Annotated in this window: 54 protein-coding genes and 4 pseudogenes (2 of these 58 cut by a window edge); 21 read left to right on the top strand and 37 right to left on the bottom strand. The window is 62.8% G+C overall.

Annotated features, from left to right (window positions below; translation table 11 throughout):
- Positions 1-3136 carry the 3' portion of a CheR family methyltransferase gene (locus LU684_RS03535; RefSeq protein ID WP_054888248.1) on the top strand. It extends 974 nt beyond the left edge of the window, so the window shows 3136 of its 4110 coding nt (coding positions 975-4110); its start codon lies off the left edge, out of view; the stop codon is at positions 3134-3136.
- A gap of 39 nt (positions 3137-3175) precedes the next feature.
- Here the strand turns inward: LU684_RS03535 and LU684_RS03540 are convergent, their stop codons facing one another.
- The 15 genes and pseudogenes from LU684_RS03540 to LU684_RS03605 form a co-directional block, all read right to left on the bottom strand.
- Positions 3176-3691, bottom strand: coding sequence for an MgtC/SapB family protein (locus LU684_RS03540; protein WP_016486311.1), 516 nt, complete (start codon positions 3689-3691; stop codon positions 3176-3178).
- Positions 3692-4086: 395 nt separating this feature from the next.
- Positions 4087-4272, bottom strand: a pseudogene (locus tag LU684_RS30570) (cyclase family protein); the annotation flags it as partial.
- Positions 4268-4795 (bottom strand): annotated as a pseudogene (locus tag LU684_RS30575) (NAD-dependent epimerase/dehydratase family protein); the annotation flags it as partial. The pseudogenes LU684_RS30570 and LU684_RS30575, both read right to left, overlap by 5 nt.
- 167 nt (positions 4796-4962) lie before the next feature.
- Positions 4963-6258, bottom strand: a complete 1296-nt coding sequence (locus LU684_RS03550; protein WP_102688877.1) for a cytochrome c — start codon at positions 6256-6258, stop codon at positions 4963-4965.
- Positions 6259-6269: 11 nt separating this feature from the next.
- Positions 6270-8042, bottom strand: coding sequence for a GMC family oxidoreductase (locus tag LU684_RS03555; protein ID WP_060516664.1), 1773 nt, complete (start codon positions 8040-8042; stop codon positions 6270-6272).
- 2 nt (positions 8043-8044) lie between these two features.
- Positions 8045-8767 carry a gluconate 2-dehydrogenase subunit 3 family protein gene (locus LU684_RS03560; protein ID WP_232894147.1) on the bottom strand — a complete coding sequence of 241 codons (723 nt, stop codon included), beginning with the start codon at positions 8765-8767 and terminating at the stop codon, positions 8045-8047.
- 78 nt (positions 8768-8845) lie between these two features.
- Complete coding sequence (locus LU684_RS03565) at positions 8846-10306, bottom strand: 3-sulfolactaldehyde dehydrogenase (protein WP_060516668.1); 1461 nt, start codon at positions 10304-10306, stop codon at positions 8846-8848.
- 22 nt (positions 10307-10328) lie between these two features.
- The gene (locus LU684_RS03570) at positions 10329-12068 is read right to left on the bottom strand and encodes a 6-deoxy-6-sulfo-D-gluconate dehydratase (RefSeq protein ID WP_070086332.1); all 1740 of its coding nucleotides are present in this window, start codon (positions 12066-12068) and stop codon (positions 10329-10331) included.
- 136 nt (positions 12069-12204) lie between these two features.
- Positions 12205-12987, bottom strand: a complete 783-nt coding sequence (locus LU684_RS03575) for a sulfoquinovose 1-dehydrogenase (protein ID WP_145914303.1) — start codon at positions 12985-12987, stop codon at positions 12205-12207.
- A 31-nt stretch (positions 12988-13018) separates the two neighbouring features.
- Complete coding sequence (locus LU684_RS03580; RefSeq protein WP_016486304.1) at positions 13019-13894, bottom strand: 6-deoxy-6-sulfogluconolactonase; 876 nt, start codon at positions 13892-13894, stop codon at positions 13019-13021.
- Complete coding sequence (locus tag LU684_RS03585) at positions 13891-14805, bottom strand: aldose 1-epimerase (protein ID WP_191087861.1); 915 nt, start codon at positions 14803-14805, stop codon at positions 13891-13893. The genes LU684_RS03580 and LU684_RS03585 overlap by 4 nt, the downstream gene beginning before the upstream one ends.
- Positions 14806-14817: 12 nt before the next feature.
- On the bottom strand, positions 14818-15918 hold the full coding sequence (locus LU684_RS03590; RefSeq protein ID WP_023049493.1) for a porin: 1101 nt from the start codon (positions 15916-15918) through the stop codon (positions 14818-14820).
- A gap of 88 nt (positions 15919-16006) precedes the next feature.
- Positions 16007-16294, bottom strand: coding sequence for a TIM-barrel domain-containing protein (locus LU684_RS03595; RefSeq protein ID WP_232894148.1), 288 nt, complete (start codon positions 16292-16294; stop codon positions 16007-16009).
- Positions 16182-18062, bottom strand: a complete 1881-nt coding sequence (locus LU684_RS03600) for an alpha-glucosidase (RefSeq protein WP_232894149.1) — start codon at positions 18060-18062, stop codon at positions 16182-16184. The genes LU684_RS03595 and LU684_RS03600 overlap by 113 nt, the downstream gene beginning before the upstream one ends.
- Positions 18059-19813 (bottom strand): solute:sodium symporter family transporter, encoded by a 1755-nt coding sequence (locus LU684_RS03605; protein ID WP_016486300.1) that lies wholly within the window; start codon positions 19811-19813, stop codon positions 18059-18061. The genes LU684_RS03600 and LU684_RS03605 overlap by 4 nt, the downstream gene beginning before the upstream one ends.
- A gap of 228 nt (positions 19814-20041) precedes the next feature.
- On the opposite strand from LU684_RS03605, the gene LU684_RS03610 reads away from it, so the two are divergent.
- Entirely contained in the window at positions 20042-21103 is a 1062-nt protein-coding gene (locus LU684_RS03610) for a LacI family DNA-binding transcriptional regulator (protein WP_016486299.1), read from the top strand.
- Positions 21104-21130: 27 nt separating this feature from the next.
- Here LU684_RS03610 and LU684_RS03615 read toward each other — a convergent pair whose 3' ends face one another.
- The 4 genes from LU684_RS03615 to LU684_RS03630 form a co-directional block, all read right to left on the bottom strand.
- Positions 21131-21883 carry a TSUP family transporter gene (locus LU684_RS03615; RefSeq protein WP_016486298.1) on the bottom strand — a complete coding sequence of 251 codons (753 nt, stop codon included), beginning with the start codon at positions 21881-21883 and terminating at the stop codon, positions 21131-21133.
- Positions 21883-22842, bottom strand: a complete 960-nt coding sequence (locus LU684_RS03620) for a 2-hydroxyacid dehydrogenase (protein WP_016486297.1) — start codon at positions 22840-22842, stop codon at positions 21883-21885. The genes LU684_RS03615 and LU684_RS03620 overlap by 1 nt, the downstream gene beginning before the upstream one ends.
- Complete coding sequence (locus LU684_RS03625) at positions 22835-24232, bottom strand: MFS transporter (RefSeq protein WP_095114978.1); 1398 nt, start codon at positions 24230-24232, stop codon at positions 22835-22837. Before LU684_RS03625 ends, LU684_RS03620 begins: the two co-directional genes overlap by 8 nt.
- 106 nt (positions 24233-24338) lie before the next feature.
- Positions 24339-25106 (bottom strand): 2-dehydro-3,6-dideoxy-6-sulfogluconate aldolase, encoded by a 768-nt coding sequence (locus LU684_RS03630; protein WP_033731983.1) that lies wholly within the window; start codon positions 25104-25106, stop codon positions 24339-24341.
- A gap of 239 nt (positions 25107-25345) precedes the next feature.
- On the opposite strand from LU684_RS03630, the gene LU684_RS03635 reads away from it, so the two are divergent.
- From LU684_RS03635 to LU684_RS03655, 5 genes and pseudogenes are all read left to right on the top strand, one after another.
- Positions 25346-26689, top strand: coding sequence for an MFS transporter (locus LU684_RS03635; protein WP_232894150.1), 1344 nt, complete (start codon positions 25346-25348; stop codon positions 26687-26689).
- A gap of 184 nt (positions 26690-26873) precedes the next feature.
- The gene (locus LU684_RS03640; protein ID WP_096425982.1) at positions 26874-27191 is read left to right on the top strand and encodes a type II toxin-antitoxin system PrlF family antitoxin; all 318 of its coding nucleotides are present in this window, start codon (positions 26874-26876) and stop codon (positions 27189-27191) included.
- A pseudogene (locus LU684_RS03645) lies at positions 27191-27512 on the top strand (type II toxin-antitoxin system YhaV family toxin); the annotation flags it as partial. The gene LU684_RS03640 and the pseudogene LU684_RS03645, both read left to right, overlap by 1 nt.
- A gap of 89 nt (positions 27513-27601) precedes the next feature.
- Positions 27602-28093, top strand: coding sequence for a DUF1543 domain-containing protein (locus LU684_RS03650; RefSeq protein ID WP_016486291.1), 492 nt, complete (start codon positions 27602-27604; stop codon positions 28091-28093).
- A 227-nt stretch (positions 28094-28320) separates the two neighbouring features.
- Complete coding sequence (locus LU684_RS03655) at positions 28321-30162, top strand: potassium transporter Kup (RefSeq protein ID WP_049870375.1); 1842 nt, start codon at positions 28321-28323, stop codon at positions 30160-30162.
- A gap of 70 nt (positions 30163-30232) precedes the next feature.
- Here the strand turns inward: LU684_RS03655 and LU684_RS03660 are convergent, their stop codons facing one another.
- Positions 30233-31120 carry a MerR family transcriptional regulator gene (locus LU684_RS03660; RefSeq protein ID WP_095114972.1) on the bottom strand — a complete coding sequence of 296 codons (888 nt, stop codon included), beginning with the start codon at positions 31118-31120 and terminating at the stop codon, positions 30233-30235.
- A gap of 154 nt (positions 31121-31274) precedes the next feature.
- Here LU684_RS03660 and LU684_RS03665 point away from each other — a divergent pair, with 154 nt between their 5' ends.
- From LU684_RS03665 to LU684_RS03695, 7 genes are all read left to right on the top strand, one after another.
- Positions 31275-31721: a PAS domain S-box protein gene (locus LU684_RS03665; protein ID WP_016486288.1), complete on the top strand. Its 447-nt coding sequence runs from the start codon at positions 31275-31277 to the stop codon at positions 31719-31721.
- 102 nt (positions 31722-31823) lie between these two features.
- Positions 31824-32246, top strand: a complete 423-nt coding sequence (locus tag LU684_RS03670) for a nuclear transport factor 2 family protein (protein WP_016486287.1) — start codon at positions 31824-31826, stop codon at positions 32244-32246.
- Positions 32243-32995 carry an SDR family NAD(P)-dependent oxidoreductase gene (locus LU684_RS03675; protein WP_096425980.1) on the top strand — a complete coding sequence of 251 codons (753 nt, stop codon included), beginning with the start codon at positions 32243-32245 and terminating at the stop codon, positions 32993-32995. Before LU684_RS03670 ends, LU684_RS03675 begins: the two co-directional genes overlap by 4 nt.
- A gap of 6 nt (positions 32996-33001) precedes the next feature.
- A complete protein-coding gene (locus tag LU684_RS03680) occupies positions 33002-34249 on the top strand; it encodes an NAD(P)/FAD-dependent oxidoreductase (RefSeq protein WP_102688868.1) in 1248 nt (415 codons plus the stop codon).
- A complete protein-coding gene (locus LU684_RS03685; protein ID WP_102688867.1) occupies positions 34246-35055 on the top strand; it encodes a DUF1365 domain-containing protein in 810 nt (269 codons plus the stop codon). Before LU684_RS03680 ends, LU684_RS03685 begins: the two co-directional genes overlap by 4 nt.
- A complete protein-coding gene (locus tag LU684_RS03690) occupies positions 35030-36292 on the top strand; it encodes an SAM-dependent methyltransferase (protein ID WP_024717788.1) in 1263 nt (420 codons plus the stop codon). Before LU684_RS03685 ends, LU684_RS03690 begins: the two co-directional genes overlap by 26 nt.
- Positions 36292-36780, top strand: a complete 489-nt coding sequence (locus LU684_RS03695; RefSeq protein WP_070086336.1) for a DUF2878 domain-containing protein — start codon at positions 36292-36294, stop codon at positions 36778-36780. The genes LU684_RS03690 and LU684_RS03695 overlap by 1 nt, the downstream gene beginning before the upstream one ends.
- Here the strand turns inward: LU684_RS03695 and LU684_RS03700 are convergent.
- From LU684_RS03700 to LU684_RS03725, 6 genes are all read right to left on the bottom strand, one after another.
- Positions 36718-36900 carry a DUF2256 domain-containing protein gene (locus LU684_RS03700; protein WP_082421981.1) on the bottom strand — a complete coding sequence of 61 codons (183 nt, stop codon included), beginning with the start codon at positions 36898-36900 and terminating at the stop codon, positions 36718-36720. The two genes, LU684_RS03695 and LU684_RS03700, sit on opposite strands and share 63 nt — an antisense overlap.
- The gene (locus LU684_RS03705) at positions 36897-38420 is read right to left on the bottom strand and encodes a cryptochrome/photolyase family protein (RefSeq protein ID WP_232894151.1); all 1524 of its coding nucleotides are present in this window, start codon (positions 38418-38420) and stop codon (positions 36897-36899) included. Before LU684_RS03705 ends, LU684_RS03700 begins: the two co-directional genes overlap by 4 nt.
- Before the next feature lie 8 nt (positions 38421-38428).
- Entirely contained in the window at positions 38429-38734 is a 306-nt protein-coding gene (locus LU684_RS03710) for a DUF6482 family protein (protein ID WP_232894152.1), read from the bottom strand.
- Positions 38731-39267: a DUF3833 domain-containing protein gene (locus LU684_RS03715; RefSeq protein WP_060516728.1), complete on the bottom strand. Its 537-nt coding sequence runs from the start codon at positions 39265-39267 to the stop codon at positions 38731-38733. The genes LU684_RS03710 and LU684_RS03715 overlap by 4 nt, the downstream gene beginning before the upstream one ends.
- Before the next feature lie 11 nt (positions 39268-39278).
- On the bottom strand, positions 39279-39806 hold the full coding sequence (locus LU684_RS03720; protein WP_024717790.1) for a chalcone isomerase family protein: 528 nt from the start codon (positions 39804-39806) through the stop codon (positions 39279-39281).
- Between the two features lie 99 nt (positions 39807-39905).
- Positions 39906-40466: a hypothetical protein gene (locus LU684_RS03725; protein ID WP_016486278.1), complete on the bottom strand. Its 561-nt coding sequence runs from the start codon at positions 40464-40466 to the stop codon at positions 39906-39908.
- A gap of 212 nt (positions 40467-40678) precedes the next feature.
- On the opposite strand from LU684_RS03725, the gene chrA reads away from it, so the two are divergent.
- The gene (gene chrA / locus LU684_RS03730; RefSeq protein ID WP_016486277.1) at positions 40679-41896 is read left to right on the top strand and encodes a chromate efflux transporter; all 1218 of its coding nucleotides are present in this window, start codon (positions 40679-40681) and stop codon (positions 41894-41896) included.
- 66 nt (positions 41897-41962) lie between these two features.
- On the opposite strand, the gene LU684_RS03735 is transcribed toward chrA, so the two are convergent.
- The 8 genes from LU684_RS03735 to LU684_RS03770 all read right to left on the bottom strand — a co-directional run bounded on the left by LU684_RS03735 (position 41963) and on the right by LU684_RS03770 (position 48944).
- Positions 41963-42505 carry a cytochrome b gene (locus tag LU684_RS03735; protein WP_016486276.1) on the bottom strand — a complete coding sequence of 181 codons (543 nt, stop codon included), beginning with the start codon at positions 42503-42505 and terminating at the stop codon, positions 41963-41965.
- Between the two features lie 162 nt (positions 42506-42667).
- A complete protein-coding gene (locus tag LU684_RS03740; RefSeq protein WP_024717791.1) occupies positions 42668-44032 on the bottom strand; it encodes a sensor histidine kinase in 1365 nt (454 codons plus the stop codon).
- Positions 44029-44691 (bottom strand): response regulator, encoded by a 663-nt coding sequence (locus LU684_RS03745; protein ID WP_016486274.1) that lies wholly within the window; start codon positions 44689-44691, stop codon positions 44029-44031. Before LU684_RS03745 ends, LU684_RS03740 begins: the two co-directional genes overlap by 4 nt.
- A gap of 2 nt (positions 44692-44693) precedes the next feature.
- Entirely contained in the window at positions 44694-45335 is a 642-nt protein-coding gene (locus tag LU684_RS03750; RefSeq protein WP_232894153.1) for a hypothetical protein, read from the bottom strand.
- Positions 45332-46138 (bottom strand): SDR family oxidoreductase, encoded by an 807-nt coding sequence (locus LU684_RS03755; RefSeq protein WP_016486272.1) that lies wholly within the window; start codon positions 46136-46138, stop codon positions 45332-45334. Before LU684_RS03755 ends, LU684_RS03750 begins: the two co-directional genes overlap by 4 nt.
- Positions 46125-46805: a TenA family transcriptional regulator gene (locus LU684_RS03760; RefSeq protein ID WP_095114957.1), complete on the bottom strand. Its 681-nt coding sequence runs from the start codon at positions 46803-46805 to the stop codon at positions 46125-46127. The genes LU684_RS03755 and LU684_RS03760 overlap by 14 nt, the downstream gene beginning before the upstream one ends.
- An 8-nt stretch (positions 46806-46813) precedes the next feature.
- Positions 46814-48277: an AMP-binding protein gene (locus tag LU684_RS03765; RefSeq protein ID WP_096425974.1), complete on the bottom strand. Its 1464-nt coding sequence runs from the start codon at positions 48275-48277 to the stop codon at positions 46814-46816.
- Positions 48267-48944: a thermostable hemolysin gene (locus LU684_RS03770; protein WP_016486269.1), complete on the bottom strand. Its 678-nt coding sequence runs from the start codon at positions 48942-48944 to the stop codon at positions 48267-48269. Before LU684_RS03770 ends, LU684_RS03765 begins: the two co-directional genes overlap by 11 nt.
- Positions 48945-49293: 349 nt before the next feature.
- On the opposite strand from LU684_RS03770, the gene LU684_RS03775 reads away from it, so the two are divergent.
- Both LU684_RS03775 and LU684_RS03780 read left to right on the top strand, forming a co-directional pair.
- The gene (locus tag LU684_RS03775; RefSeq protein ID WP_145914316.1) at positions 49294-49863 is read left to right on the top strand and encodes a GNAT family N-acetyltransferase; all 570 of its coding nucleotides are present in this window, start codon (positions 49294-49296) and stop codon (positions 49861-49863) included.
- A gap of 483 nt (positions 49864-50346) precedes the next feature.
- Positions 50347-50895: a GNAT family N-acetyltransferase gene (locus LU684_RS03780; protein ID WP_095114953.1), complete on the top strand. Its 549-nt coding sequence runs from the start codon at positions 50347-50349 to the stop codon at positions 50893-50895.
- A 26-nt stretch (positions 50896-50921) separates the two neighbouring features.
- Here the strand turns inward: LU684_RS03780 and LU684_RS03785 are convergent, their stop codons facing one another.
- Positions 50922-51848, bottom strand: a complete 927-nt coding sequence (locus LU684_RS03785) for a universal stress protein (RefSeq protein ID WP_060516701.1) — start codon at positions 51846-51848, stop codon at positions 50922-50924.
- Between the two features lie 199 nt (positions 51849-52047).
- On the opposite strand from LU684_RS03785, the pseudogene LU684_RS03790 reads away from it, so the two are divergent.
- Positions 52048-52899, top strand: a pseudogene (locus tag LU684_RS03790) (zinc-binding dehydrogenase); the annotation flags it as partial.
- A gap of 156 nt (positions 52900-53055) precedes the next feature.
- Entirely contained in the window at positions 53056-53874 is an 819-nt protein-coding gene (locus LU684_RS03795; RefSeq protein ID WP_232894154.1) for a helix-turn-helix domain-containing protein, read from the top strand.
- A 67-nt stretch (positions 53875-53941) separates the two neighbouring features.
- Here LU684_RS03795 and LU684_RS03800 read toward each other — a convergent pair whose 3' ends face one another.
- Both LU684_RS03800 and LU684_RS03805 read right to left on the bottom strand, forming a co-directional pair.
- Complete coding sequence (locus LU684_RS03800; RefSeq protein ID WP_016486262.1) at positions 53942-54583, bottom strand: DUF1109 domain-containing protein; 642 nt, start codon at positions 54581-54583, stop codon at positions 53942-53944.
- The gene (locus LU684_RS03805; RefSeq protein WP_016486261.1) at positions 54573-55157 is read right to left on the bottom strand and encodes a sigma-70 family RNA polymerase sigma factor; all 585 of its coding nucleotides are present in this window, start codon (positions 55155-55157) and stop codon (positions 54573-54575) included. Before LU684_RS03805 ends, LU684_RS03800 begins: the two co-directional genes overlap by 11 nt.
- Positions 55158-55341: 184 nt before the next feature.
- Here LU684_RS03805 and LU684_RS03810 point away from each other — a divergent pair, with 184 nt between their 5' ends.
- Both LU684_RS03810 and bufB read left to right on the top strand, forming a co-directional pair.
- Positions 55342-55629: a BufA1 family periplasmic bufferin-type metallophore gene (locus LU684_RS03810; protein ID WP_016486260.1), complete on the top strand. Its 288-nt coding sequence runs from the start codon at positions 55342-55344 to the stop codon at positions 55627-55629.
- Between the two features lie 16 nt (positions 55630-55645).
- Positions 55646-56270, top strand: partial view of an MNIO family bufferin maturase gene (bufB, locus tag LU684_RS03815; protein WP_016486259.1) — the 5' portion only. 209 nt of this gene lie beyond the right edge of the window; the window shows 625 of its 834 coding nt (coding positions 1-625); it begins with the start codon at positions 55646-55648; its stop codon lies off the right edge, out of view.

Below are 56270 nucleotides of genomic sequence, written 5' to 3' on the forward strand. Positions count from 1 at the left end.
GGCCAACGATGACAGCGAGGATCCGCAGCGCGAAATACGCATCTGGTCGGCGGGGTGTTCATCCGGCGAGGAAGCCTATAGCCTGGCGATGATGGCAACCGAGCAATTGGCGATGGAGCAGCGCAGTGCCAAGGTGCAGGTGTTCGCCACCGACCTCGACGAGCGCGCGATCAATGTCGGCCGGCTGGGCGTTTACCCCGATGCCATCGCCACCGATGTTCCCACGGCCAGGCTGCGCCAGTTCTTCATCAAGGAAAATCAGAATTACCGCGTACGCAAGGACATTCGCGAAAAAGTGCTGTTCGCCCGGCACAACCTGTTGTCCGATCCACCGTTCTCTCAGTTGGACCTGGTGGTATGCCGTAACTTGCTCATCTACCTGGACCGGGAAGTGCAACGGGAAATCCTGCGGCTGTTCCACTTCGCCCTGCGTAAAGGAGGTTACCTGTTCCTGGGCAGTTCGGAATCAGCGGACGTGGCGGCCGACCTGTTTATTGCCGTGGACAAGCGCCATCGCATCTTCCGCGCCAGGGAAGTGGAACCGGCGCGCCGCCCGGGGCGGCTTCAGACGCCCGACACGCCAGCAGTACGCGCCAAACCCAAGCCCCTGCGCAAGCTGTCCTATGCTGAAATCCATCACCGGGCGTTGTCCAGGCGCACACCGCCCAGCCTGATCGTCGATGCTGACGGCAACATCTTGCACATGAGCGATGGTGTCGGCCGCTTCCTGCGCCACGCCGGTGGCGAAGTCAGCCCCAGCCTGCTCAACCTGGTACTCACGCCGCTGCGCCCTGCCCTGCGCAGTACCCTGTTGCAGGCTCAAAACACCGGCCAGCCGGTCAGCTCGGGCGCAGTGATCATCACCGTCGACGATCAGCGCGTCGAAGTCCAGGTACAGGTACAGCCCCACCAGGACGAACCCAGTGGCAGCGAATGCCTGCTGGTGATTTTCCAGGTTCGCGAAGCTGATCCCCACAACCCGCCTGCCATTCAGCAAACCGAAGGCATGGTGTTGAGCACCCTGGAGCGCGAACTGCAGCGTACCCGTCAGCAGTTGCAGGAAACCATCGAGCAGTCCGACATCTCCAGCCAGGAGCTGATGGCCTCGAACGAAGAAATGCAGGCGGTCAACGAAGAGTTGCGCCTGGCCAGCGAAGAGCTGGAAACCAGCAAGGAAGAGCTGCAATCCATCAACGAGGAATTGCTGACGGTCAACTACGAGCTCAAGACCAAGGTCGATGAAACCGACAAGATCAACGACTACCTGAGCAACCTGATCGCCTCCACCCAGATCGCCACCGTGTTTGTCGACCGCAACCTGCACATTCGCTGGTTCACCCCTGGGGCCACCGCCATTTTCAGCATACTGCCGGTCGACACCGGCCGCTCGCTGCTCGACATCACCCATCGCCTGGAATATCCAGGCCTGGCGGACGATGCGCGTGCGGTGATCGAGCGCGAAACCACGATCGAGCGTGAAGTGATCGGCCAGGACCAGCATTGGTACCTGGCGCGCCTGCTACCGTACCGGGCCAGCGAGCAGAATGTCGATGGCACCGTGCTGACGTTCATTGATATCACCAAAAGCCGCGCAGCCGAAGAACGCTTGCGCCAAGGTGAGGAGCGCATGCGCCTGGTCGCGGAGAGCACCCATGACTTCGCCATCATCCTGCTTGATGAACAGGGCCTGATAATCGATTGGAACACGGGCGCTGCGTTGATCTTCGGCTACGCCAAGGATGAAGTGATTGGCCAGCACTATGCGCTGATCTTCACCGATCAGGACCGCGAAGATGGCGAACCAGAACGTGAACTGCGTGCCGCGCGCCTGCATGGCCGCGGCCAGGACGAACGCTGGCATGTGCGCAAGGACGGCAGCCGCTTCTATTGCAGTGGCGAAGTGTCACGCCTCAAGGGCAGCAGCCTGCGCGGTTACGTGAAGATCGCCCGTGACCTGACCGGCCACAAGCGCCTGCAGGACGAACAAAGCAAGCGCCTGGCCGAGTCACAAAGCTCCAGCCACATGAAGGACGAGTTCTTCGCAGTGATGTCCCACGAGCTCAAGCACCCGTTGAACCTGATTCAGCTCAATGCCGATATCTTGCGACGTATACCATCGGTCACAAGTACCGGCATGGCGAGCAAAGCGGTCAACGTCATTCGCGAAGCGGTCACCAGCCAGGCGCGGATCATCGATGACTTGCTCGATGTAGCGCGCATCCGCACGGGCAAACTCAAACTGAAGACCCAGCCGGTCGATTTGTGCGCCGTGCTGCAGGGTATCTGCTCCGTAGCTTGCAATGAGCAGCGCGGCCGAAGTGTTCGGCTGACGCTGCCGGCCGATGGGGAACCGGTCTATGTGGAGGCCGACAGCACCCGTGTCGACCAGATCATCTGGAACCTGCTGAACAACGCACTGAAGTTCAGCCCTGCCGATGGCGAAATTCTGTTGAGACTTGCTCGGCAGGATGAGCAGGCGCGACTTGAAGTCATCGATCAGGGCATAGGCCTCGCCAAAAACTCCCTGGAAGATATTTTTGAGCTGTTCAACCAGGCTGCACCCACCGGCCATGGGCGAGAGGGGCTAGGTATTGGCCTTTCCCTGGTTCGTCAATTGGTAGAAGCCCATGGCGGAGCGGTCAGCGTAGAGTCTCCCGGAATAGGCCAGGGTTGTACGTTCATCATCACCCTGCCCTTGTGCGCGTACGCCCAGCAACCCCAGGTGCAAGGCGAAGTGCTGCCATCAGAAGGTCGGCTGAAAGGGGTTCGTATCCTGCTGGTGGATGACTCGGTCGATGTGCTGGAAGTGATGGAACAATTGCTGTTGATGGAAGATGCCGACGTCGATGCCTACAGCGACCCGAAACTGGCGCTGCAGTCGGCGGCAGATGCGCGTTACGACGTGATCATTTCCGACATCGGCATGCCTGGCATGGACGGCCATGCTCTGATCCGGGCGCTGCGCGGCCTGGAGCATCTGCGCTACATCCCGGCCATCGCGTTGACAGGCTATGGGGCCAGCGCCGACCAATACAAGTCTCGCCAGTCCGGGTTCGACCGTCACCTGAACAAGCCTGTGGGCTATGACGACCTGATCGAAGCGATCGAGCGCCTGAATGGATCAGCGTCGGTCTGAATAAGGGAAGGCAGGCTTTGCGGGGGCGACCCACGCCCCTCAGTGCTTCCTGCCCTCCTCCTTCTGTTTTTCTTCGTCTTGCCTTTCGACCTTTTCCACCAGCAAGGGCATCGTGCCCAGCACCAACAGCGCCAGCACCGTGCTGACCAGCGCCGTGGCTTCGCGTCCCATCCCGGCTGCCGTACCGATGGCCGCCGTCATCCATAGCCCCGCGGCTGTGGTCAGGCCTTTCACATGACTGGTGTCCTGGCCATTGCCTTTGAGAATGGTGCCCGCGCCCAGAAAGCCGATACCGGCAACGATGCCCTGAATCACCCGGCTGAGCGCCTGCGCATCGGCACCTGCCATGCTCGGTGCCAGCACGAACAGCGCCGCCCCCAGCGACACCAGCATGTGCGTGCGCACCCCGGCGGACTTGCCCTTGTGCTCGCGCTCGAAGCCCAGCACTGCGCCGAGTACGGCAGCCATTACCAGGCGTACGAGGATTCGTACGATCTCGCGCTCATCGCCAATGTCGGCGAATTCGGCCTGGATTGTTTGCCAGATCAGGTCCATTGACAGGTACCGGCCTGATGAGGCTTTCTGCTGGTGCGGCGCTCTTCACAGGCGCTCGTTGGTTCGATCTTGATCGGCATGGCAGCGGCTTCCGAGGACGGTTAAAGCGTATGACTGCGAGCACTTCAAGGTTGCTGCATCGGACTGCCTGGCAGGTCGAGTGCAAGCCGTCTGGCTGACTTTGACAGCTGTCAGAAATCGCCATTCTCGATCGCGCATCCTGCTGGGGGTATCGCGGGTATTTTTGGGGGTACATTTCTGCTTTTTGAAGCCAGAAACGCCGTTCCAGAGGCCTTTCCAAATGTTTTTTGGCGACCCTGACAGTCTGTAGGCGGCCAAGAAGCCTTCCGGGGTCATGCTGCGCCTGATGGGGGAATGGCTGTACCAGCGCTCATTTACTCCATTATTGCGACAGCTCGAACAAACCCGGCCGAGGCATGGCGGATCTTCGGAAAACAACTCACCAGAAAACCGAAATCAGGTAACTGCTCCAGGTTGGCCAGCTTTTCCATCTGCCCATAACCGATATCCCGCCCGGCCTTGTGCCCTTCCCAGATGATTGAAGCATCTCCCGTTTCACTGACGCATAGTGCCAGGGCGCATCCATGTGCGTGACAGGTCCAGCAAGGCGATTTCCACCATGCGCTTGTGCGCTGCATAAGATAGTTGAGGTGACGCCGGCTGGCCTTCGTCCATGCGAGCCGGCAACTCACCGCCGTACACCACGACGCTGCTGGCATACACCAGCACCGGTGGCCAATTGGGGTTGCGCAACTGGTTGAGCAGCTCGAGGCTGGCTTGCAGGTTCACCGGGTAACCCCCCAGCGGGCTGTTGAAGTACCAGAACCAGTTGGAGCCCAGCAGGTGCCGGCCTGGGCCCCAAAAGCTGGTCCAGCCGTTCTGCTGGAAGCGCGTGCCAGCCAGCAGCACCTCGGTGCCGCTGCCCATGTGGAAGGTGAAGTGCTCGCAGCCCTGCATGTGCGGCGGCGTCTGAATCATGAACAGGCAGTGGTGGTCGTCCATGCCGGCTGTGCGCATGAACGGGCCGACGCCCATGAAGATGTCGGTGGTGACGAAGCCCAGGCGGTCGCGATAGAACGCTTTCCTACGTCCGGTCTGCTTCCAGAATTACCCGGACGAGTTACTGCCCCCGGCGCTGCAAAATACCAATCCGCTGGGATTATTGCGATTAGTAGACGGTGAAATGCGCCGCTCAAGCGTGGCAGATTGATCAGCTCCATTTGAACTCTCAGGGCATCTGAAACCGCACTCTATTTCTGCATTCCAGGTACTCGCAATGCGTCAGCTGACAACGCGTCGCGTATTCGAGCAACGGAGCTTGCAGTGATCGGCACTCCGGAGTTGCCCCAGGCACCTCGGACAAAGTTCAACACCTGGGCCACCTCATTGTCGCTCAGGCGCCACCCCAGCGGCGGCATGCTGAACGACGTCGGTGCGGCGTGGGTCGAAGGCAATGTCCCGCCTTCAAGCACCAGGCGAATCAACGATTGCGGATCGTCGACATTCAGCACAGGGTTAGCGGCCAATGCAGGAAAGACCTGCGCGTAGCCCTTGCCGTCACTGCGGTGGCAAGCCATGCAGTTATCCGCGTAGAGCCTTGCGCCCAGGGTCGGAGTCAGGCCGTCATGCAGTGCCTGATAGGTGGCAGGGTCCGCAACGTGAGGGCGATCGTCCGGATCGAGCGCTGGCAACTGCTTGAGGTATCGGGCAATCGCCAACCGGTCTTCATCGGTCAGATACTGCAGGCTGTGCACCACCACTTCACTCATACTGCCGAAGACTGCCGCTTTGTCCGTTCGCCCGGTCTTGAAAAAGTCGACCAGCTCAGCCTCGCTCCAGCTTCCCAGGCCGTGTCGATGATCCCCCCTGAGGTTTTTTCCGACCCACCCTTCCTGCGCGTCACCACCTGCGAGAAATGCTTCGCCTTCGCTAGCGCCGAGCGCTTTTTCCTGCAGGCTGAACGCACGCGGCGTATGGCAGGCGCCGCAATGGCCGAGCCCTTCTACCAAGTACGCGCCCCGCGCAAGCACAGGGTCTTGCATCGGCGTGTCAGCAGCAGCCGTGTCGACGCTTGGTGCGAACAGGTTGCGCCACACATGCAGTGGCCAACGCATCGATAGCGGCCAGGGAATGTTCGGGGCCTGAGTAGCTTGGGTCACCGGCGTGACACCGTGCATGAAGTACGCGTACAGCGCCTGCATGTCTTCATCGGACACCCGCGCATACGACGGATAAGGCATCGCCGGATAAAGGCTGTAACCGGCCTTGGCGACGCCATGGCGAACAGCCTTGTCAAAGTCCTCGAAACGGTATGTCCCGATACCGGTTTGACGGTCCGGGGTGATGTTGGTGGAGTACACCACGCCAATCGGCGTTGCCATCGGCAGGCCGCCGGCAAACGGCTTGCCATCCTTGGCAGTGTGGCAAGCGACGCAGTCCCCCGCTCGTGCCAGATAACGGCCCTTGGCAACCAAGGGGTCTTCGCCAGCGTGCGCAGGTGTAGCCAACAAACCCGCATAGGCCAGCAATGAGGCGAGGTATTTCATATTTGCGTACCTCATGCTTGCACCATCGGCCCGGGGTTGGGCAGGTAGTGCTCACGGATGTGGTGCGCGGCCCAATAGGTCAAGGCCCCCACCAGACCGGTCGGGTTATAGCCGAAGTTCTGCGGGAATGCCGACGCGCCCGTGACGAACACGTTATGTACGTCCCAGCATTGCAGGAATCGGTTGACGACACTGGAGGCGGGGTCGCTGCCCATTATCGCGCCACCCGTGGTGTGGGTACTCTGATAGACCCGGGTGTCGTAATGACTGCCGGGCTTCTTGGCATTGTTCTCGACGCTGCCACCGAGCACCTCGGCGATACGCTGCGCCTTGTCCACGGTGTACTGGGTCATCTTGAACTCGTTGTCGTGCCAGTCGAAGGTGATGCGCAGCAGCGGCTGGCCGTAGGCATCGCGGTAGGTCGGGTCCAGGCTCAGGTAGCTGTCGCGATAGGCCATGACCGAACCTTGAGCGTTGATGCCCATCAGGCGTTGATAACTGTCCTGGGTCGCGGCTTTCCAGCCCTTGCCCCACTTGGGCGCAGCCTTGGGTGTGGTCGCCTGGCCGATGGGGCGCCCACCGGTGCGGTTGTGACGAATGTTCGCCCCGCCAAGGAAGCCCAGCGGCGCGTGGTCGAAGTTGTCACCGTTGAAGTCGTCGATGGCCTGGCCACCGGCACCGGCGCCAATGAACGGATTGAGTTGCGTGCCCTTGGGCAGCATCACGCTGACACCGCCATTCATCTGGTACGCATAGTTCTTGCCCACCACCCCATCCCCGCTGACCGGGTCATAGGGCTTGCCGATCCCCGACAGCAGCAACAGGCGCACGTTGTGCAGCTGGAAGGCCGTGAGGATCACCAGTTGCGCGGGTTGCTCGACCTCGCGGCCCTGGGCATCGATGTAGGTCACCCCAGTGGCCAGTTTGCCGCTGCTGTCGAGGTTGACCTTGATCACTTGCGCCTGGGTTTTGACCTTGAAATTCGGACGTTTGAGCAGCACCGGCAGGATCGTGGTCTGCGGCGAGCCTTTGGAATACATGTAGCACCCGTAGTTCTCGCAGAACCCGCAGAAGTTGCACGGCCCCATGCGCACACCGTAGGGGTTGGTGTAAGGCTCGGAGGCGTTAGCGGCAGGAATCGGGAACGGCTCGTAGCCCAGTTCGCGTGCGGCCTTGGCGAACAACTGCGCGCCATACACATCTTTCAGCGCTGGCAGTGGAAACTCGCTGCTGCGTGGTGCTTCAAAACGGTTGCCACCCTTGACCACGGTGCCGTTGAGGTTACCGGCCTTGCCAGCGATCCCTGCAACCGCTTCAAAACGGGCAAAGTACGGCTCGAGCTCTTCGTAGCTGACGCCGAAGTCCTGGATCGTCATGCCCTGGGGGATGAAGTGCTTGCCATAACGCTCTTCGTAATGGCTGCGCAGGCGCAGGTCACTCGCCTGGGCGCGCCAGGTCAGGCCGTTCCAGTGAAAGCCCGAGCCACCGACACCGGTGCCGAGCAGGATCGATCCATGCTGGCGGTACGGTACCGCGACACCGCTGATGTTGTGCCGGAACGTGACCGTCTCGCGGGCCAGGTCCTGGTAAAGCTTGCCGCGCACGGTGTACGCCAGTTCGTCGATAACGTTGGGGTAGTTCGCCGTGGTGGGCGTGTCCTGCATCTCGCCGCGCTCAAGGGCCAGTACCTGCAGGCCCGCGTCGGTCATTTCCATGCCCATGATCGAGCCAGTCCAGCCCAGGCCGACCAGCACCACGTCCACCGGGGGATGTTTGATCGCCATGTCTACGCCCTTTGCCCACTGATCGACACCGGCCCCAGCGGATAGCGCTCGCCGGGGTGGTCGATCCAGTCCATGAAGTCGGCACGGGCACCGGGGAAACCGATCATCTTCCACCCCGCCATATCACGATTGCCGCCGTAGACAGGGTCGGCGAAGTAACCTTCGCGGGTGTTGCGCAGCAGCTGATTGAAGAACTGCGAACTGGGCAACGCTTCCAGCGGCACCTCACCCTCTTCCAGCAGGTGCAACACCTGCGCCTGCATCAGGCTGGCGAGCCCGGCAAAAGGTTGGCCGTGGGTTTGCCGGCACCACTGATCGCAGCCGGCAATGCCCAGCCGCAGAATGTCCCGGGGCGCAAGGCGGCCTTGATAGCCGAGCTCCGGCAGCTGATCGGTAATGAACGGACCTTGGCTGTAGAACAACGCGCCGTGGCCGTAGGGCGTGTCCATCTGACGATCGATGAACCCGGGGATGCCACAGGCGATGGCGCCTGGCCCAAGTTCATCGGTGGGGATCAGTCGTTCACAGGCCGCCTGCACGAACGCCCATTCAACGTCTGTGAAGAACCGTGGTCGATAGTCGTCCGGCTGCAGTTGCGGGGTGGCTGGCTGACGAGGTGTATCGCCGAAAGCGGTCGGAACGCCGTGGCTGGCTAGCGTCACCAGCGGGATTAGCGCCAGGCCGCCTTGCAGGAAGCGGCGGCGCGCATTGGGGGTATCGGACATGGGGCTACTCCATGCGGGGCTTGTTGTTCTTATGGGTGCTCAGTCACAGGGGGCAGCGCCTGCCCCCTGTGACAGGCTTTAGCGGTCGACGCCGCCGAGGCACACGTACTTGATTTCCAGATAGTCTTCGATGCCGTAGCGCGAACCTTCGCGGCCAAGGCCCGATTGCTTGACGCCTCCGAACGGCGCCATCTCGTTGGCGATTGCCGCAGTGTTGACGCCGACCATGCCGTATTCGAGGTCTTCGCTGACGCGCAGCACGCGGCCGATATCGCGGCTGTAGAAGTAGCTGGCCAGGCCGAACTCCGTGGCGTTGGCCAGCTCGACCACCTCGTCCTCGCTGGAGAAGCGGAACAGTGGCGCCAGTGGCCCGAACGTTTCCTCGTGGGCCACTTTCATCTGCGCCGTAACTTCAGTGAGCACGGTCGGCTCGAAGAAGCTGCCACCCAGCGCGTGGCGTTGGCCACCTGCGATCAGCCGTGCGCCTTTCTCAAGGGCATCACTGATGTGCTCTTCGACCTTGCGCACGGCGTTCTCATCGATCATCGGGCCTTGGGTCACACCGGCCTCTACACCATTACCCAGGCGCAGGCCCGAGGCAGCAGCGGCGAGCTTCTCGGCAAACCGTTCGTAGATACCGTCCTGCACATAGATACGGTTGGCGCAGACGCAGGTCTGCCCGGCATTGCGGAACTTCGACAGCATCGCGCCTTCCACGGCCAGGTCGAGGTCGGCGTCATCGAAGACAATGAACGGCGCGTTGCCGCCCAGTTCCATGGACACCTTCTTCACGGTCTCGGCGCATTGCCCAATCAGCCGCTTGCCCACCGGCGTGGAGCCGGTGAAGCTGAACTTGCGCACCAGCGGGTGGCCGGTCAGCACGCTGCCGATCTGGGTCGCGCTGCCGGTGACCACACTGAACACGCCAGCGGGGATACCGGCGCGTTCGGCCAGGGCCGCCAGGGCCAGGGCCGACAGTGGTGTCTGGCTGGCCGGGCGCAGCACCATCGGGCAACCGGCGGCCAGGGCCGGGGCCACCTTGCGGGTAATCATCGCGTGGGGGAAGTTCCACGGCGTGATGGCCGCCGTGACGCCGATCGGCTCCTTGGTGACGATGATGCGCTTGTCTGCCGAGGGCTGCGGGATGGTGTCGCCGTAGACGCGCTTGGCTTCCTCGGCAAACCACTGCACGAAGGACATGCCGTTGCCCAATTCGCCACGGGCTTCGGCCAGTGGCTTGCCTTGTTCGGCGGTCAGCAGGCGGGCGAGGTCCTCCTGATTTTCGAGCATGAGCGCGTACCAGCGCTGCAGCAGCTCGGCGCGCTCCTTGGCGGTCTTGCGCTTCCACGGTTTGAAGGCACGGTGCGCAGCCAGCACCGCGCGTTCGGCTTCGGCAGCGCCCATTTGCGGAATGCGCGCCAGTTCTTCGCCGGTGGCAGGGTTGGTGACAGCAAAGGTTTCGCCGGAATCGGCACTCACCCAGTGGCCGTCGATGAACGCCTGTTGTTTGAGCAAAGAAGGGTCTTTGAGTTCGAGCATCGGTCAGTTGTCCTGGGCAGGTTCAGTGGATGGGTGGCTCGGGCACGGCTTCGCCGGCCTGCAGGAAATCGAAGTCGCAGCCTTCATTGGCCTGGGTCACGTGCTGCTGGTAGAGCGCAGCGAAGGAGCGACCGTAGGTCTTGTGCTGCGGCACATGCCCAGCACGGCGGCGGGCCAGCTCGTCGTCACTGACGCGCATGTTCAGCGTGCCGGCGGCGACGTCCAGGTCGATGATGTCGCCTGTGCGCACCAGTGCCAGCGGCCCGCCAACGGCGGCTTCGGGCGCCACGTGCAGGACGCAACTGCCATAGTGGGTGCCGCTCATGCGCGAGTCGGAGATGCGCAGCAGGTCACGCACCCCGGCCTCCAGCAGGCGTTTGGGGATCGGCAGGTTGCCCCACTCGGGCATGCCTGGCGCGCCTACGGGACCGGCGTTACGCAGGATCAGCACGGTGTCCGCAGTGACCTCCAGGGCCGGGTCGTCGATCATCCGGCTGAGGGTTTCATGGTCATCGAAGACCAGTGCCGGGCCGCTGTGGCGGCGCAGGCGCGGGTCGGCCGCGGAGGACTTCATGACCGCGCCATCGGGGCACAGGTTGCCGCGCAGCAGCGCCAGGGTCGCGCCTTGCTCGAGGCTGACCACCGGGTTGTCGAGGGGGCGAATGATGTCATCGTCGTAGCACGGTGCATCGGCCAGCAGGCTGTCCCAGCTCTGGCCGGTGGCACCTTCGCATTCCAGGTGCAGGTGCGGTTCGATCTTGCGCATCAGTGCGCGCAGGCCGCCGGCGAAATGGTAGTCCTCCATCAGCGCCGTGCCGGACGGGAACAGGTTGAGCAGCACCGGGATCTTCGCGGCCGCCGCTGCCAGCTGGTCGAGGGTCAGGTCGATGCCGGCGCGCCGGGCAATGGCGATCAGGTGGATCGCCGCGTTGGTCGAGCCGCCCATGGCCATGTACACCGCCACGCCGTTGGCGACATGCTTGTCGGTCAACCAGGTCGAGGGACGGCGGTCGCGCCAGACCAGGTCGACGATGACCGAACCACACTGCGAGGCCATCCGCGGGTGCGCACCGTCAGCGGCGGGAATGCTCGATGCACCAGGCAAGGTAAAGCCCATTGCGTCGGCGATGCTGGTCATGGTCGAGGCCGTACCGACGGTGTTGCAGGTGCCGATCGAGCGGGTCATGGCGCCTTCGAGCTCTTCCCAGGCGACCGTGTCGATCAGCCCCAGGCGGCGTTCATCCCAGTACTTCTTGGTGTGGGTGCCAGCGCCGGTCTTGACGCCGCGCCATTGGCCGTTGGACATCGGCCCGGCCGGACAGTAGATCACCGGCAGGTCCATGCTCAGTGCCCCCATCAGCAAACCCGGGGTGGACTTGTCGCAGCCACCCAGCAGCACGGCGCCGTCGATCGGCAACGAGCGCAGCAACTCTTCGGCCTCCATCGCCAGCAGGTTGCGATAGAGCATGGTGGTCGGCTTGACCATCACCTCGCCCACCGACTGCACCGGCAACTCCACCGGAAAGCCGCCCGCTGCCCAGACACCGCGCTTGACCGCTTCGGCACGTTCACGCAGGTGCGAATGGCAGGGCGACATCTCGCTCCAGGTATTGAGGATGGCAATCACCGGCTTGCCCATGAACTCTTCACGGCGCAGGCCGATCTGCTGCAGACGCTGACGGTGGGCGAACGCACGGATGGTGTCTGGAGCAAACCACCGCTGGCTGCGCAGTTCTTCGATTTTCTTGTGTTTTTCGGACATGAGCTAAGCCTTTGAACAAGGGCGCGACGAAAAATCGTAGCGCTGCGAAATTCTCTTTCAGGAGCATACTCAGATCGATTTCGTAGCGCTACGATTTTTTTCCCTGAAGAAGTGCCCTGACGCCAATCAGGCTGGATTACTGAATCGACAACCCTGCATCGACAACGAAGTTCTGGCCGGTGCAGCCACGGCTGTCGTCGCTGGCCAGGAACAGCGCCAGGCGCGCGCAGTCGCTGGCATCCAGGCGGAACTTGAGCATCTGCTGGTCGATGAAGGCCTGGCTGGCCGCCTCCAGGCCAGCGGGGTCGGCGGCCCACATGGCATCCTGGCGCTCGGTGCGGATGGCGCCCGGTACCAGGCTGTTGACCCGGATGCCCTGCCCGCCCAGTTCACGTGCCAGGGTACGGGTCATGCCGTTCAGCGCCGCTTTGGCGGTGGTGTAGCAGACCATCCCGGGGCGCCCGCGCATCCAGGAGATCGACCCCATGTTGATGATTGCCCCGCTGCCGCGACGCGCCATGCCGGGCGCAACCGCCTGGGCCGCGAAGAAGGCGTGGCGCAGGTTGGTCTGCATGCGCTCGTCCCAGTACTCGACGCTGATATCGGCCAAGGCATGACGGTCATCGCGGGCGGCGTTGTTGATCAGCACATCGACGGCGCCCCAGGTACGCTCCACTTCTGCCACGCAGGCCTGCAACCGCTCGATGTCGCGTACATCGCAAGGCAGGAACAGCGAGTTGGCTCCCAGCGCCTGTGCCAGCCCTTGCCCCGCTTCGGCATCGAGATCGAGAAAGGCCACGCGGCTGCCCTGAGCAACGAAGGCTTCGACAAAGGCGCGGCCAATGCCTGAAGCACCTCCGCTGATGAGGACCACCTTGTCGGCGAGGCTTGGATATTGCGTATCGGTATGACGGTTCATGATAGGAAGCTCGTGAATGCGTGGGAAAGGTTCAGCCTGCGAACAGCGGTTCCGCGCAGCCGGGCACATTGACCCGGGTGGCGAACACACAGCCGGACAACGGCCAGTCGGCGAGTTCTTCGGCACTGCGGTTTTCGCGGGAACTGGTGATGTACAGCGTGCGCAGGTCCTCACCGCCGAAGGCGACCATCGTCGGCCAACGCGTCGGCAGCTGGATTTCGTCCAGCACCTGCCCGTCAGGGCTCAGGCGCAACACCCGGCCGCCGTCGAACTGCGCGCTCCAGTAACAACCGGCGCTGTCAAAAGCCGCGCCATCAGGACGCCCGCCGCTGCCCCGCGCAAACTCGCGCAGCAGTTGCCGTGGGCCGGGCTGGCCATCCTCATCCAGTGGGTAGCGGTAAAGCACATGGTTCGGCGTGTCGCTGTGGTAGGCCCACGCGCGGTCCGGGCTGAAGGCCAGGCCGTTGGACACCATCACATCGCCCGCCATGACCTGGGCGCGATGCTCGGCATCGACCCGCAGCAGTTGCCCGCCATTACGGTCACGCGGCTGCCACAACGTGCCGGCCCAGAAGCGCCCCCAGGGGTCGACGCGGCCATCGTTGAAACGGCTGTACTCGGCGCCCGTCGGGTTCTCGGCCAGGCGCTCGCCCAGCTGCCCCTGGGCATCGAGCAGGTAGATACCACTGCGCAGCGCGACAATGAAGCCGCCTTGCTCGCGCAGGCCGAAACAGCCGAGTTCCTCGGGCAATTGCAGTGTGCTCACGCTGCCATCGCGAGGGTCAAGGCGATGCAGCCGCCCGGCCAGGATATCGGCCCAGTACAGGACCTGTTCACGGACCGACCAGACCGGGCACTCGCCCAGCTCCGACGGCTGCCGGACCACACAGTTCAACGTTTCATTCATGCAGGGTTCTCCAGGTTGCCGCTGGCAGGCAGCAAGCGCAACTCACGTTCGATCGACGCCCCCGGCGCCAGCCAGACCAGGCCGTGCGCCGTGGGCTCAGGGAAGTTGATGGCATTGTTCAGGTGGCTGACCGGCTCGACCGCGATGAAATCCGCAGGCGCTGGCGGCGTGAACACCACCAGGTGCCCAAGCCCTGGGCCCGCCTGCAGGCGCAGGCCGACCTGAGCGTCGGGCCAATACAGGCTGGCGCGAGCATCCCAGCCCTCGAAGCAGTTATCCAGGCCCACTGCACCTGCCGCGCGGGGCTGGCTGAAGTCCCAGGCCTCGGGCAGCGCCGCACGCTTGAGCGGCAGGCCATCCGGCCCGGCCTGCCAGACCTGCGCGGCGCTAAAGCCCAGCTGCAGCTCACCCTGGCGCTCGAAGTACGGGTGCCAGCCAAGCCCTGCCGGCATCGGCTGCTCACCCAGGTTGGTGAGCCCCAGGTGCAGGTACAGCCCCTCCTCGCTCAGGACGAGGCTCTGCCAGGCAACGAAATCCCACGGCCAATCCTCGGCATCGATGCCGCAGGCGGTGTGACGCAAGCTCAGCCTGCAGCTTTGCGGCGAGTGGCCATCGACCTGCCATGCCCGCTGCCAGCCAAGGCCGTGCAGCGGGTGCGGATGGTCGCCGAAGTTGCCGCGCAGTTGCTGCGCTTGGCCGTTGGCGCTAAAGCGCCCGTGGGCGATCCGGTTGGAGTACGGCACCAGCGGATAGCAGGCGCTGCGCCGCACGCTGTCGCTGCCGTCCCAAGGGCGCAACAGCTCGAAGCGGCCCAGGCGCAGGTAACCCAGCGCGCCGCCAAGGCTTGGCAACACCCCGGCACTCAAGGCACCGCAGGTGAGTTTCAGCAGCGGGTGCACGGTGTGACTCATCGGTATCAAGACTCAGAAGCTCCAGCGAATACCCAAGGTGCCTGCCCAAGGGTCATAGCCGGCCGCCACGCTCGGGTAATCTTCGCTGAGCAGCGAGAAACCCTGGGTGGAGTGGCTGTTGTTGTTGATGTGGGACACATAGGTATACAGCTGGGTATTAGGGTTGAACGAGTAGATGTAGCCGGCATGAGCCGCCCAGGCCCGGGCGCCGGCTGCGCCGATACGCTGAGAAACGCCGAAGGTCAGGTCATTGTGCTCGTCGAGGACGATCCTGGCATTGACCATCTTCGCCGAGGCGAACCAGCGTGCGTCGGTATCACGCTCGGTATACATGTAGTTGGCGCCCCAGATCACACCGCCCCACTGGTAGTTGCCCGACACCACGTGGGTCGTCTGGGTATACAGCTCGCTGCTGGTTTCGGTGGGGGCCGACTCATGGCGGTTGAAGCCATAACCCAGCTTGGTGAAGCCATTGCGATAGCGCACGTTGAAGCCACTGGTGCGATTCTGATTGGGGCCGTTTTCGATGCTGGAATTGCCGTAGGAGTAACCCAGCTCGGTGGAAAACCCGTTCACTTCAGGCGAGCGGTAACGCACCGTGGTGTCGTAGAAACCGCCGGTGCCGCTTTTGCCCAATACCGCGGTGTGCTCCAGGCTCATGATCGCCGCCATGTTCGACAACCCGTACAAGGCCACGTCCGAATCCAGGAACACCCAGTAGATTGGCATGTACAGGCTCCCCATGGCCACCGAGCCGAACGGGCCACTCACGCCCGCGCCATAGCCACGGTTGGTCGAGACCTGCCCGCCCTTCCAGATCCTGCGCAGTACCAGCCCGCGCTCGCCAAACGCCTGCAGGGTGTAACCGCTGTCGCCCAGGGCATAGTCAAGCTTTACCCCGAAGCGCGAGGCCTGCAGGTTGCCGTCCGAGACCATGGTGTGGTCGGGGGCGGTCTTGCTGAACGAGCCCGTCTGCACGTTCAGATCGAGAATACCGTAGGGGTTGATGCTGAGGTTGCCGGCCTTCCACACGATCGGCTCGGCATGACTGGGCAGCGCGCAGACGCTGGCCAGCAGGGTGAAGCCAAGGACACGTTGATTCTTGTTATTCATGTCAGCAGCGCTCTTTCATGGCCGCAGTGGGCCGACGCGCCTGCCAAGGCAGGCGCGCATTGGGACAAATCCAGGTAGCCGTGCCGGATCAGAGCACGGTCAGGCTCTCGAACAAGGCTTGCCAGCGGCTGCCCACCCGGCTGAACACCGGCGGTTGCCCCAGTGGCGCCGCCACCTCGACACGCTGGCCGCCCTCGAAGCGCTCGCTGCTCCACCAGTGCTGCCAGGTCTCGCCAGCCGGCAGGTAGACGCTCCAGTGCGTTTTACCCTCGGCATGCACGGGGGCCACCAACAGATCGCGCCCATACAGGTACTGGTCCTGGACGCCATAGCAGCCGGTGTCCTGTTCGTGATGCAGGAACAGTGGCCGCTGCAATGGCAGGCCGCTGGCCTGCCATTGCAGCGGCCTGGGCTTCATCCATCAGGCTTTCGACATAGGGTTTCATGCCGGCGAACAGCCGAGTCATGCGGGCAAAGTGCGCCAGGGTGGCCGGGTCTTGCCAGAACTGCAGGTTCTGGTCCGGGCGGTTGCCTTCGTGCGTGCGCATCACCGGGGTGAACGCCGCCATTTCCGCCCAGCGCTGGAACAGCTCGGCGGTACGGCAGTTGCCATAAAGGCTGGTGTAGCCACCGATATCACTGTGGTGATAGGCATTGCCCAGCAGGCCTGAAGACAATGCGCCACAGATCACTGTCTGCAGGCCATCGTGGCGGCTGAAATCGACCGACTGGTCACCCGCCCAGAGCAACGGGCAGTGCGCCTGCACGCCGCTGTACCCGGCGCGCATGAAGAACAGCGCATCCCCCGTGCGCCCAGCCGCGGCAATGGCGCGGGCATTGACCTCGGCCCAGCGCACCGGCCAGGCATTATGTTCGAGCATGGGGTCGGCACCGCCGGCCAGCTTGACATCGATCGGCAGGTACTCGCCAAAGTCCGCCATCCAGCCTGACAGCCCCTTGTCGATCATTTCCTGACCGATGATCCGGGTTTCGAACCACTGCGCCGCCGCCGGCAGGGTGAAATCGACCACCCCACAGAGGAACTCGCCGAAGTCGACCAGGTAGGTAGCGCCCTCGGCAGTGGTGGCCAGGTAGCCAGCTGCCTGGGCTTCGGCAAACAGTGGGCCGTCATTGCACAGATAAGGGTTCACGTAGCCGAGGAAACGCAATCCGCGCTCATGCAGGCTGCCGACCCAGGCCTGGTGGTCCGGGTAGCGCTCGGCGTTCCACTGCCAGTCCCAGAACAAGCGCTTGCCGAACGAGGTGATGCGCAACCCTTCCCAGTCTTCGCACCACAGTGCGCTGACTTTCGCACCCTCTTCGAGCGCGGTCTTCAGGTGCTGCTCCGCATGCTCTCGGCCGTTCTTCAGGCCGAGGATCGCCCCGTCGAGCACCCACTCCGGCAGCCGTGGCTGGCGGCCGAAATATCGGCTCAACGCACCGACCAGATCGATGTAGCTGTCGCCGACGAAGAATTCCAGCGCCTCCGGTATCGCCCACACCTGCAGCTCGTGGAAATCGCCCTGGCGGAAGTCGAAATCGGCATAGGCGCAGGTGACCAGGTGCGCGCAATAGCGGCGCGAGGACATGAATGTCGGTTGCGGGTAATTGGTGTGGTAGTAGTCACCACCGGCATTAGCTTCGTTGTCGGCCTGCAAGGTCAGCCAGGTCGATTTGTCCCGGCCTACGCCCGGCTCGGAAGTCCACAGCGGGAAGTTGCGTCCGCGCAGGTTCAGATAGGACATCTGCTCGCCGCAGCCCCAGACCTGCTCATCCGCTTCGGCCGGCAGACGCAGCCACAGGCGGTTGCAACCTGGCTGCGGCGCCTGCATGAGCAGGCGCACGCGCTCGCCCTGGCAGTCCAGGCGCAGGGTCAGCAGCAGCGGCCCCTCGGCCCAGGCGCGCAGCTCGATCAGACCCGCCTGCGCATCGAGCCGGGCGTGGCGCAGGGCAACCCGCTCCTGCACGTAGTCACGGATGCGGAAATTGCCGCGCTGCATTTCAATCTCGGCCTCGCCGTAGCCGGCAAACACCGCCGGCTGCAGCGGGCTGTGGCACCACAGCAGGCGCCCGTCCACTTCCAGGCGGATCTGCTCACCTGCCTGGTGCAGGTTCACGTTCTGGGGGATGGATACGCTATTCATCGTGGGTTGGTCTCATAGTCAGGCAGGGCATGGGTGACAGTCAGGTGTCGAAAACGGCGGCGGCACAGGGCAACGCCGGCAAAGGCCAGCAGCCAGGTCAGCGCCAGCAGCGGCAGGTAGAGGCCGGAAGGTCCGCCGACACGGGCGACCCCCAGCGGTGAGAAGGTCAGGTAGATGGAAACCAGGGCTGCGAACAGCACCACACTGAAACTGCCGGCATGTCGCCATGGGGTAAGGTCCACGGTGCGCGCAGGGGTCGGCGAGACATACGGGGTAGCGCGGTCGAAGTGCTTGCGCAGCAGCACCAGCAAGGCCATCTCGATGGCGAACATGATGCCCATGACATGGATGAAGCTGATGCCCAGGCGTGTGTCGATCTTCAGCCCCAGCACCAGCACCGCGTAGCACACCGCATGCAGGCCAAGCACCAGTTTCGCCGGTGTCGCACCGCCACGGGCGCTGAAGAAACCGAACAGCATGATGGCAATGATCGGCATGTTGAAGAAGCCGGTGAAGCGGCGCAGTACCGCATAGATGCCTTCCGGGGTGTACATCAGCATCGGTGCCACCACCAGCGACACCAGTGCCGCAATCACACTGACGCGTTTGCCGAAGCGCACCAGCGCCTCGTCCGAGGCCATGGGTCGGATCGACTTGTAGAAGTCATAGGTCAGCAGCGTGGCCGTGCCATTGATGATCGCGTTGAAATGGCTCATCACGGTGCCGAAGATCACCGCCACGAAGAACCCTTTCATCCACCAGGGCATCAGCGCCGCGACCAGTGCCGGATAGGCCAGGTCCGAGTTGGCCAGTGGCTGGTCGCGGAACAGGTGCCAGGCGATCACCCCAGGCATCAGCATGGCCAGCGGCACCAGCAGCTTCAGGCAACCCGACAGCAGCACGCCCTTCTGGCCCTCGGCCAGGTTTCGGGCGGCCATGCTCTTCTGCACGATGGCCTGGTTGGTGCACCAGTAGAACAGGTTGGCGAAGATCATCCCGGTGAACACCGCGCCGAACGGCACCTTGTCTTCACTGCCGCCAATGGCGTTGAGCTTCTGTGGGTTGTCATGCAACAGGGTCTGAGCACCGGACAACACGTCACCCTGCCCCAGCGTCCACAGGCCGATGATCGGAATCAGTATCACCACCACCAGCAAGCCGATGCCGTTGATGGTGTCTGACACCGCCACCGCCCGCAGCCCGCCCAGCACCGCATAGGCGGCGCCGATCACCCCGGTTGCGACGATCAGCAGGCTGATGGTGGCCGGGTAGGACCAGCCGAGAATGCCCTGCAGGTCGAAGATCTGGTTGAAAGTGATCGCCCCCAGGTACAGCGAGGCCGGGTTGAGCACCAAGGTGTAGGTGGCAACCATCAGCGCGCTGACCACCCGGCGCGTGGTGCGGTCGTAACGCTTCTCGATGAACTCCGGCAGGGTCGAAAAGCCGCCGCGCAGGTAGCGTGGCAGGAAGAACAGGGCCAGGGCGATCGTCGAAACGGCAGCAGTCGCTTCCCAAGCCATGGAACTTAGGTTGTGGGCGTAAGAGTCACCATTGAGGCCGACCAGTTGGTCGATCGACAGGTTGGTCAGCATCATCGAGCCGGCAATGAACCAGCCATTGAGGCCGCCGCTCGCCATGAAGTAACCATGGGCGCCGACGTCCTTGGCCTGGCGGGTGAACCGATAGGAGATCACTGCAACCAGCACAGTGAAAAACAGCATGCTCAGGAAGGTAAAAAGGGAAGTGCTCATTTTTATATTTGTTCTCCAACGCGGGTTGGGCAGCGTTGCAACGGCAAAATCGCAGCGCTGCAAAATTACCCGATGAGCTTATCGCAGGCAAAATCGTAGCGCTACGATTTTATTCGAAATGACACACTGATTTTCGAAAACGAACACCTGTGGGTCAACGAGGCGCTTTTGCGATTGACTTGGCATCGCCGCGCTCGCATGCTTTTGCCTTCGAAAAATGAGGTGGCGATGAGCGACAGATCAGACAGCGAAATCAGCATCGGCGAAGCACGCCGCCCCCGAGCCAGCCGGGTGACCATGGGTGTGGTTGCTGAACAGGCCAAGGTGTCCCCCAGCACGGTTTCGCTGTTTCTGCGTGATCCCGAAGCGGTCTCCAGCAAACGTGCAGAGCGAATCCGCCAGGCCATCGCCGACACCGGCTACACCATCAACCGTCTGGCCGGCGCACTGGCAGGCAACCACAGCCGGACAGTCGCCGTGATCGTGCCCTCGATGGTCAACGCGTTCTTCTCGGAAACCCTCAGCGCCATGCAGGAAGTGTTCGAGAGCCGTGGCTACCAGCTGCTGATCGGCAACAGCGACTACGACCCGGAACGTGAGCTGGAACTGCTGCGCGCCCACTTGTCCTGGTCGCCGTCGGCCCTTGTCGTCACCGGCAGTGACCACACTGCCGCCCGCCCGCTGCTCGAAGCCACCGGCATTCCGGTGGCACAGATGTGGGAGCTGGGCAACGACCCGTTCCACCTGCAAGTCGGCTTCTACCACGAGGCCGTCGGCGCGGCCCTGGCCGAGCACTTGTATGCCCAGGGGTTGGAGCGTTTCGTCTATGTCGGCACGCGCATGCACCTCGACCACCGCGCCCGTCAGCGTGCCGAAGGGTTCACTGCGTGGCTGGCCGACAAGGGGCAGACCGCGCAAGTGATCGCGCTGGAACAGAACACCTCGCAGGCCGAGCTCAGCGAAGTGTTCGATGAAATCGCCCGCCACGGCGACGGGCCACAAGGGCTGTGCTGCTCGAACGATGTGCTGGCCATCGCGGCACTGTTCGAAGCCCAGCGCCGCGGCATTGCCGTGCCGGAACAACTGGCGATCGCCGGCTTTGGCGACCTGCCACTGAGCAAGCTCAGCGCGCCGCGCCTGACCACCGTACGCCCCTACCCTGCCGAGATCGGGCGGACCGTGGCCAGCCAGCTATTGACCTGGATTGAAGCGGGCACCCTCCCCGATCAACCCCAGGTCGTTGACCTGGGCTTCGAGTTGGTCGTGCGCGAGAGCAGTGTGCGCCAGTAACAGGCGCACGCAGTACCACCAGCCAGGCTAAGCGGCCACCAGCACCTTGCCGATCAGGCTCGCGCCTGCCAGCAGCAACAGGCCGAACACCGCCAGGCGCAGCACCCGCGGTGAAATGGCCAACGGGTGGCGGCGCATCCACCAGGTCAGCAGGAACACGATCGGCAATGCCTCCAGCGCGAGGTAGCCCGCCTGCAGCTCGAACCGGTGTGTCGCCACCACCACGCTCAGGCGCATCAAGGCATTGACCGCGAACACCACGATCAGCGTGTCGCGGATGACCTGCACGGCCAGTGGCTGGCGATAGAGCTGGTAGACCAACGGCGGCCCGGCGCTGGAAAACAGCCCGCCCATCACCCCGGAAACACTGGCATAAAAGGCGAAACCAACCCGCCCCGACATCTGCTGGCGACCTTGGGACTGCAGCACCAGCATGAAGCTGCAGACGATGATGGTGATGCCGAGGATGATCTCCAGCAGGTCTCGCTCATGCGTACCCAGCAATGACAGCAACTGCACGCCTCCCACGACGCCCACCAGGCTGCAGGCCAGCACCAGCAGTACGAGGCGGCGCGGCAGCTCCGGCCACTTGCGCACCATGACCAGCGCGTTGGCCAGTGTCAGAATCGAGCTCACGTTCGCCACGGTTTCCATGGGCGCCAGGCCTAACATGCCCGTCAGCCCCAGCAACAACAGGCCGAAAGCAAAGCCGGTGGCGTTCTGGGCAAAGGTGGCGACGACGACACACAACATGAAACCAAAATGCTGCCACAGCTCCATCACTGCGCGCCCTCACGCACCGGGTGCAGCACCCGGCCGGTGGCAAACAGCGCTGCCAGGTTGGCAAGCACCCTGTCGGCCATGGCCTGACGTGTTTCCTGGGTGCCACTGGCCACATGCGGCGACAGCACAACCGTATCCAGTTCACGCAAGGCGGCAGGCACGTGCGGCTCATCCGCAAACACGTCCAGTGCCGCCCCGGCAATCCGGCCGTTGCTCAGCGCCTCGATCAGGGCAGGCTGATCCACGACCGAGCCCCGCGCCACGTTGACCAGCATCCCATTGGCGCCCAGTGCCTCCAGCACCTGCTGGTTGACCAGCCCGTCGGTGGCAGTGCCACCGGGCACAGCCAGCACCAGGAAATCACTGCGCTCGGCCAGTGCCAGCAACGACTCGTGGTAGGCGTATGCCAGCTGCGGCTTTGGCCTACGGCTCGAATAGCTCACCTGCATGCCAAAGGCGCTGGCACGCCGGGCAATGGCCTGGCCGATCGGCCCCATGCCAAGGATGCCGCACCTTTTGCCGCCCAGCGCGGTGGTCAGACCAAAGCGCTCTGCACCCCAGCGCCCGGCTCTGACGAAGCGGTCAGCCACCACCACTTGCCGGGCGACGGCCAGCAGCAGGGCCATGGCGGCGTCGGCCACGCAATCGTTGAGCACATCCGGTGTGTTACTGACCTGGATACCCCGGGCGCTGGCTGCTTTCAGGTCGACGGCGTCGGTACCCACACCGAAGCAGACGATGGCGCGCAAGGCCGGTAACTGCTCGATCAGGTTCGCGCTGGCACCGTGCACTCCCGTGGTCACCACCGCCTGCACGTGTGCGCCCTGCTCGGCCAGCAGCGCGGCAGGCGAATCGCAGCGCCACAGATCCAGTAGCCGATAGTGCTGCTCAAGCTGTGACTGCAAGGCAGGCAGCAGTGGGCCAACGGTCAGCACCCACGGTCTTGCATCAGACATCACGATTCTCTCTCTTGCCAGGTATAGCTGCGGTCAGTTCAAGGCGACGCAGCGGGCCGACCACCACCAGGTAACTGAACATCGCCAGCAGCGCATTGGCCGCAACGAACACCAGTGCCATGTTGAACGAACCGGTGGCCTGCACGATGAAGCCAATGATGATGGGGGTGGTGATGCCACCGATGTTGCCGAAGGTGTTGAACAGCCCGGCCGTCACCCCTCCGGCCTGCCGTGGCGCGGCGTCGGCCATGACCGCCCAGCCCAGTGAGGCGAAGCCTTTGCCGAAGAAGGCGAACGCCATGATCGCAATGACCATCCAGGGCAAGGACACGTAGTTGCAGATGATCATGCTGGTGGAGGCCAGCAGCCCGACGATGATCGGCACCTTGCGCGCCAGGCTCAATGAGCCGGTCTTGCGCATGATGCCGTCGGAACAGAGGCCGCCAAGCAGGTTGCCGACGAAACCGCAGATCGCCGGGATCGAGGCCAGGAAGCCGGCCTGCAAGATCGACATGCCGCGCTCCTGCACCAGGTAGATCGGGAACCAGGTGGTGAAGAAATAGGTAATGGTGGAGAAGCAGTAGTGGCCGATGTAGATCCCCACCATCATCCGGCTGGTCAGCAACCCCTTGAGGATCGCAGGCAGTTTCAGTGCGCCGTCGGCTTTGCGCTGCTTGCCGAGGTGGGCATCCATGTCGACCACCGCACCGCCTTCACGCAGGTAGTCCAGCTCGGCCTGATTGATACGCGGGTGTTCCAGGGGCGAATGCACCTTGCGTACCCAGACCCAGGCCATGATGAACCCCAGCACGCCCATCATCAGGTACACCGAACGCCAGCCATAGGCGTGGATCAGCCAGCCGCTGATCGGCGCGAACAGCACGATCGCGAAATACTGGCCGGAGTTGAAGATCGACGAAGCCGTGCCCCGCTCACTGGCCGGGAACCATGAGGCGACCATCCGGCTGTTGCCCGGTGCCGCAGGCGCTTCGGCCAGGCCCACCAGAAAGCGCAGGGCAAAGAATGCCGTCACCACCAGGCTGACGTTCGAGCCGCCGTTGAACGCCTGGACCAACGTCAGCAGCGACCAGCAGAAAATGCTGACGGCATAGGTGCGCTTGGAACCGTAGCGGTCCAGCAGCCAGCCACCGGGTAACTGGCCCAGCACATAGGCCCAGGCGAACGCCGAGAATATCCAGCCCATCTGCACCGGGCTGAGCGCGAACTCCCCCTGGATGGCGGAGCCGGTGATCGACAGGATGCCGCGGTCGCCGTAGTTCAGCGTCGACACGAGGAACAGGATGAGAATGATCCAGTAGCGCGTGCGTGAAGGCGTCGCTGTTGCCGCGGTGCTGGCCGCGACGTGGCCGGAAATGGGTGCCTGATTCATCGAGAGTCCTTCCGGCGCGCGATGGCGCCGGTTTGTTGTTCTTGTAGGGATGCTCAATCGGCTACCGCAACACGGAGGTAGCCTGCGCTGGGTGCAACGGTAGCGGTCAGTAGGCTGTCGCTACCGCTTCGGGCGCCTGGCGGCCTTTCAGGGCGACCAGCAGTTCATTGGCCTTGCTCATCATCATCGCCATATCCGAGGCCACGGCGGCGAAGGCGTAGCCCTGCTCCAGGTAGCTGCCGACCAGCTCCGGCGTGCCGCCGACGATGCCGATGGGCATGCCGATGGCTTTGCAGCGCACGATCGCATCGCTGATCATGGCCTGGATATCAGGGTGCGCCGGGTTGCCGATATGGCCACAGACACTGGACAGGTCACCTGGGCCGAGGAACAGCGCATCGACACCCGGCACGGCTGCGATTTCCTCGAGGTTGGCCAACGCGGTGGCGGTCTCGATCTGCAGGATGCAGCACACCGAATCATTGGCCTGCTGGCCATAGCCCTTCCAGGTGCCGTAGCGGCTGGCGCGGTGCACGGCTGCGAAGCCGCGGGTACCCATCGGTGGATACTTGACCGCGCTGACTGCTGCTCTGGCCTGCTCGGCATTCTCCACGAAGGGCACCATCACATTGGTCGACCCCAGGTCCAGTGCGCGCTTGAGCAGCACCGGATCATTGGCGGCCACTCGCACGATCGGCTGCGCACCGGTGTATTGGATGGCCTGCAGAATGTGCCAGAGGTCGCGGAACTCGATCGGTACGTGCTCCATGTCCACGAGCAGCCAGTCGAAGCCTGCGTAACCCAGCGCTTCTGCCGTGCTGGGCGATGCAGACATGAGCCACGTACCGAGCGGTGCAGATTGGCGTTTCAGCAGAGGGGTGAAGGTGGGGGGCGTGACAGCAGTGGACATGGCGACCTCCTGAGGGTTGATCAACCAGCGCTACGAAGCAAAATCGTAGCGCTACGATTTTTCCAGAGAGCCTACTGGATTATTAATCGCAGCGCTACGATTTTATCCGCTTGGCTCCTCTGAACCCGTGTCAGACGCCCGAAATTTGGAGGGCCAGAGGTCAGTACGAGCCAGCCGGAACCTGTCACTCGCCTTCACAGTCAATGTTCACAGATAACGGTGAGCATCGGCTTTGCCTGATAGCGGGGCTTGCCATTGCCAATCACGCATTTGGCTTGTCCGAGGTATCGTGCTTGAACACAAAGCCCCTCCCCTCACAACGGCGCGCTCTGGACTGGCTGAACTTCTTCTTGGCCGACGTGCGCGACGGGCTCGGCCCTTACCTGGCCATCTACCTGCTTGCCGTGCACCATTGGCAACCGGCCGAAATCGGCCTGGTGATGAGCCTGGCGGGCATCACGGCATTGCTGGCGCAAACGCCAGCCGGAGCGCTGATCGACAGCACCAAGGCCAAGCGCGCAGTGGTGGTCGCCGCCGCCCTGCTGGTGACCGGTAGTTGCCTGCTACTGCCGTGGCTATCGTCATTCGCTGCAGTGGCCATTACGCAGGCGGTCGGTGCCCTGGCGGGTTCGGTATTCGCGCCGGCAATCGCCGCCATCTCGCTGGGCATCAGCGGCCCCAGGGCATTCACACGCCGAGTGGGCCGCAACGAAACGTTCAACCACGCCGGCAATGCCTGCTCGGCCTTGCTGGCAGGAGGGTTGGCCTACCTGTTCGGCCCGGTGGTGGTGTTCTACCTGATGGCCTTCATGACCGTGGCCAGCATCGTGGCCGTGGCCCAGTTAGACGCCGCAGCCATCGACCACCAGTTGGCACGTGGCCTCGACCACGGCCCCGGGGGTGATGACCACCCTGCCGGGTTGAAGCTGCTGCTGCACAACCGCACCCTGCTGGTATTCGCCGTGTGTTGCGCGCTGTTCCATCTGGCCAACGCGGCGATGCTACCGCTGGTAAGCCAGAAGCTGTCGCAGATTGATCTGCGCCTCGCCACGCCGCTCACCTCTGCCTGCATCGTCGCGGCGCAGTTGGTGATGGTGCCGATGGCGTTGCTGGTAGGGGCCAAGGCCGAGCATTGGGGACGCAAGCCGTTCCTGCTGGCCGGCTTTCTCATCCTGCCGCTGCGAGGTGTGCTTTACATGGTTTCCGACAACCCGTTCTGGCTGGTGGGTGTGCAACTGCTCGACGGCATCGGCGCGGGCATTTTCGGTGCGTTGTTCCCGATCGTGGTCAAGGACTTGACCGAAGGTACCGGACGATTCAATGTCAGCCTCGGCGCGCTGACGACGGTATTCGGGGTGGGTGCTGCGTTGAGCCCTGGGATTGCCGGGCTGGTAGTCCAGAACGCTGGCTACGATACGGCATTCCTGACCCTGGCGGCCATTGCCGGGGCCGCCTTCATACTGGTGCTGGTAGCGCTTCCGGAAACCCTCCCAGGCGCTTCGCCGTCGCCCTCGTCTACGCCTAAGCCCAAGCCTGCTGGACACTGAACACCCCATGCCTGTCAGCGAAAATGCATCGATCATCTGGGCCGTCGCGGCCCGGGAAGCGGTGAAACTCATTCTGTTAAATTTCTGAGCCTTAACCCTACTTGTGCCTGATCAGCAGAAAACCAAGACTGACCATGTAAGGATTATTCCTTACCGTTCAATCTGTATATCCGGGAGAACGCTCATGCCTGCCATCCACGAAATCGCCACGTTGAGCTCAAAGGGGCAGGTCACACTGCCCAAATCCGCTCGCCAGCTTTTGGGCATTGACGCTGGTGGCAAGATTGCATTCGACGTACGTGGGGGTGAAATCGTGGTCAGCCGCGTAGAAACCACCCACGAAGACCCTGCCATCGGAGCGTTCCTGGGTTTGCTGGAGGCTGATATCCGAGGAGGCCGCAACCTCACCACTTTGCCGAAAGGCTTGGCGCAAACCATGCTCGCCAACGCAAATCACTGCGTAAACCTCGATGAAGATATCGATGGTGAGGTCGCGATCTGATGCTGCGACATGACTGGACACTGTTGTTCCATGAAGGCGTGACTTTACAGCTACGCAAATTGCAAGAAGCCGCCGCCCGGGCCGAGCAGAACGACCTGCAAGGTTTTGAGAGCAACGCCAACGCGGGCATTGAGCCATCTGATCATGGAGGCTGTGCCTGCCGACCCAGGCCGTGATGAGTTCCGCCAAGGCAACACGCTGGGCACCGCCTACAGACATTGGCGCCGCGCAAAAATCGGCAGGCGCTTTCGGCTGTTCTTTCGCTACGACTCAAGGTCCAAGGTCATCGTCTATGCATGGGTCAACGACGAAAATACCTTAGGTACAACCAAGGCCCGGGTGTGGCGCAAATGGGAAACCCTGTACAACCCGCAGAATAACGCGTCTTCTGCCCCCTCAAGGAATTGCTCATGCTGTATGTAGTCATGCTCGGTGGCCGCCACCCACGGGCCAGTATCGAGGTACACGATGTGCTGTTCGCGCAGGCAGATTCCCTGCAGCAAGCGTACCCGCAATTGCGCGAAGGCTGGTTCGGCAGCCGTGCAGGCCTGCACATCGACTCGTGGCTGGAAGTTGACGGTATCGATCACTACCGTGTCACGTTCAGCCAGCTGGCCCCAGGCCCGGATGACCCGCGGCTGTTCTTCATCAACCTGGGCGGCTACGAGCCGCAGGTATTTGGCGAGGCGCACCGCTACCTGCTGATAGTGGCGAGGGACAAGGCCCAGGCCAAGCAACTGGGCAAGCAACGCATGCAGGCAGGCTGGCGCAAGCCGCATACCGATGCAGTACTGGAAGTTGACGATTGCCTGCCAGTCGACCTGGTGGGCGGGCGCTATGTGCACTTGATCGAAGGTGAACATGGCGGGTCGCGTCAATACAGCGACTATATCCTGCTCTGAGGTTCGCACACCGCGCTAACGGCTGCCAGCTCGTGGAGCGGCACTGAACTGAGAGGATCATTTTTTTACGCCTTTTTTACGACCAGACGGTTTACCTGAATGGATACTGATCGCGCGATGCTCAGGGATGGCATGCGCATCTATTCGACCGTGCAGAGAAACAGTTCGTGACCCAGACCGCCATCGCAGCAAACCACCCCCATCCCAGCAAAACTACCGGCATCGGCATGCTCGTCGCCGCCGTCGGTGTGGTCTACGGCGACATCGGCACCAGTCCGCTGTACACCCTCAAAGAAGTATTCGCAGGCCATTACGGCGTACAGGCCAACACCGCCGGGGTGCTTGGCGTGCTGTCGCTGGTGTTCTGGTCGCTGATCTGGGTGGTTTCACTCAAGTACGTGCTGTTCATCCTGCGGGCCGACAACCAGGGTGAGGGGGGCATCATGGCCCTGACCGCGCTGGCGCACCGTGCTGCGGCGCCCTACAAGCGGCTTGGCCAGATACTGGTGCTGCTCGGTCTGTTCGGCGCCGCGCTGTTCTATGGCGACAGCATGATCACGCCGGCAATCTCGGTGTTGTCGGCTGTAGAGGGGTTACAGCTCGCCTTTGACGGCATCGAGCACTGGGTCGTGCCGCTGTCAGTGGTGGTGCTGGTGGCGCTGTTCCTGATCCAGAAGCACGGTACCGCACGGATAGGCATCCTGTTCGGGCCGGTCATGGTGCTTTGGTTTGTGGTTCTCGGTGCGTTGGGCATCTATGGCATCGTGCAGCGGCCCGAGGTGCTGCAAGCGCTGAACCCGATTTGGGCGGTGAAGTTTTTCTTGCTTCATCCAGGTATGGGCGTCGCCATCCTTGGCGCGGTGGTACTGGCGCTCACGGGTGCTGAGGCGTTGTATGCAGACATGGGGCACTTTGGCCGCAAACCCATCGCACGCGCCTGGTTCATGCTGGTACTGCCCGGGCTGGTGCTCAACTACTTCGGCCAAGGCGCGCTTATCCTTGGCAATCCGCAAGCCGTCCGCAACCCGTTCTACCTGCTGGCACCTGAGTGGGCACTGCTGCCCATGGTAGGGCTGGCCACCCTGGCTACCATCATCGCCTCCCAGGCGGTCATTTCCGGCGCGTTCTCCCTGACGCGCCAGGCCATTCAGCTGGGCTATGTGCCGCGTATGTTCATTCAGCACACGTCCAGCGAGGAGCAAGGGCAGATTTACATCGGCATGGTGAACTGGGCGCTGATGGTCGGCGTAGTGCTGCTGGTAATCGGCTTCGAGTCATCCGGCGCGCTGGCGGCGGCCTACGGCGTTGCGGTAACCGGCACCATGCTGATTACCACCTTGCTGGCCTCGGCGGTGGTCCTGCTGCTGTGGAAGACGCCACGCTGGCTGGCGATTCCTGCATTGCTCATGTTCCTGCTGGTGGACAGCCTGTATTTTGCCGCCAACGCCCCGAAGATCCTCCAGGGCGGTGCATTCCCGGTGATCGCGGGCGTGGCACTTTTCATATTGATGACCACCTGGAAGCGGGGGCGCCGGATGATCGTCGAGCGGCTGGACGAGAGTTCACTGCCTCTGGATCTGTTCATCGCCAGCCTGCAGGCTCAGCCGCCGCACCGGGTGAGCGGTACGGCAGTTTTCCTTTCTGCCCGGCCCGAAGCTGTCCCCCACGCGCTGCTGCATAACCTGCTGCACAACCAGGTGCTGCATGAGCAGGTGGTCTTGTTGACCGTGGTCTTTGAGGATGAGCCACGGGTCAGCGCTGGCCAGCGCTGTGAGGTCGAGGCATTTGGTGGGGGATTCTTCCGCATGAACCTGCACTTTGGCTTCATGGAGGAGCCCAACGTGCCGTTGGCGTTGAGCCGATGCCAGCAAGCTGAACTCCAGTTCGGCCCTATGCAAACGACTTATTTCCTGAGCCGTGAGACCGTCATCGCAGGCAAGCAGATGGGCATGGCGCGCTGGCGAGAGCACCTGTTCGCATTCCTGCTCAAGAATGCCAACAGCAATCTCAAGTACTTCCAATTGCCGCTTAACCGAGTGATCGAGCTTGGCACTCAGGTCGAGATGTGAGATGCCTGCCTCAGCCATGACGCCATACGTACCCTACGACAAAGCGAAGGCAACGGGGCAACCCCCCGGGTCAAACGTCAAGGGCACCGCGATGCAAGGCGTTCAGCATGCGCGCGGCGTCAGCGCCTCCCTCGTCCAGCAGGCATAGCGGGATTCCGCCCAGGACGGGTTGCGAATCGGCCAGCCCCTCGCCTATCAAGGCCAGCGGGCATGCGATTTCCATCTGCAAGGAGCGCAAGCGCTTGGCCAAGGCGGGGTTCACCGGCGCCTGGACTTTTATCACCAGTGCCGCAGGCTGCATGGCCGCACACACGATGGGGAGCTCTTCAAGTGGCTGCCCGCAACCGAGCACGTCGATGCGCTGTAGCTCGCTGCTCAACAGGAGCCCGGCGCACAACACACTGAGTTCGGCTTGCCCCTCGCTACCGGCCAGCAAAACCTGCGGCGCGTCGACCTGGTTCATTTGCAGACGCAGCAACAAGCGGGCGCGCAAGAATGTGTCGAGAAACAACCATTGGCTACGCTGGCCTGGCGCTGAGCCTGAAGCCAGGTCATGCCACACTGGCATCAGCACGTCACGCAGCACGGTGGCCTTGGGCAGGAGTGTGAACAACTGACCATGGATCCCCTCCAGTGCCGGCCGATCGAATGCCTTGGTTGCACGCGCAACGGCCGCGCGCCAATCGTCAAAGGCCGAATGCTGCTGCACAGACGCCTCAGGCTGGGCGGCGAGCAGATCACCGACCTTGCTGACGGACAGGCCGTTTGCCGTCCAGCGCAAGATGTCGCGTATGCGCTGAACGTCCCGCGCCGTGTACAGGCGGTGGCCACCCTCGGTACGCTGCGGGCGTATCAACCCGTGGCGCCGCTCCCAGGCACGCAGGGTCACCGGATTGATGCCGGTCAAGCTGACAACATCGCGCATAGGTAGCAAATCGGGTGGGGTAGCGTCTGTCATAACGAGGGGATATCCGAGTGGTAGGCCATTCTAAACCCATATGCACCTTCTGCGGCGAGCCGCCTTGGTTCATCATGCAACAAACAGCGCCGATACCTTCTGCACAGAAGCTACGCTGCGCATATCGCATATGAAACGCCAGTAGGTGGGCCCTATGATCACCGCGAAACTCCTGCAACTGATGGTCGAGCATTCCAACGATGGCATCGTCGTCGCCGAGCAGGAAGGCACTGAAAGCATCCTGATTTACGTCAACCCCGCTTTCGAGCGCCTCACGGGCTATCGCGCCGACGATATCCTCTATCAGGACTGCCGTTTTCTTCAGGGCGAGGACCATGACCAGGAAGGACTGGCAAACATCCGCGAGGCGATCCGTGAAGGCCGCCCCTGCTGCCAGGTGCTGCGCAACTACCGCAAGGACGGGAGCCTGTTCTGGAATGAGTTGTCCATCACGCCCGTGTACAACGAAGCGGACCAGCTGACGTACTACATCGGCATTCAGCGTGACGTCACAGCGCAGATATTCGCCGAAGAAAAGGTACGCGAGCTGGAGGCTGAAGTGGCTGAACTACGCGGGCAACTGGGCCAGACCGAGGGCTGACAAAAACCTGTACAAGATTTTCTAGCTGTATAGATTAATGCTTGAGTTTCAGCTATACCTGTACAACAAACCCATTTTGTACAGGATTGCCTGGAGCCCAGCATGTCAGCATACCTACAGCAATTCGCCGAGCGCTTCGCCAGCCTCGATGGGGCTAACCTCGACACACTGGAAGAACTGTACAGCGAAGATGTCACCTTTCGTGACCCACTGCATCACATACAGGGGCTGCAGGCCCTGCGCGCCTATTTCGAGCAGTTGTATGCCAACGCCAGGGATATCCGCTATGCCATCACCAGCGCCGACGAGGTAAGGCCCGGGCAGGGCTACCTGCGTTGGACACTGCAGTTTTGCCACCCACGCCTGGCCAGGGGTCAACCGATCACGTTGCAGGGGTGTAGCTGCCTGCATTGGCGCGACCGCGTGCATTTTCACCAGGACTATTTCGACGCCGGTGCCCTGCTTTACGAACACCTCCCCCTCATGGGTGGTGCAATCCGCTGGCTCAAAGGCAGGCTGGCATGAGCCGCTGCTGGTTGACCGGCGCAAGCAGCGGTATCGGTGCCGCACTCGCCCACATCCTGCTGGAGCAAGGCCACCAGGTTGCCTTGGGCGGGCGTCATGCCGATCGCCTTGCCCCTCTGGCCGAACAGTTTCCGGGGCAGGTATTACTGGCCATCGGCGATCTTGACAACCCGGAGCAGGTCGCCGCGATCGCCGAGCGGATCGAGCAAGCCTGGGGTGGGCTGGACATGGCCATTCTCAATGCCGGTACGTGCGAATACCTGGAGCCGGGCCACTTCGATCCTGCGTTGGTTGAGCGTGTAATGCGCACAAACCTGCTGGGTGTCAGCTACTGCCTGGCGGCGGCCGTGCCCTTGCTTCGCACCGGCCAGCGCCCCCACCTGGTGGTAATGGGCAGTTCGGTGACCTGGCTGGCCCTGCCCCGCGCCGGCGCCTACGGTGCGTCCAAGGCTGCGGTGCGCTACCTGGTGGAGTCACAGCGAATCGACCTGGCTCGCGAGGGGATCGCGGTCACCTTGGTCAGCCCTGGCTTCGTCGACACGCCACTGACCCGTCGCAACGATTTCCCCATGCCGCAGCTGTGGACTGCACAGCGCGCCGCGCGGCATATCGCCACGCGCCTGCCCCGGCAGCCTCTGGAAATCAACTTCCCCGGTCTTTTCACCCTGGTATTGCGCCTGTCAGGGGCGTTACCCGCGCGCCTGCGCTTGGCACTCGGCCAACGCCTCGCCCGTCATGAACAGGAATGATGATCCATGCGTATCGCAATCATCGGCAGTGGCATCGCGGGGCTGACCTGCGCCCATCTGCTGTCACGCAAGCACGAAGTAACGGTTTTCGAAGCCGAGCAATGGATCGGAGGGCACACGCATACCCTCGATGTGGTCTGGAAGGGCCAGCGCCATGCAATAGATACCGGCTTCATCGTGTTCAACGACTGGACCTACCCCAACTTCATACGCTTGCTTGACCGGCTCAAGGTCACCTCGCAGCCGACCGAAATGAGTTTTTCCGTGCACGACCCGATCACTGGGCTGGAATACAACGGTCACGATCTGAACACACTGTTTGCCCAACGCCGTAACCTGGTTTCCCCAAGTTTCTGGGGCATGATACGGGATATTCTGCGCTTCAACCGCCAGGCGCTGGCCGACCTGGACAACCAGCGCATCGATGCAGACACCACCCTGGGCGCCTACCTTCAGACACAGCGCTACGGGCAACGCTTCATCGACCACTACATCGTGCCGATGGGGTCGGCGATCTGGTCGATGTCGCGGGCAGACATGCTGTACTTCCCGCTTGAGTTCTTCGTGCGCTTCTGTCGCAACCACGGCTTGCTGTCGGTCAACCAACGTCCACAGTGGCGGGTAATTGAAGGCGGTTCACGCAGCTATGTCGCGCCGCTGTGCCGACCGTTTGCTGAACGCATACGGCTCAGCTGCAAGGTATCCCGGGTCAGCCGCGATGAGGGAGGCGTGACGCTGGTGAGCGCGGCCGGCAGCGAACGCTTCGACAATGTGGTGTTCGCCTGCCACAGCGACCAGGCTCTGGCCCTGTTGGAAACCCCAACCATGCAGGAGCGTGCGGTACTCGGCGCCATCGGCTACGCCAGCAACGATGTGGTGCTGCACACCGATACCCGCCTGCTGCCACGCCGCAAGAGCGCCTGGGCCAGCTGGAACTACCGCCTGGGCGGCCCAGAGCAAGCGCCCGCCGCGCTGACCTACAACATGAACATCCTGCAAGGTATCCAGGCACCGACCACCTTCTGCGTAAGCCTCAACCAGACCGCATTGATAGACCCGGCGCAGGTGATCGCGCGCTTCCAGTATGCCCATCCGCAGTACAGCATTGCCGCATCCGCCGCACAGGCATGCCAAGCACAACTACAGGGCCAGCAGCACAGTTACTTCTGTGGTGCCTATTGGGGCAACGGCTTTCATGAGGACGGGGTGGTCAGCGCGCTGAAGGTGGCTGCGCACTTCGGAGAGCAATTGTGAACAGCAGCCTTTGCCTGGGCTGGATCAGCCACCGTCGGCTGACGCCGCGGCTGCATGCTTTCCGCTACCGGATTGGCATGTTCTACCTGGACCTGGACGAACAAACCTGGTTTATGGGCCTGTCACGCTGGCTTGGGCGCTGGCGCCTCGCGCCGCTGTGCTGGCGCGAGACCGACTACCTGCCAGCGCAGACCCGCCACGGTGAAACCCTGGCACAGGCCGCACGCTTGCTGGTGTGTCAGGCCACTGGGCATATGCCCGAAGGCCCGGTACGGCTGCTCACGCAACTGCGTTGCTGGGGGCTGTCGTTCAACCCGGTGAGCTTCTATTTTTGCCACGACCGCGACGGCTGCCTGACGGCAATCCTGATGGAGGTGCGCAACACCCCGTGGCGCGAGCGTTTTCATTACGTCCTGCCGGTGCAAGAAGACCTTGCCAAGCGGTTCACCGTGGCCAAGGCCTTCCATGTTTCACCGTTCATGCCGTTGGACATGGACTATCACCTGCGCTTTTTCCTGAGCGCGGACCATGTACGCATCCACATGCAGAACTGGCAAGACGGCCGCAAGGTGTTCGAGGCCGACCTCGCCCTGCACCGTCAGCCACTGGATGGAACCGCGCTACGCCGGTATGTCATGACCTTCCCATGGATGAGCCTGCGCACTGTCTCGGCCATCTACTGGCAAGCGCTACGCCTGTTACTCAAACGCACCCCCGTGCATGACCACACCACCCGCCAGAATGACCTGGCGCTCGGCCAACCTTGCGAGGATCCTGAAGATGTCAAATCCCACACTGAGCGTTAGCAAGTTCGCAGGCCTTGCCCCCTTGCTCGGCGGGCTGGCACGAAGCGCCGTGCTCGCCCAGTTGGGCAAGCTGCGCCACGGCCACCTGCGCCTGCTCAGCCACGGGCAGCAGTGGAGTTTCGGTGATGTCGACAGCCCGTTGCAGGCCGAGGTGGAGATCCTCGATGACGCCTCCTGGAGCCTGATCGCCGGCAATGGTTCGATCGGTGCTGGCGAGGCCTACATCCACGGCTATTGGCGAAGCCCCGACCTGGCGCTGGTGACCCGCCTGTTCGTCGCCAACCTTGAGGTGCTCGACGCGCTCGAGGGTGGCCTGGCCCGTTTCGGCCGCCCTGCCCTGCGGCTTCTGCACCGGCTCAACCGCAACAACAAACGCGGTGCCCGGCGCAATATCCTCGCCCATTACGATTTGGGCAATGCCCTGTTCGAGCGGCTGCTGGACCCCACCATGATGTATTCGGCGGCCCAATTCCAACATGCTGGGCAAACACTGGAGCAAGCCCAGTTGCACAAGCTGGAGCGCATCTGCCAGAAGCTTGAACTGCACCCCGACGATCACCTGCTGGAAATCGGCAGCGGCTGGGGCAGCCTGGCAATCCACGCGGCCACCCGTTACGGCTGCAGGGTCACCACCACAACGATCTCCGAGGCACAGTACAGCCATACCCTGGCGCGCGTTCAGGCCCTGGGGCTGGAGCAGCGCGTGAAGGTGCTGCGCGAAGACTACCGCGACCTGCAAGGCACCTTCGACAAACTGGTTTCGATCGAAATGATCGAGGCAGTCGGCCATCGTTACCTGCCTGTGTATTTCCGCCAGTGTGCCTCGCTCCTCAAGCCCGACGGCCTGATGCTGCTGCAGGCGATCACCATCCGCGACCAGCGCTACGCCCAGGCACGGCGCTCGGTCGACTTCATCCAACGCTATATTTTCCCAGGTGGCGCCCTGCCTTCGCTCAGCGTGTTGCTGGACACCGCCAGCCGCCACACCGCACTCAACCTGGTGCACATGGAGGATTTCGGCCAGGACTATGCCCTCACCCTGCAGCACTGGCGTGAAAACCTGCGCCAGGCGCGCACAGCACTGATGGACCTGGGCTACGACGACATGTTCCAGCGCCTGTGGGAGTTCTACCTGTGTTACTGCCAGGGCGGTTTCGAGGAGCGCACTATCGGCGTTGCGCACCTGCTGTGGGCAGCGCCACTGGCTCGGCGCGCCCCCTTGCCTGACGGTGCCTGATGCCCGGGCGCTGGCTGGTCGCCAATGCCGTCTGGTTGCAGGCTGGCTGGTGGATCTGCGTGCTGGGCGCCGAACGCCCCTGGCTATTGCTGCTGGTGATTGCAGGTGTGGTGGTGCACCTGCGCCTCTGCCCGGACGTTAACGCCGAGGTCAAGGCGCTGTTGCGCGTCTCCTTGGCCGGGTGTGTACTCGACAGCGCGCTGGGGGCGCTGGGCGTGTTCGGTTTCGACGCCTGGCCGCTGCCACTGTGGCTGGCGCTGCTGTGGCTGGTGCTGGCCAGCGGCATGCGCCACAGCCTGGCATGGGCCGGCAGGCGCTGGCAGCTCGGTGCGCTGCTGGGCGCACTGGGTGGCCCGCTGGCCTATGTAGGCGGTGCAAGATTTGCGGATGTCGCCCTGCCATTTGGCGCGCTGCAAACCGGCCTGCTACTGATGCCGATCTGGGCCTTGGCCCTGCCCCTGCTCGCGCGCCTCGCGGCGCGGCGCTGACCTGCGGCATCGCTCGGAGCAATAGCGCACCTGCTCCCAACAGCGAGCCCAGCGCTTGCGCCAGTTGAACGGCCGACCACACACCACGCAGACCTTGCTGGGCAAAAGGCTCTTTTTCATAGCGGCTGCTGCGCATCGAGCCGCGCCAACAGCGCCTGGCCACGCTGCCACACGGCGTCGCGCCGGCTAGCCGTCATACCATCAAGGCTGCGATAGACCAGGGTCAAACGCGGGTTCGTCGACAGCAGCGGACGATGGCGGATGAGAAAATGCCAGTACAGCGCATTGAACGGGCAGGCATCGTCCTCACTGACATGATCGACCTTGTAACTGCAAGCCTTGCAATGATCGGACATGCGCTGAATGTAACGACCACTGGCGCAGTACGGCTTGGACCCCAGGTAGCCGCCGTCGGCGTGCATCACCATGCCAAGCGTGTTGGGCAGCTCGACCCAGTCGAAGGCATCCATGTAAACCGCCAGGTACCACTCGCAAATCGCGGTGGGTAAGATACCGGCCAGCAAGGCGAAGTTGCCGGTCACCATCAGGCGCTGGATATGGTGCGCGTAGCCCAACCGCAGGGTCTGCCCGATGGCTTGCTCCATGCAGCGCATGCGGGTGCGCCCGGTCCAATAGAATTCAGGTAACGCTCGGTCGTTGCCCAGGTGATTGAGCCCGGCATACTCCGGCATGCGCAGCCAGTAGATACCGTGCACATACTCGCGCCAGCCGATCAACTGGCGAATGAAGCCTTCAGCTGCATTAAGCGGCACCCGCCCCTCGCGCCAGGCCTTGTCGACCTCCTCACACAGACATCGCACATCCAGAAGCCCAATGTTGAGCGCCGCACTGATGCGCGCATGGAACAGGTACGGCTCGCCCTCGGCCATTGCATCCTGGTAGTCGCCGAAAGCCGCCAGGCCAAAATCCAGAAAGTGCTGCCACAGCTGCTGTGCCTCGGCATGGGTCACGGGGTAGTCAAAGCCGTCGATGTCCCCGTAGTGGTCGCTGAAGCGCCGACGTACCAGGGCGACCACCGCTGCCGTGATCCCGTCCTGCGCAAAATGCGCAGCGAACGGCCCACGCAACTGGCGAGGTAATGGCTTGCGGTTGTCACCGTCAAAATTCCAGGCCCCACCTGCAGGGCCGTCGGCCTCCATCAGCAGGCCGGTTCGCTTGCGCATGCCACGGTAGAAGTGCTCCATACGCAGCTGACGACGCTCATGGGCCCAGCGCGCAAAGGCTTCGCGGGAGCACAGAAAACGCGTGTCGCGATGCCACACGAGGGGCAATGCGGCATCACGCAAAGCCTGCTCCAGGCGCCACTCCCCGCACTCGGTCAGGTGAATGTGCGTGGCGCCCAGTGCCTGTTGCCAGCGCTGCAATTCGCCCACGATGCTGCCGCTGTTGCCGTCAGCATCGAGCTCGACATAATGCACCTGCCAACCCCGTTCACGCAGGGCCTGGGCAAAGTGCCGCATGGCGCTGAAGATGAGCACGATCTTGAGCGGATGATGCGGCACGTAGCGGGCCTCACCCTCCACTTCCGCCATCAGAACAGCATCGCGGGCGGGGTCAAGGGCAGCCAGGCTGGCCAGGTCGAACGACAGCTGGTCACCCAGCACAAGGCCCAGGCGCATCGTTCAGGCTACCACTGGCTGGTGAGCGTTACCGGTACGCGCAGCGGCGCAATGGGGCCGTCACGTTGCCCGCACATCTCATCATGCACCACCTGCTGTACCAGCATGCAAGGCACGGGTGGCAGGTCGGCCAACAGCTGCCGCAGCTCGGTAGTGGAGCGCACGCGAACGGGCTGCCCATGGGCATCGCTCAATGTCACGGGGCCGGCGCCGGTCAAGGCGCGCAGGAGGTAGAAGCCACCTTCCAGCGACAGCAGTTCAAGTTCCTTTGCTTCGCCGGTCGAAACCAGCTGGGTAAGCGCGATCAGGTTCATGGTGTGCCCTCTGGCAGGCGGCGGAAGAACAGGGTGATCTGGCCGACTTCAACGCCCAGCTTGCTCATGCTTGAACGGTTGATCAGGGTGTCGTCATCCATGAGGTACATCCAGTCGTCCAGGTCTACCTGCCAATGCCGCCCGTCAACTGGCAAGTCCAGCTGGTACCGCCAGCGCAGCGCGTTACCCGCCACTTCGCCGCGCGCCTCGCCGATCACGTCCCCTGCGGTACCGCGCCAGCGGCCAGGGCCGTCTGGCACCAGTGTCCAGGTACGCTGCTGGCGAGTGCCATCGCTGTAGAGAAAATGTTCGTCGAGGATCAGCCGCTCACCTTCGCGGCGGCTGTCGATACGCACGTGGAAGCGCTTGACCACTTCCCCGGAACGCTTCTGGAACATGCCCCAGGCCTGCACTGGTCGCGAGAAGAATGCAGCCAGGTCCAGTTTCGGTTGCTCCTGGGCATAGTGCTCGACACCAACATTGCCACAGCTGCCCAGAAGCAGGCAGGAAACCAGCAACAGCACTTTGTACATGTTCATGTCCCTCAGTCGTTGCCAGCCTGCCCAAGCAGGCGCTGGCGCAGTTGTGTATCCCGGGCTCCGGGGTCGAGCCAGATGGCAAAAAACGCCCTGGCAAAGACCGGGTCGGCGATTTCACGGCTGAATTTATCGTCGACGTAAAAGCGGCAGCCCTGCCCCGGCAGGTACAAGCCGGTAATGCGCATGCCGGGGCGCACGTCCACAAATGCCTCTTCAATCCCACGGGTCCAGGCCGTACGTTGTTGCGGCGTTATGCTGCCACCGTTGAGGCGGCGCATTTCCTCGAGGCTGGCCTGTACCAAGGTGTCCCTGGACAACGAACGGTGGTAGAGGAGCTCAAGGGCGAAGGGCTGGTTCCAGTCATGAACTGGCCCTGAAGTCCATAATTGGGCTGTATACAGACGCAGACCAAACCAGGTGAACTCACCACTCCCAAGCCGTTGCGCCCCAGGCAGCTCCGCCCTCCAGCCCGCCACCGCCGAAAAGGTAGCCAGTAGCAGACAAAGGCAAGCCCAACGAGCACGGTGCGCCATACTGACCTCGAGCACGCATAAATACTGTACAACAATAGCATCTTGTACAGATATTGTGTTCCAACTGCATAGATTTTAATGCGCAGCGCCAGACCTCGGTCACGTCACCAGTGATATCACCAGGTCCGCAATATTGAGAGGCACGAATGCCACGGTCAGCAGCGCATAGGCCTTGCGCGAGCTGGCTGCAAACACACACAGCGGCATCATGATCATGACCACGTCAAAGGCGCCCCACAGCGCCATGGGCGAAACGCCGAACAACAGAATGTTGACGATGAACCCAAGCAGGTAATAGCCCGACAGAAATAACAGCGCGAAGCGGCCATCCTGCTCGAAGTACACGCGAAGCCCTTCACGTTCGTCCTCGCTGCGGCTGGGCAAGATCAGCGCCGAGGAAACGAACAGCGCAAGTGCCAGCAACACCAAGAGCAAAAACTCCTGGAACGAGAAGGTGGCCCTGACTTGCGGCAGCGAATTGACCGCCCACCAGAAATCCATCTGGGTGGTGAAGAGCATGACCGCCCAGACCAGAGCCACCCAGTCTGGAGCAGCGTTGCGCCGGATTCGGAAGACGGTCAGCGCCCCCAGAAGCAGGCGTGTGACAGAAAGGCCCAAGACCATAGACAGGACGGTAGCAACGATAGGGAAATTGCTCATGGTGCCTCCTGCGGACCAAGACTCTGGACAGCGTAGGCGGCGAACAGCAAACTTTGCACAAATGAATACCGGTTCTGGGGCGTGTCGCAGGATTTTCAGTGCCTGTGAAACCGAGCGCCGCGCGGGCGGCGCGGGTCTACTCCCCAAAACAAGCCTCGAGGCTGGCTGTTCCTCACCAAAACCTGCAGCGTCACTCACCCAAGGAGCCTGCCTTGTCAGAACGCACCCACTGCGGCGTGAAGCCCAGCGACTCTGCCTGGTCGGTGTTTCTGCTGTTCTTGCGCTTGGGGCTGACGTCTTTCGGTGGCCCCATTGCGCACCTGGGTTACTTTCGTGAAGCATTTGTAGCGCGCCGCCAATGGCTCAGCGAGCGCAGTTATGCCGAGCTGGTCGCGGTGTGCCAACTGCTTCCCGGCCCCGCCAGCAGCCAGGTCGGCATCGCGCTGGGCCTGTCACGGGCGGGTTTCGCGGGCGCTGTCGCTGCCTGGGCAGGGTTCACATTGCCATCGGCCCTCCTGCTGACGCTGTGTGCTCAGGGCCTGGGGGCATGGGGAGGTGGCGCCCCAAGTGGCCTGTTGCACGGCCTGAAAATCGTCGCAGTCGCCGTGGTGGCCCAGGCGGTGTGGGGCATGGCACGTAGCCTTTGCACCGATGTTGCGCGGGTAACCATCGCCCTGTTCGCTGCCTGTACCGCGTTGCTGTGGCCTAACGCGATCGGGCAGATAGCCGTGATCTCAGGCTCGGCCATCACAGGCTTGATCCTGCTCAAGCCTCCGGGCTCCCCGGCAGGGGAAGAGCTGCCGTTTTCAGTCAGCCGAAGGGCCGGGCTGGCTGCGCTGGTCCTGTTCTTTGCCTTGTTGGTAGGCTTGCCGCTATTGACTCGCATCTGGCCCTCGCAAGCACTGGCAATGGTCAACGCGTTTTATAGCGCAGGCTCGCTGGTATTCGGCGGCGGGCATGTGGTGCTACCGTTGCTTGAGTCGGCCACAGTGGCCAACGGCTGGGTCACAAATGACACCTTTCTCGCAGGTTATGGCCTGGCGCAGGCCATACCGGGCCCACTCTTCACGTTTGCAGCCTTCCTGGGTGCAGCCATGAGCGTGCAGCCCTCCGGCTGGGTGGGCGCGACGGTTGCCATTCTCGCCATTTTTACCCCCTCCTTCCTGTTGGTGATCGGTGTCGTTCCCTTCTGGGAAACACTGCGGCGCAGCGCCCGCAGCCAGTCAGCGCTTGCCGGTGTAAACGCCGGCGTGGTCGGGCTTCTGCTGGCTGCGTTGTACCAACCGGTGTGGACGAGCGCCATCGCCAAGCCAGCAGACTTGGCATGGGCGCTGATCGCCTTGATGGCCCTGATGTTCTGGAAGTGGCCTGCAGGGTTGGTTGTCCTGGGCTGCGGCGTGTTCGGTTGGCTGCTGAGCGGCACCTTATAGCCGCGCAACGAAAACAACCAGGCTGAGGGCTCATTCGCCTTCAGCCTTGAAACCAGTGTTGCGAACTCACCGCCCCGGCAACATGCGCTTGAGGGTATTGTCCTTCAGCCAGTAATGATGCAACAGGCCTGCACAGGCATGCAGCCCGATCAGCCAGTAACCCGCATTCCCCAGCCACTCATGCCACCCCCTGAGCGCCCTGGCCAGCGTCGGATCCACCGCCACGGGTGCAGGTATGGCCACCCCCCAATAGGGCAGCGGCTTGCCAGCGGCCGCGAGCATCAGCCAGGCCAGCAGAGGTGTAAGGATCATCAGGACGTACAATGCAATATGCAGCACGCTGGCCATCAAGCCCTGCCAGGCAGGCGGCGTCGGCACGATTGCAGGCCGTGGGCTGAGCCGACCAAGGAGGCGCAGCCACACCAGGGTGAAGATGCCAATACCCATCAAGGCATGCACGCCTAACAGGGGGCCCTTGAGAAAGTGCCCTTTGGGCAATACCTCGCGCAATTGGACACAGGCATAAACGCCCATGAATAAAACGAGCATGCTCCAATGCATGATTATCGAAAGTTGCCCGTAACGGGCGGGGTTCGACGTGCGTGCCATATCCAGGGCCTCTTGTGACAGGGAAGTATTCGCTGCCCATCGGCGCTGAAGGCAAACCGGGCAACGTACACCACCACGTTGTCAGCCCAAGCTTAAAGAAGTCTGAAGTGCCGATACGTTATTTGAAACAGGTGAGGCCGTGCAGCGATTGGCGTGAGCAGCTCACTGCAAGGGAAGCGACACGATGGCAGCCAGCCCGCCAGTGGCCCTGTTTTCCAGGCGCACCTGCCCCCCCAGCCGCTCGACGATGGTGGCCACGATGGATAACCCCAGCCCTGCGCCATTGGGGCTATTGCGGCTATAGAAGCGCTCGAATACGCGCGCAAGATCCGCGTCGTCTATGCCCTGGCCTTCATCTTCGACCACCAGTTCGAAGCGAGTGGCCAGGCGCCTGAGTGATACCGTGATGCGCCCGCCAGGCGGTGAATGCTCCACCGCATTGGAAACCAGGTTCTGCAAGGCGATGCCCAACGCGCCGGCATCGATCATCAGGCCATGGTCACCTTCGCTGAGATCCAGCGAGGGCTCCAGGCCGCGATCCAGGATCCAGGGGGTGAGATCCGCCAGCACATCGGTGACCACTTCGCCCAGGTCGACACGGGTGGTGGCGCGCTGACCAAGGCGCGGCTCGACCCGGGCGAGGGTCAGCAACTGGTTGACCACCCGGGTCAGCCGGTCCACGCCGCCAATCAGAAAGCCCAGGGCTTTCTGGCGCTCGGCATCGGTACTGGCGGCCTGTGCGTTCTGCGCATGCAGGCGCAGGATCGCCAGCGGCGTGCGCATCTCATGGGCGGCGTCGGCAATGAAGCGATGCTCACGCCGCAGCAGGTCATCGATCTGCGCCAGCAGGCGGTTGATGGCGGCTTGCATAGGCTCAAGCTCGGTCGGCAACGGCACCAGTTGCAGGGGTTCGAGGGAGTCGGCATGGCGCCCACGAATCACATCGGCCATGTTCTGCAACGGGCGCAAGCCCCAGCCGATGGCCGCCCAGACCAACAGTGCCAGGCCCAGGCTGCCAAGCAGGAACGGGAACAGGGTATGGCGTACGATGCGGTCGATCAGGTCGTAACGCACATCGTCGCGCTCACCCACCCAGATTACCCACTGTTTTTCGGGCACCGGTAATACAAAGCCGCGCCACTGTTCGCCACCACTGGCAAAATCGTAGAAGCCCGCCGCCGTAGGCGGTGCGTCGAGCGTCGGCGCACTGGGGGTGTGCACCAGCAACCGTGCTCCCTCACCCCACACCTGGAACGCCAGCTTGCTCTCATAGGGGTGGCCCACACGGTGGCGCCCGGCCTTGCCCAGCGCCTCGTTAAATGCCTGATACAGCTTTTCGCGGTTGCCATCCTGCACCGGCAGGTTCATCACCCCCTGCAACAGCCGGGCATTCTGAGCCATGTGAGCATCGTAGACTTCGTTGATCTCGCGGCGGCTGTCGTGATAGTTGTACAACGCCAACAAGCCGGTGCCGAGCAGCATCAGCGCCATCACCCGCCACAATGTGCGCTGGCGCAACGAGCTCACAGCTTGGCCTCGACCAGATAACCGATACCGCGCACCGTGCGGATCAGGCCGTTGAACAGTTTCTTGCGCAAGTGATAGATGTTCACCTCCAGCGTGTTGCTCTCAGGCTCCTCGTCCCAGCCATACAGCAGCTGGGTCAACCGCTCACGCGTGAACACCTTGCCCGGTTGCGCCAGCAACTCGTGCAGCAGGCGATACTCTTTGGGCGTCAGTATCACAAGCACGCCGTTGTAGTGCACCTGCTGGGTGGCAGGGTCCAGGCTTACGCCTGCGTGCTCGATCAGCACCTTGGCCCGCCCGGCGCTGCGCCTGAGCAAGGCGCGCAGGCGGGCCTTGAGCTCATTGAGGTCAAAAGGTTTGACCAGGTAGTCGTCGGCTCCGGCATCCAGGCCAGAGATACGGTCCTCGGTCGCATCGCGCGCGGTGAGGATCAGTACCGGCAAGCTGTTGCCCCCTGCCCTCACCCGTCGCAGCAGCTCGATGCCGCCCAACCGCGGCAGCCCGAGGTCGAGGATCACCAGGTCGAACACTTCATGTTGCAGGGCATGCAGCCCGCTCAGGCCATCGCGCAGCCAGTCGAGGGTGTAGCCCTCTTGGCGCAACCCGTCGCAGATCCCCTCGCCCAGGGCGGTATCATCCTCAACCAGCAGCAGCCGCATGTTCAGTCCAGTTTGTCCTTGATGGCCTTGAGTAAAGCATCGATATCGCCACGCCGGCCCTGATCGGCCAGTTCGCGGCCTGGCCGTGGCGGCGCCTGGCGTGCTTTTTCCAGGGCAGCGGTGGCTTCAGCGTAGCGTTTTTGCCGGAACAGATGATCGGCCCAGAAGTAATTGCTGTCGATACCATTGGGGTTTATTTGCAGCGCCTTGCGCAACAAGGTATCTGCCTTGTCGCTGTCACCGAAACCGATAGGCCAGCCTGGCACCTGGTCGTACAAGGTGCCCAGGCTGGTATACGCCGAGCCCTGCAGGGCATTGGGGTCGAGTTTCATCGCCTCTTCGAGGCTGGCCTTGGCCGACTTGACCTTGCCCAGCGCCCCCAGGCCGCCGGTGGCTCCCGCCCAACTGCTGTTGATGATGCCCTCCCAGATCAAGGGTTCGGCCGAGCCCGGGTGCTGGTGGACCAGCGTAGAAGCGTCGGCTGCCAGTTTCTCGAACGCCTCGGCGCGTTTGTCTTTAGGCGTCTGGTACTGGATCTGCGCCCAGCGCTGCTGCAAGTTAGCCAATTGTTGGCTGCCGGCCTGGTCCAGCGCCCAGGTGAACGGTGCAAACGCCAGCAGGCCAGCGATGAACAGACGTTTCATTTGATCGACTCCTTGGAATGGCTAGCAAGGTAGCGGCGGATCACCGGCAATTGCTTGCGCAGTGCGCGGTCGACCACGCCGGGCAACATGCCGTTGATGCGTACAAAAAGCTTTTCTGGCCACCCCAGGTAAAGCTCGCTGCGTTCTGACTGCACGGCCTTGAGCACAGCGCGGGCCACATCTGCCGGGTCGTCCATGCCGACCTTCAGCGCCTGGTTGAGCGCCGTGGCGGCGGTGCTGTTCATCGCTGTGCGGGTTGCCCGGGGGGCGGCGTACATGACATTCACCGAGGTATCCGCCAGCTCGCGGCGCAGCGCCTCAGAGAAGCCGCGCAGGGCAAACTTGCTGGCGCAGTAGGTGGCATAGCCGGGGTAGCCGATCGAGCCGTAGGTGGATCCGACGTTGACCACCAGTGCCCTGGGTTGTGCGCGCAGCAGCGGCAGGCACACACGCGTCAGTTGCAAGGCGGCTTTGAGGTTGATGTCCAGCAACTCGTCCAGCGCCTGTTCGTCGATCTGGTCGAACAGGGCAAAACGGTTCACGCCTGCGGCATTGATCAGGACATTGACCCCGCCCATCTCCCGGGCACGGGCGAGCACCTGCTCACGCCCGCCATGGCTGCGCAGGTCGGCCGATTGCCACAGCAGCCTGTCGTGATAACGGTTCATCAAACTGGCGAGCTTGCCCATCTGCCGGCTCACCGCCAGTACCCGGGCACCGGCTGCACACAGCTGCTCGGCCAACTCCAGGCCGATGCCTCCGCTGGCGCCGGTGAGTATCACTACACACTCAGGCAAGCGCATGACGCACCTCTTGCAGGCCCGCACGCGGCAGCCCGTGGAACATGTCGGTGTACAGGCGGTAAACCACCTTGGCCGCATGAATCACAGCCCGCTGGTCGTCAGCATCATCAAGGCGGTCCATCAGCTGCCGGTAGGTGACCATGTGGTCCTGGTCCAGCGCGCCATGGGAGCTGAGGTAGCTGAAGGCCCTGTCGGGCAACGCCAGCGTGCTCTGGATTGTGCCGGCGGCCTGGGTGGCCAGGGCAATGCTGGTGCCTTCGAGCACGTTGACCATGCCAAACAGCCCGACCGGGTTGCCACGGGCAATCAAGTCGTAAAGGTAGGCGACCATCAGCTCGATCGGCAGCGCCGGGCGACCGTCACGCACCGCCTCCCAATCGGCACCACAGGCATTGATGTCATTGAGGACCCACTGCTCGTGGCCGTACTCCTCCTCGATGTATTCGCACACGGCGCCGCGCAGCCATTCCAAACGCGATGGCAGCCGCGCCCCGCACGCCATCATCAGTGGCACGGTGTGGCGTACATGGTGGTATGCCTGGGTCAGGAAGGCCACATAGCTGTCGAGGCTGACGTGCCCCGCCAGCGCATCGCGTATGACCGGTACGGCAAACAGGGCCTGACGCTCCTGGGTAGTTTGCATTTGCAGGGTATCGAAAAAGGACATGGCAGACCTCACAACGGGATGTCGGATAACAGGGAGTGGTAACGCCGCAGGATGGCCTCGCGGCGCGGGCGGCCATTGGCGGTCAGTGTGTCGTCGGTACTGGACAAGGGGCACGGCAGGCGACGCCAGGCATGGACCCTGGCGTAGTCCGGCAGCAAGGCATTGCACTGCTGCACGGCCTGGTCGATGAGGGTATCGGGGGTAGCGGGGTCCAGCGGCCAGAGCAATGCCAGGTTCTTTGGCAGGGCCTCGCCATGCACGAACGCCTGGGCGATCACGCCGCTCTGGGTCAGTTCGGCCTCCACCCATTCCGGGTTGACGTTGCGCCCGAAGCTGGTGATGAACTGGTGTTTCTTGCGGCCATCGAGGTACAGGTAGCCCTCCTCGTCGAAATGGCCTAGGTCGCCGGTGGCCCACCAGCTATCGCAGACGGGTGGTTCCTCCAGATAGCCGAGCAGCACCGAGCCCGCCACCAGTACCTCCCCGTCCTCGGCGATACGCACCTGCACATGGGGCAGCGGTTTGCCGACACTGCCGCGGCGGGTTGCGCCTGGCCGGTTCAAGGCCACCACCGAAGCACACTCGGACAAACCATAGCCCTCGAACACCGGCAGGCCGATCGCTTCAGCGCGGGCCAGCAAGCTGGGCGCCACACGGGCACCGCCAACCGCAACGAACCGTAGCGCCCCCACCCGCATCAGCCCGCGCTCGATAGCAGTGATCAGCCCCATCAACAGCTGCGGCACCAGAATCAGGCTCTGCGCACCGCTCAGGGCGATGGCCCCCAGCAAGCGCTTGAAATCGACCTGGCTTGCACCGCCCATGCCCAGTTGCGCCTGGGGGTACAGCAACACACTTGCCCCGGCCATCAAGGCGGCGTAGACACCCAGGTTTTCCAACAGCACACCCAGCGGCAGCACCGCCAGGTAACGCTGAGGTTCACTGGGCCGGCTGGCCACCTCCAGTTCCCGGGCGACACGCAACAGAGCCTCTACAGACAGGCACACGCCTTTGGGCTTGCCCGTGCTGCCAGAGGTGTAGGTGATCTTGGCGGTATCGGCAGGCAGCGCGGCAGCAGGCTGAGCCTCGCGAACCCAGAACACGTCCTGCTGAGCGAACCCCAGCTCGCCGAGCGTCCCATGCCATTGCGGGTCGCACAGCACATGGCTGGCACCACTCTGCTCGATGCAATGGCTGAACTGGGCACTACTGAAGAACGACGGCACGATTACACAGGGGCGTTCGGCGAACAGCGCCGCCAAATCCCAGAACAGCAACTGCGGGCCATTATCCAGGGCCAGTACCAGCGGGCCTGGCGAACACGTGCGCAAGCTGTGAATGCGCAACCCCACTTCGGCCAGCAACTGCCTGTAGGTGAAGCGCTCGGTCGCCCCTTGCACGGCCACGGCGTCACCGTGATCGCGGGCAAACGTGACCAGCAGTTGATGAAAGCGCTCCAGTTCATGCGGCATGGCCAGTCTCCTGGAAGGCGGTTGGCAACCCCAGGCGCTGGAACACCCCAGCCTTGCTCAAGGCATCGAAGCCATGGCCGATGCTGCCGGCATAGACTTGTGGGTGTTGAGCGTAATAGGTACCCCAGTGGTCCAACTTCCCATTCAGCCGGGCCGGGTCGGCCGACGCCAGCACCGACGGCACCAACCCCAGGCGCTGGAAACTGTTGATCAGTGTCGTCGCGCCGGTGAACGCCACCCACTTCAGGCCCCGTGTGGCCAGCAACCAGGTCACCGCTATGATCATGATTCGCGCGCTACCGGCACTGAGCGAGGCCAGGTTGCCCACTTCGACCATGCACTCACGCTCAAGGGGGCAGCCCGCTACCCGCGAAACTGCGGCTTCCAGCGGCTCATCCAGATAATGTTCGAGGAACAGCGGCCCGCTGCTGGCCGGGCGCAAGCCTGCGGCGGCAATCAGCCGGCCATGACTGTCGTGCAGCGCCAGCAGTTCGGGCAGGTAATGGTGCACATCAGCGTGGTGCACGTTGGCAAAACACTGATGAATGAAGTGCTCCAGCTCATCGCGGCCAGGGTCCTTGTGCAGATGAAGCGACAAGTGGGCGTGATGGTCGACGTGGCTGCCGATAGGCAGTGGGAGCAGGCTGCTCCACTGAGACTGGGTCATGAAACTCCCCCCGTTTGGGCTTGATGGGGTGAGTATCAGTGGTCAATCTGAAGGGAATCTGAAGTCTGGGCTTCGACCTTGGTCGCAGGGCGCGTGCTGATCGTTGGAGACAGAAGCCAGCGCGACAAGAGCGGCCACCGACTGACCTTTATCAATGACCCGGTGCTGTTCAAGCGTAGAACCGACGCGATGGCCATTACCGGCCTTTCTGGAAATGCAAAAGTACGGGAAGACCAAGTAGCGAAGCGTGACCCTACCAGCCCGGTAATTGACAACTGTCAAGCGCGCACAAGGCGACGCGTCGAAACTGAACCTCCTGTGTACACCCCATCACGTAAGGAGGCTTGCCATGGCATCCGCCGAAACACCCCGCCCCCATGCCGCAGCGTCATTTCCTGCCACGGCCGGCGAACACTGGATCGAAGCGCTCGACAACGGCACCCATGTGCTGATCAGGCCTTTGCAGCCCAAAGACCGTCAGCGCGAAAGGCACTTCATCGAACGCCTGTCGCCACAGTCGCGCCACTTCCGCTTCCTGTGCCAGCTCAAGGAGCCTGGCGAAGCCATGCTGGATCAATTGATGGTCGTTGACCAGGACCAGCACATGGCCTATGTCGCCCTCGCCCATGTCGACGGCGAACTGCAGGAAGTCGGTATTGCCCGTTATGCCACCAGCCCCGGTGGTGAAGATTGCGAGTGTGCTGTCACCGTGCTCGATAGCTGGCAGCGCCACGGTTTGGGCACATTGCTGCTCCAGCACCTGATCGATCACGCACGCGCCCAGGGCCTGCGACACATGTATTCCATGGACGCTGCGGCCAATGTGGCAATGCGCGAGCTGGCTCAGGCAGCGGGGTTTACCAGCGCCAGAGATCCGGATGACCCAAGCCAGCTGATTCACCAGCTTTCGCTGGCCTGAGGCAATGCCGCGGCAGTGGCCTCCGGCAGCAGGCCGAGGTGCCTCTGACACTGCCGCCCATCGGCTGCGGTCGCCCCTCCCCGGGCCTTTTTGCCCAGCCGTTGAGCCTTGCCCTTGCTTGCAGGTCCTTGAAAAACTCCGGTGCGGTGCTAGCGCACAGTCAGACACGTACCGCTGGCCCGGTGCCGTGCTGTCAACCCCTCGAGCTACTCACGATAGTGCTCAAATTGGCGCTGTGCCTCGGCTTCATTCAGCCTTGCCTCGCGTAACACATGCTCTGCGCGGGGTTCGAACAGCCCAAGGATATGCACCGCCGCGCCGCTGGCATGTGCCTGCGCAAGGCCGCCGAGTGTGGGTCGATGTCGGGTTTGTTGCAGATCAGAAAGTCATCAGCCGCCCACCAACTTGATCAATGTCAGAACCGGACCGACGCCTCACGGTACAACCAGTACAGCCACGTTGATCACGCCCTCTGGAGGCCCCATGAACAAGCAGCTGTTCCAAGACCCAGGCAATAGCGAGTACTGGATAGACACCCTTGCTGACGGCACAGCTGTGCTGATTCGCCCATTGCGCGCTGACGATCATGAACGGGACAGACGCTTTGTGAGCACAATTACCTACGAGGCCCGGCGCTTTCGCTTTATCGCCGGGCTCAGCGGTGGCTTGCCCAGCCTGGATACGCAGTTGATGCCGATCGACAGCCACCAGCGCATGGCGTATGTCGCGCTGGCCCATGAAAACGGCCAGCTGCATCAGCTTGGCGTAAGCCGCTATGCGGCGATCCCGGGTAGCCACAATTGCGAATGCGCCGTCGCTGTTGGCGAGCAATGGCAGCGCAAAGGGCTGGCCAAGCTGTTGCTGCAGCACCTGATAGCAGCGGCTCGGCGCAATGGTTACCAGTGCATGGTGTCCAGGGACCTGTCTGGCAATTACGCCATGCACCGGCTGACCAAGGCCCTGGGGTTCACCGCGCGCTACCTGGGCGGCGATGTCAGCGAAATCCTCCATGAGCTTGACCTGCGTGCCTGAAACAAGGCCCTTGCGGGCCTCGTACTTCAACCTTGCGAATGCTCGGGCGAGATCACCAGCACACTGCTGCTGAGCCGATGCAGGATCCGCTCGGCCGTACTGCCGATGAACCAGCCGATGCCGTGATGGTGGTAGCTCCCCATCACCAGCACATCGATGTCATTGCTGTCCATGAACAGCGCGAGCACCTTGGTCGGGTCCCCCACCCGCATGTGGCGGTGCTCGGCGGGGATCCCGTTACGTTCGGCCAATGCCTGGAAGGCGTCGGCCTGGGCCTCGTGCAGTGTGCGTGACAGGTTGGAATCAAACAGGAACGAATGTTCCCGGTTGTCTTCGGCATTCAGGTACATGGCGCCCATGTCATAGGCATACAGCAGCTCGATCTGGGCGTTGCATTGCAAGGCCAGCTTGAGCGCTTCACTGATGATGTGGTCGTTGAAGCCTTCGAACTGATCCTCCGGGCGCGACAGGTCAACTGCTGCCAATATCCGGCGCGGCAGGGCATTGCTGGCGTTGTGGACCAGGTGCAACGGAAAACGGGTGTCGCGCAACAACTGGACGTCGAGCGAGGTGAACATTGCCCGCATCCACCATGGCTCATGCTCAAGCCCCTTGATCAGCATGGCGAACGGCTGCTCACGCAGGTGCACCTGGATCTCGTCCAGCGGGCGCTGCACCCACAACACCTCGATGGTCACCGTCACGCCGTTGCGGCGCATCGACAATGCCTGGGTTTCCAGCCATTCACGGTGTTGCTGCACATAACCCTCCCGCATGACCGCCAAGGCCTGTTCGTTGACCAGGCCGGCCGTGGCAAGACCCTCCAGGTAGTCGAAGGCGACGATGTGCAATGGCATGCCCTTGGCTTTGGCCAGCGCAGCTGCACGGTCATAGACCGGTGTGCGGCGCATCAAGGGCGAAGCAATGAGAAGAAGTCTTTGCGGGTTGGTCATGGCACACCTCTGCGGGCTCGATGAGTACCTCGATGATCTGCCAGGTGCGTTTGCCCGGTTTGATGTTTATCAAAAGCCCAGGGCACTGACCAACGGCTACCGCCGCGTGCCGCGCCATTGACGCGAATCAAGACTTTTGCGCTTTTTGGGCGCAGGCTGTAGTTGCCAACAAAAATCAGCGATGCCCCGGAGGCTAGCCATGGCGCTCATGAAAGCGGCTATTTTCGTCGAAAAGAACCGCATCGTGCTGGACGACAAGCCCATCCCCGAGATCGGCCCTTTGGATGCGCTGGTGCGCATCAGCACCACGACAATCTGTGGCACTGATGTGCATATCCTGCGTGGCGAGTATCCAGTGGCAAAAGGGCTCACCGTCGGCCATGAGCCAGTGGGTGTCATCGAAAGACTGGGTTCAGAGGTTCGGGGCTTTCATGAAGGGCAACGCGTCATCGCCGGCGCCATCACCCCCAGCGGCCACAGCAATGCCTGCCTGTGCGGCTGCGGCGCCCAGGACGGCGCCGATACCGTGCATGGTTTCAAGGCCATCGGTGGCTGGAAGCTCGGCAATGTCATCGACGGTTGCCAGGCGGAATACGTTCGGGTACCGGACGCAATGGCCAACCTCTCCCCCATTCCTGACGGGCTCAGTGACGAACACGTGCTGATGTGTCCCGATATCATGTCCACCGGTTTTTCCGGTGCAGAACGTGGCGCAGTGACGATCGGCGATACCGTCGCCGTATTCGCCTTGGGCCCGATTGGCCTGTGCGCAGTCGCCGGTGCCAAAATGCTGGGCGCCACCACCCTCATCGGCGTGGACAGCGTGCCGGCCCGCATGCGTGTGGCACGCGAAATGGGTGCGTCGCACGTGGTCGACTTCAAGCAAGGCAATGTGGTGGAACGCATCATGGCGCTGACCGATGGCCGTGGCGTGGATGTGGCCATCGAAGCCCTGGGCACCCAGACCACGTTCGAATCGGCGCTGCGCGTGCTGCGCCCCGGGGGTACGTTCTCCAGCCTGGGCGTATACAGCACCGACCTGCGAATTCCCACCGCTGGTGGGTACACATGGACGACTGGCGAGTGAGTTTCCGAACCCCGTCTGAAGCCAAGCAGTTCGTGAGCGTGCTGAGCGCCCGGCTGAACGCGCCTCATTTGCTGAACACGATTACCACCGCAGCACTCCGCCCTTCGAAGGAGGCATGAAATGTCGGGCCTGACCGACTTTCCACTGCTCGAGCAGCCTGTGCCAGCGCGCGCACCGCTGCCCCTTCATTTGAACCCCCTGGCATACCGATGCAATGAGTGCCGGGTCAACGACTTGTGCTTGCCCACGGGTCTGCCCCTGCACGACAACCGTTACCTCGGCACCCTGATCGGCCCTCGCATCCGGGTGAGAAAGGGGGCTGCGCTGTTCAACGCAAATGTGCCCTTGAGTCACCTGTACTCGGTGTACTCAGGCAGCTTCAAGACGAACCTCAACAACGCCGAAGGCCAGGGTGTGATCATCAATTTCTGGATGCCGGGGGACGTCCTCGGGCTCGATGCCATCGCCACCGAGCTTCATGTCTGTGATGCCATCGCCCTGGAAGACAGCGAAGTGTGCCCGGTGCCCTATCATCGTCTGCAAGCCCTGGCGCGTGAGTTTCCTCCGCTGCAACAGAGCTTGAACCGCCTGATGAGCAGGGAAATCATCCGCGAGCATGAGCGCGTGCTGATGCTCTGCAACCTCTCTGCCGAACAGCGGCTTGCCAGTTTCCTGCTCGGTCTTTCCCGACGCTTCGTCAGCCGCGGGTATTCATCCAACGGTTTCATGTTGTGCATGTCTCGCGAAGACATCGCCTCCTACCTCGGGCTACGCCTGGAAACCATATGCCGCTCGGTCGCTCACTTGCGCGGGCTGGGTATCGTCAACCTGCGGGGGCGGCTGGTGGAGATCCTCGACATGCCAGCACTGAGTGCGCTCGAACTGGGGTCCGCGGGCAGCTATGCCATCGCTGAACTCAAACCAGTCAAGGCTGACTGAGAAACCACCATGGCGCAAGCACGTCTGTACGCGGTACCCCAGCAGGCCCAGCGTCGAAAAACCGGTATCACCAGCGCAGAAAACGTGGCCCTAGCGCCGCCCCCAAGGCCGTCGGCACCAGCAAACCCAGTACGTACCAGAGCCCCCAGAACGGCACAGCCATCTCCGGGCAATGCAGGCAATAAGCCAACGTTGCGGTGGCACCCGCAAGCAAGCCTCCTGCAGCACCCGCCAGTCGCAGGCGGGTGGGTGCCAGGCCGCGCATTGCCCAGAACACGGTGATGAAGGTGGGTACCGAAAGCAAGGTAATGTTCAGGGGGCAGGTGCGCCAGGTGCGCCCGAGCAGCAGGTCCGCCCGGGCATCCACCGGCGCGCCCAGCAGGCTCACCGCCGCACCCAGCCAGACCAGCAGCAGCGGCAGCCCCATAAGGCCCCACAGCCGCCCCCCGTTCACCCCCGGCCTGACCAGCCGCTGAGTCAGCAACAGTGCCAGCAGCGCCAGGCTGCCGGGCAAGGCCAGCTTGGCCCAGAACAGCGGGGTGTGCGCCACCTGCGCCAGGTCACCGCGCACGCCGAAAATGGCCACCGTCAGCAGTACCGCGCCCAATCCGCCGCCCACCAGCGCCAGCACCAAGCGCCGCGCCGGTGCGTGACGGCTCACCGGCCCTTCCCCGGCCGCCAGCAGGGCAATCAAGTCATCAGTCTTCATTTTTGCCCTTGCCTCCAATCAGTTTGGCCAGTGCCTTGAGGCCACGGTGGATGCCCACTTTCACCGCCGAACTGGAAAGACCGGTCATGCGCGCGGTCTCTTCCACCGACATCCCCTCCAGTTTGACATGGACGATGGGCAGCCGCTGGCGCGCTGGCAATCGCTCCAGGAGCTTGCCCAGGTCACGTGTCGCCTGGGCCACTTCCTCCTCGCCGGGCGCGAACAGATCACTTTCATCGTTCAGTTCCTCGTGCAACGCACCGTGGCGAGCGTAGCTGCGATAGTGGTCCGCCAGCTTGTAGCGGGCAATGGCCTGCACCCAGGCGGTCAACGGTTGCTGTGCCTCGTAGGTATGGCGGGCGTTGTGCACCGCCAGCAACACCTCTTGCAGCAAATCTTCGACATCAGCGGGGCGTTGCCACAGCCGCCGCAGCAGAAAGCCACGCACATGCGTCGCCAGCGCCGCCAGGAACGCCCGATAGGCCGCCGCGTCCCCCGCCAGCCCCTGTAGCAGCAAAGCCTGCAACTGGGCCTCGCGCGCGCTGAGCGCCTGCTGAGTATTAGTTCGTGCCATCAGCCTCCCCGGTTACATCGAGCGTGAAAGTTTTCCATTCAACCCGTGTCGCCTTCATACGGTAGGCGACTGACGCACCGCCGGAAAAAAATTTTGCAGCTGCTGTAACCCGTTCAACCCAGGCTGCGAACTACTCCATGAGCCGCCGGTAAACCACCACGGCCCCACTTCCCGGAGATACATCATGAAAACCCTCGCCCTCGCCACTGCCGCGCTCGCCCTGGCTTCGCTGGCCGGTATTTCCCAGGCTGCCGATGCGACCAAACCAGCCACCACCGGTGCCGCCATGGAAAAATGCTACGGCGTCGCCATGGCTGGTAAGAACGACTGCAAGGCCGGCGCCGGCACCAGCTGCGCTGGCAGTGCCAAGATGGACTACGACGGCATGCACTGGAAGAACGTTCCCGCAGGTACCTGCACCTCCATCAAGACGCCCAACGGCATGGGCTCACTGACCCCGCTCAAGTCCTGAGCACAGGCCGCCGATCATGAACGGGACTTACCTTTCAGGTGCCGGGCTTGGGCTGAAGGCTGACCACTATGCCGAGGCCTGGGCGTGCCGGGCCCATGGGCTGTGGTTCGAAGTACACCCGGAAAATTACATGCTCGGCGGCCCACGCATGGCCTGGCTACAGCGCATAGCCGAACACCATCCGCTGTCGCTGCACGGTGTTGCGCTGTCGCTCGCGGCGGACGCCGCGCCGGATGACACACACCTGCGCCGCCTGCGGGCACTTGTCGACCAGGTGCAGCCGGCGCTGGTCTCGGAGCACCTGGCATGGTCAAGCTGGAACGGGCAATACCTCCCCGACCTGCTGCCCTTCCCCCGCAGCGACGAGGCCTTGGTCCGTATCAGCGACAATGTACAGCGCACACAGGATGCGCTGGGGCGCAGCATCTCGCTGGAAAACCCCAGCCACTACCTGCCCATGGAAGGGCACGACTGGGACGAAATCGACTTTCTGGCCGAACTGACGCGGCGCACGGGCTGTGGCCTGTTGCTGGACGTCAACAACGTGCACGTCAGCGCCCACAACCTCGGGTTCGACGCTTCAGCCTACCTGGCGAGGTTCCCGGCCCAGGCCATCACTGAAATACACCTGGCTGGCCACA

This window comes from Pseudomonas sp. NMI542_15 (genome assembly GCF_021283425.1).
Classification (GTDB): domain Bacteria; phylum Pseudomonadota; class Gammaproteobacteria; order Pseudomonadales; family Pseudomonadaceae; genus Aquipseudomonas; species Aquipseudomonas fortuita.

Bases quoted from the DNA above. Each gene is read 5' to 3' on its own strand.
- LU684_RS03540 (WP_016486311.1), bottom strand. From the start codon at position 3,691: ATGGACCTGATCTGGCAAACAATCCAGGCCGAATTCGCCGACATTGGC.
- LU684_RS03550 (WP_102688877.1), bottom strand. From the start codon at position 6,258: ATGAAATACCTCGCCTCATTGCTGGCCTATGCGGGTTTGTTGGCTACA.
- LU684_RS03555 (WP_060516664.1), bottom strand. From the start codon at position 8,042: ATGGCGATCAAACATCCCCCGGTGGACGTGGTGCTGGTCGGCCTGGGC.
- LU684_RS03560 (WP_232894147.1), bottom strand. From the start codon at position 8,767: ATGTCCGATACCCCCAATGCGCGCCGCCGCTTCCTGCAAGGCGGCCTG.
- LU684_RS03565 (WP_060516668.1), bottom strand. From the start codon at position 10,306: ATGCTCGAACTCAAAGACCCTTCTTTGCTCAAACAACAGGCGTTCATC.
- LU684_RS03570 (WP_070086332.1), bottom strand. From the start codon at position 12,068: ATGTCCGAAAAACACAAGAAAATCGAAGAACTGCGCAGCCAGCGGTGG.
- LU684_RS03575 (WP_145914303.1), bottom strand. From the start codon at position 12,987: ATGAACCGTCATACCGATACGCAATATCCAAGCCTCGCCGACAAGGTG.
- LU684_RS03580 (WP_016486304.1), bottom strand. From the start codon at position 13,894: ATGAATGAAACGTTGAACTGTGTGGTCCGGCAGCCGTCGGAGCTGGGC.
- LU684_RS03585 (WP_191087861.1), bottom strand. From the start codon at position 14,805: ATGAGTCACACCGTGCACCCGCTGCTGAAACTCACCTGCGGTGCCTTG.
- LU684_RS03590 (WP_023049493.1), bottom strand. From the start codon at position 15,918: ATGAATAACAAGAATCAACGTGTCCTTGGCTTCACCCTGCTGGCCAGC.
- LU684_RS03600 (WP_232894149.1), bottom strand. From the start codon at position 18,062: ATGAATAGCGTATCCATCCCCCAGAACGTGAACCTGCACCAGGCAGGT.
- LU684_RS03605 (WP_016486300.1), bottom strand. From the start codon at position 19,813: ATGAGCACTTCCCTTTTTACCTTCCTGAGCATGCTGTTTTTCACTGTG.
- LU684_RS03610 (WP_016486299.1), top strand. From the start codon at position 20,042: ATGAGCGACAGATCAGACAGCGAAATCAGCATCGGCGAAGCACGCCGC.
- LU684_RS03615 (WP_016486298.1), bottom strand. From the start codon at position 21,883: ATGGAGCTGTGGCAGCATTTTGGTTTCATGTTGTGTGTCGTCGTCGCC.
- LU684_RS03620 (WP_016486297.1), bottom strand. From the start codon at position 22,842: ATGTCTGATGCAAGACCGTGGGTGCTGACCGTTGGCCCACTGCTGCCT.
- LU684_RS03625 (WP_095114978.1), bottom strand. From the start codon at position 24,232: ATGAATCAGGCACCCATTTCCGGCCACGTCGCGGCCAGCACCGCGGCA.
- LU684_RS03635 (WP_232894150.1), top strand. From the start codon at position 25,346: ATGTTCACAGATAACGGTGAGCATCGGCTTTGCCTGATAGCGGGGCTT.
- LU684_RS03640 (WP_096425982.1), top strand. From the start codon at position 26,874: ATGCCTGCCATCCACGAAATCGCCACGTTGAGCTCAAAGGGGCAGGTC.
- LU684_RS03650 (WP_016486291.1), top strand. From the start codon at position 27,602: ATGCTGTATGTAGTCATGCTCGGTGGCCGCCACCCACGGGCCAGTATC.
- LU684_RS03655 (WP_049870375.1), top strand. From the start codon at position 28,321: ATGCTCGTCGCCGCCGTCGGTGTGGTCTACGGCGACATCGGCACCAGT.
- LU684_RS03660 (WP_095114972.1), bottom strand. From the start codon at position 31,120: ATGACAGACGCTACCCCACCCGATTTGCTACCTATGCGCGATGTTGTC.
- LU684_RS03665 (WP_016486288.1), top strand. From the start codon at position 31,275: ATGATCACCGCGAAACTCCTGCAACTGATGGTCGAGCATTCCAACGAT.
- LU684_RS03670 (WP_016486287.1), top strand. From the start codon at position 31,824: ATGTCAGCATACCTACAGCAATTCGCCGAGCGCTTCGCCAGCCTCGAT.
- LU684_RS03675 (WP_096425980.1), top strand. From the start codon at position 32,243: ATGAGCCGCTGCTGGTTGACCGGCGCAAGCAGCGGTATCGGTGCCGCA.
- LU684_RS03680 (WP_102688868.1), top strand. From the start codon at position 33,002: ATGCGTATCGCAATCATCGGCAGTGGCATCGCGGGGCTGACCTGCGCC.
- LU684_RS03690 (WP_024717788.1), top strand. From the start codon at position 35,030: ATGTCAAATCCCACACTGAGCGTTAGCAAGTTCGCAGGCCTTGCCCCC.
- LU684_RS03695 (WP_070086336.1), top strand. From the start codon at position 36,292: ATGCCCGGGCGCTGGCTGGTCGCCAATGCCGTCTGGTTGCAGGCTGGC.
- LU684_RS03700 (WP_082421981.1), bottom strand. From the start codon at position 36,900: ATGAAAAAGAGCCTTTTGCCCAGCAAGGTCTGCGTGGTGTGTGGTCGG.
- LU684_RS03705 (WP_232894151.1), bottom strand. From the start codon at position 38,420: ATGCGCCTGGGCCTTGTGCTGGGTGACCAGCTGTCGTTCGACCTGGCC.
- LU684_RS03710 (WP_232894152.1), bottom strand. From the start codon at position 38,734: ATGAACCTGATCGCGCTTACCCAGCTGGTTTCGACCGGCGAAGCAAAG.
- LU684_RS03715 (WP_060516728.1), bottom strand. From the start codon at position 39,267: ATGTACAAAGTGCTGTTGCTGGTTTCCTGCCTGCTTCTGGGCAGCTGT.
- LU684_RS03720 (WP_024717790.1), bottom strand. From the start codon at position 39,806: ATGGCGCACCGTGCTCGTTGGGCTTGCCTTTGTCTGCTACTGGCTACC.
- LU684_RS03725 (WP_016486278.1), bottom strand. From the start codon at position 40,466: ATGAGCAATTTCCCTATCGTTGCTACCGTCCTGTCTATGGTCTTGGGC.
- LU684_RS03735 (WP_016486276.1), bottom strand. From the start codon at position 42,505: ATGGCACGCACGTCGAACCCCGCCCGTTACGGGCAACTTTCGATAATC.
- LU684_RS03745 (WP_016486274.1), bottom strand. From the start codon at position 44,691: ATGCGGCTGCTGCTGGTTGAGGATGATACCGCCCTGGGCGAGGGGATC.
- LU684_RS03750 (WP_232894153.1), bottom strand. From the start codon at position 45,335: ATGAAACGTCTGTTCATCGCTGGCCTGCTGGCGTTTGCACCGTTCACC.
- LU684_RS03755 (WP_016486272.1), bottom strand. From the start codon at position 46,138: ATGCGCTTGCCTGAGTGTGTAGTGATACTCACCGGCGCCAGCGGAGGC.
- LU684_RS03760 (WP_095114957.1), bottom strand. From the start codon at position 46,805: ATGTCCTTTTTCGATACCCTGCAAATGCAAACTACCCAGGAGCGTCAG.
- LU684_RS03765 (WP_096425974.1), bottom strand. From the start codon at position 48,277: ATGCCGCATGAACTGGAGCGCTTTCATCAACTGCTGGTCACGTTTGCC.
- LU684_RS03770 (WP_016486269.1), bottom strand. From the start codon at position 48,944: ATGACCCAGTCTCAGTGGAGCAGCCTGCTCCCACTGCCTATCGGCAGC.
- LU684_RS03775 (WP_145914316.1), top strand. From the start codon at position 49,294: ATGGCATCCGCCGAAACACCCCGCCCCCATGCCGCAGCGTCATTTCCT.
- LU684_RS03780 (WP_095114953.1), top strand. From the start codon at position 50,347: ATGAACAAGCAGCTGTTCCAAGACCCAGGCAATAGCGAGTACTGGATA.
- LU684_RS03785 (WP_060516701.1), bottom strand. From the start codon at position 51,848: ATGACCAACCCGCAAAGACTTCTTCTCATTGCTTCGCCCTTGATGCGC.
- LU684_RS03795 (WP_232894154.1), top strand. From the start codon at position 53,056: ATGTCGGGCCTGACCGACTTTCCACTGCTCGAGCAGCCTGTGCCAGCG.
- LU684_RS03800 (WP_016486262.1), bottom strand. From the start codon at position 54,583: ATGAAGACTGATGACTTGATTGCCCTGCTGGCGGCCGGGGAAGGGCCG.
- LU684_RS03805 (WP_016486261.1), bottom strand. From the start codon at position 55,157: ATGGCACGAACTAATACTCAGCAGGCGCTCAGCGCGCGCGAGGCCCAG.
- LU684_RS03810 (WP_016486260.1), top strand. From the start codon at position 55,342: ATGAAAACCCTCGCCCTCGCCACTGCCGCGCTCGCCCTGGCTTCGCTG.